Raw genomic sequence first — 57,585 nt, 5'->3', positions numbered from 1 at the left:
GCGGGGAAGACCAGCGTCGCCAAGTTCTGGGCCGACCACCGCCGGGTGCCCACCGCCCACATCAGCCTCGACGACGTCCGTGAATGGGTGCGCTCCGGCTTCGCCGACCCCCAGTCCGGCTGGAACGACCACTCCGAGGCGCAGTACCGCCTGGCCCGCCGCACCTGCGGCTTCGCCGCACGCAACTTCCTGGCCAACGGCATCTCGTGCATCCTCGACGACGCGATCTTCCCCGACCGCCCGGCCGTCGGACTCGGTGGCTGGAAACGGCACGTGGGGCCCGGCCTGCTCCCGGTCGTCCTGCTCCCCGGCCTGGAGGTCGTCCTGGAGCGCAACGCGGAACGCTCGGGCAATCGCCGCCTCGCCGACGAGGAGGTCGCCCGCATCCACGGCCGCATGGCCGGCTGGTACGGCTCCGGCCTGCCGATCATCGACAACTCCCAGCTCGACGTGCCGACCACGGCACGCATCCTGGACGACGTGCTGGCGAGGGCGATAGCGAGCCCACCGAGCTGGTGATCAGGGAGCGCGGTCGGCGGGCGGGGAGGCCCGTCCCGCCCGTGCCACCCCGCTCGGCGCAGCCCAACCAGCACAAACCGGTCATTCCTCCTAGGCTCGACTCATGTCAGAGGTGTACGCGGTTCGCCGCAGACGGCTGAGGGAACGGTGCAGCGCCGGCGGCAGCGCGAGCGCGCTGATCTCCCGTCCCGCCAATGTGAGATACCTCGCGGGTGCGGCGCCCCAAGGCGCCGTCCTGCTGCTGGGCGCGGACGAGGACCTCCTCGTCTGCACAGGCCCGCCCGACGACCGGCCCCACGAGGGCAGGCCCGACGAGGCCCTGAAGGTCCAGGTCCTGTCCCGCTCCGGAGGCGACCCCGCCGTGGCCGCCGCAGGCCTCCTCACGGACCGCGGCGGCGACTCCCTCGCGGTCGAGGAGCACCACCTCACGGTGGCCCGTCATCGCGCCCTGCGGTCGGTCGCGCCCCGGCTGCGCCTGGCCGACCTGGGCGGAGCCGTCGAGCAGCTGAGGGTCGTCAAGGACGAGGAGGAGATCTCCTGCCTGCGCATCGGCGCCGAGATCGCCGACCAGGCCCTGGGGGAGCTGCTGGAGTCCATCCTGGTCGGCCGCACCGAACGCCACCTCGCCCTGGAACTGGAGCGCCGCCTCGTCGACCACGGTGCCGACGGCCCCGCCTTCGTCACCTCCGTCGGCACGGGCCCGAACTCGGGCCGGCGTGGGCACCGGCCCACCGACCGACGGGTGGAGGAGGGCGATTTCCTGTCCGTCTGTCTCGGTGCGACATACCGCGGCTACCGCTGCGAGATCGGCCGTACGTTCGTCATCGGGACCTCTCCCGCGGACTGGCAGATCGAGCTGTACGACCTCGTCTTCGCCGCTCAGCGGGCCGGACGCGAGAGTCTGGTGCCCGGTGCCGCGTACCGGGACGTGGACCGTGCGGCACGCCAGGCACTGGACTGCGCGGGGTACGCCGAGGGCCTTCCGGTACTGACCGGGCACGGTGTGGGACTCGAAATCGAGGAGGACCCGCAGCTGGGTCCCGCGGCCATGGGTAAACTGGACGCTTGCGTGCCGGTCACCGTCGAACCGGGGGTTCACCTCCCGGGCCGGGGCGGTGTCCGGATCGATGACACGCTCGTCGTACGCCCCGAGGCGGACGGCGGACCCGAGCTACTCACCATCACGACCAAGGAGCTGCTCGCACTATAGCTACAGGCAGGTGCGTGCCCCCGTGGTCGTCCACGTCAGTCCAGGAGATTCCGCAACCGTGGCTTCCACGAACGACCTCAAGAACGGCCTGGTGCTCAAGCTCGAAGGCGGCCAGCTCTGGTCCGTCGTCGAGTTCCAGCACGTCAAGCCCGGCAAGGGCCCGGCCTTCGTGCGCACCAAGCTCAAGAACGTGCTGTCCGGCAAGGTGGTCGACAAGACCTTCAACGCCGGCGTCAAGGTCGAGACGGCCACTGTCGACAAGCGCGACATGCAGTTCTCCTACATGGACGGCGAGTACTTCGTCTTCATGGACATGGAGACCTACGACCAGCTGATGGTCGACCGCAAGGCCGTCGGCGACGCCGCCAACTTCCTGATCGAGGGCTTCACGGCCACCGTCGCGCAGCACGAGGGCGAAGTGCTCTTCGTCGATCTGCCGGCCGCCGTCGAACTCGTCGTCCAGGAGACCGAGCCCGGCCTCCAGGGCGACCGCTCCACCGGTGGCACCAAGCCCGCGACCCTGGAGACCGGTCACCAGATCCAGGTCCCGCTCTTCATCACCACCGGTGAGAAGATCAAGGTCGACACCCGTACGAGCGACTACCTCGGCCGGGTGAACAGCTAACCGTGGCTGCCCGCAACACGGCCCGTAAGCGCGCCTTCCAGATCCTCTTCGAGGGCGACCAGCGCGGCGCCGATGTCCTGACGGTCCTCGCGGACTGGATCCGGCTCTCCCGGGCCGACACCCGGCAGCCTCCGGTGAGCGAGTACACGATGCAGCTGGTCGAGGGATACGCCGAGCACCAGCGGCGCATCGACGAGCTGATCTCTCAGTACTCGGTCGGCTGGACGCTCGACCGGATGCCGGTGGTCGACCGCAACATCCTGCGGCTCGGCGCGTACGAGCTGATCTGGGTCGACGAGACCCCGGACGCCGTCGTCCTCGACGAGATGGTGCAGCTGGCGAAGGAGTTCTCCACGGACGAGTCGCCCTCGTTCGTGAACGGCCTGCTCGGCCGGTTCAAGGAGCTGAAGCCCTCGCTGCGCCGGGAGGCGTGAGAGGCACCACCGATGCCTCAGGGCCCGTGGACGTGCTGTCCACGGGCCCTGAGGCATTTTCCCGGCCCTCCGCGCCTCTGGGGCGCCCACGGCCCCGAGAGGCCCGCAGAAAGCCGCCGGGGCGGCCGGGACCTCTCGGTCCGGCCGCCCCGGCGGTACGTTTCTGCTGAGGCGCCGCCAGGCGCTCAGCCCTCCTCGTGGGAGACCGCGCGACGCGCGTCCGCGTCCAGCACGCCCCAGCTGATCAGCTGCTCGGTCAGGACCGAGGGCGACTGGTCGTAGATGACGGCGAGGGTGCGCAGGTCGTCCTGGCGGATCGAGAGCACCTTGCCGTTGTAGTCGCCGCGCTGCGACTGGATCGTGGCCGCGTACCGCTGGAGGGGACCGGCCTTCTCGACCGGCACGTGGGCCAGCCGCTCCAGGTCCAGGACCAGCTTCGGCGGCGGCTCGGCGGCCCCGCCCGGAGTGGTGCCCGGGAGCAGCTCCTGCACGGGAACCCCGTAGAAATCAGCCAGCTCCGCAAGGCGCTGGACGGTCACGGCGCGGTCGCCGCGCTCGTACGAACCGACCACGACCGCCTTCCAGCGTCCCTGGGACTTCTCCTCGACACCGTGGAGGGAAAGGCCCTGCTGGGTGCGGATCGCCCGGAGCTTGGCCCCGAGCTGTTTGGCGTATTCGCTGGACATATAGCTCCCCGGCACTGGGTCGACGCGACTGGGTTGGGTTTCCATGCCGCGCGGCTGGTAACTCACTGTGAGGTTACGCAGCGTGATTCTTCTGCGTCAAGCCGAATGGTCCACACCGACTCTTCCGTGGTATCCGTGGCCGATTGAGCCAATAGGGTGAACGGGGGCGTCCTCCCGGCCTGCTACCGTGGATGGCGCAAATCCGACGTCCTTTAACGTCCGTCCCGTGAGGCGGAGAAGGAGGTCCGTTTCATATGGACATGCACGACATGCAGGACCCGCAGGACAGCCAGGACCCACAGGGCTCGCACGGCACGCAGGACGCGCGGCCCGTACTCGAAGGCCCCGACATCGCGCGGGTGCTGACCCGCATCGCCCACGAGATCGTCGAACGCGCCAAGGGCGCCGACGACGTGGTGCTCCTCGGCATCCCGACCCGGGGCGTCTTCCTCGGCCGCCGGCTCGCCGCCAAGCTCGAGCAGATCACCGACCGCAAGATCCCGGTCGGCTCCCTCGACATCACCATGTACCGCGACGACCTGCGCATGCATCCGCCGCGCGCGCTGGCCCGCACGGAGATCCCCGGTGACGGGATCGACGGCAAGCTGGTCGTCCTCGTCGACGACGTGCTCTTCTCCGGCCGCACCATCCGCGCCGCCCTCGACGCCCTGAACGACATCGGGCGCCCCCGCGCGGTGCAGCTCGCGGTCCTCGTCGACCGCGGTCACCGCGAACTGCCCATCCGCGCCGACTACGTCGGCAAGAACCTCCCCACGTCGCTGCGGGAGACGGTCAAGGTCCAGCTGGCCGAGGAGGACGGTCGCGACACCGTGCTGCTCGGTGTCCGGCAGACCGCGCCGGGCGCGCAGCACTAGCACTCCGCCGTACGTCCCCGAGTGCGTGCCCCCACGCGCCCGCATGCCCGAAAACTCCCTCCTGTCCTACGGAGCCTGACAGATGCAGCGTCATCTCATCTCGGCCGCCGACCTCACCCGCGACGACGCCGTCCATGTTCTCGACACCGCCGAGGAGATGGCCCGGGTGGCGGACCGGCCCATCAAGAAGCTGCCGACCCTGCGCGGCCGCACGATCGTCAACCTGTTCTTCGAGGACTCCACCCGGACCCGGATCTCCTTCGAGGCGGCCGAGAAGCGTCTGTCCGCGGACGTCATCAACTTCACCGCCAAAGGCTCCAGCGTGTCCAAGGGCGAGTCCCTGAAGGACACCGCCCAGACCCTGGAGGCCATGGGCGTCGACGCGGTCGTCATCCGGCACGGCGCCTCCGGAGCGCCGTACCGCCTCGCCACCTCCGGCTGGATCGACGCCGCCGTCATCAACGCCGGTGACGGCACCCACCAGCACCCCACCCAGGCCCTGCTGGACGCCTTCACCATGCGCCGCCGGCTCGTCGGCCGGGACGCGGGGCTCGGCCAGGACCTGTCGGGCAAGCGCATCACCCTGGTCGGCGACGTCCTGCACAGCCGGGTCGCCCGTTCCAACGTCGACCTGCTGCACACGCTCGGTGCCCAGGTCACCCTCGTCGCCCCGCCCACCCTGGTGCCGGTCGGCGTCGAGACCTGGCCCTGCGAGGTGTCCTACGACCTCGACAGCACGCTGCCCAAGTCCGACGCCGTGATGATGCTGCGCGTCCAGCGCGAGCGGATGAACGCCGCGTTCTTCCCCACCGAGCGTGAGTACTCCCGGCGCTACGGCCTCGACGGGGAGCGGATGGCGCGGATGCCCGAACACGCCATCGTGATGCACCCCGGCCCGATGGTCCGCGGCATGGAGATCACCGCCGAGGTCGCCGACTCGGACCGCTGCACCGTCGTCGAACAGGTCGCCAACGGAGTGTCGATCCGGATGGCCGTCCTCTACCTGCTCCTGGGCGGGAACGAACCCGCCGTCGCCCACGCCCGTACCACCGAGGAGAAGTAACGACCATGAGCAAGATCCTGATCCGTGGTGCGCGGGTGCTCGGCGGCGAGCCCCAGGACGTCCTGATCGACGGCGAGGTCGTCGAGGCCGTCGGCAGCGGGCTGTCCGCCGAGGGCGCCGAGGTCGTCGAGGCCGACGGCAAGGTGCTGCTGCCGGGCCTGGTGGACCTGCACACCCATCTGCGCGAGCCGGGCCGCGAGGACTCCGAGACCGTCCTGACCGGCACCCGGGCGGCCGCGAGCGGCGGCTTCACGGCCGTCTTCGCCATGGCCAACACCTTTCCCGTCGCGGACACCGCCGGCGTCGTCGAGCAGGTCTGGCGGCTGGGCCGGGAGCACGGCTACTGCGATGTGCAGCCCATCGGCGCCGTCACCGTCGGCCTGGAGGGCAGGAAGCTCGCCGAGCTGGGCGCCATGCACGAGTCGGCCGCCGGGGTCACCGTCTTCTCCGACGACGGCAAGTGCGTCGACGACGCCGTGATGATGCGCCGGGCCCTGGAGTACGTGAAGGCCTTCGGCGGGGTCGTCGCCCAGCACGCGCAGGAGCCGCGGCTGACGGAGGGCGCCCAGATGAACGAGGGGATCGTCTCCGCCGAGCTGGGTCTCGGGGGCTGGCCGGCCGTCGCCGAGGAGTCGATCATCGCGCGGGACGTGCTGCTCGCCGAGCACGTCGGCTCCCGCGTCCACATCTGCCACCTGTCGACCGCGGGGTCCGTCGAGATCGTCCGCTGGGCCAAGTCCCGCGGCATCGACGTCACCGCCGAGGTCACCCCGCACCACCTCCTCCTCACCGACGAGCTGGTGCGTTCCTACGACCCGGTCTACAAGGTGAACCCGCCGCTGCGCACCGAGCGTGACGTGCACGCCCTGCGCGAGGCGCTCGCCGACGGCACGATCGACATCGTCGCCACCGACCACGCCCCGCACCCGCACGAGGACAAGGACTGCGAGTGGGCCGCCGCGGCCATGGGCATGGTCGGCCTGGAGACCGCCCTGTCGGTGGTCCAGGAGACGATGGTGGAGACGGGCCTGCTGGACTGGGCCGGGATCGCCGACCGCATGTCGCACGCGCCCGCCCGCATCGGCCGGGCCGAGGGCCACGGACGCCCCGTCTCGGCTGGTGAGCCCGCCAACCTCACGCTGGTCGACACGGCATACCGTGGGTCGGTGGACCCCGCGGGCTTCGCCTCGCGCAGCCGGAACACCCCGTACGCGGGGCGCGAGCTGCCGGGCCGTGTGACGCACACCTGGCTCCGGGGCAAGGCCACGCTCGTCGACGGGAAGCTCACGTGACACCTGTAATCCTGCTCGCGGCCCAGAAGGAATCGGCCGAAGTGACCGACTGGGCCGCCCGCATCGGCTGGGTCGTCGGCCTCGGCCTCTTCGTCGCGCTCGTCTACTGGCTGATGCGCGAGGGCTGGAAGTGGCGCGGCACGCTCCAGAGCGACCTGCCGGAGCTGCCCACCGCGCCGGACGACCTCGGCCCGGCGAGACTGAGTATGAGCGGCCGCTACCACGGCTCCACCACCGCCGGGCAGTGGCTCGACCGCATCGTCGCGCACGGCCTGGGCACCCGCAGCCGGGTCCAGCTCACCCTGACGGACGCGGGCCTGGACGTCGTACGCCCCGGCGCGAGCGACTTCTTCGTCCCGGCCGGGGCGCTGCGCGAGGCGGTCCTCGGCAAGGGCATCGCGGGCAAGGTCCTCACCGAGGGCGGACTGCTCCTGGTGACCTGGGAACACGGCGGCACGCTGATCGACTCCGGGTTCCGTTCGGACCACGCGGCCGAGCACACCGAGTGGGTCGACACCATCAACTCCATGATCAACAAGAGGGAAACGGAAGGCGCACGATGACGACCTCCATCCAGGGGATCGCCTCGCAGAGGCACAAGGCGGCTCCCGCCGTACTCGTCCTGGAGGACGGCCGGATCTTCCGCGGCCGTGCCTACGGGGCCGTGGGGGAGACCTTCGGCGAAGCGGTGTTCTCCACCGGCATGACCGGCTACCAGGAGACCCTGACCGACCCCTCCTACGCCCACCAGATCGTCGTGGCGACCGCCCCGCAGATCGGCAACACCGGCTGGAACGACGAGGACGACGAGTCGGGCCGCATCTGGGTCTCCGGCTACGTCGTGCGCGACCCCGCGCGCGTGCCGTCCAACTGGCGTTCCCAGCGCTCCTTGGACGACGAACTGGTCCGCCAGAACGTGGTCGGCATCTCCGGCATCGACACCCGCGCCCTCACCCGCCATCTGCGCGAGCGCGGCTCCATGCGCGCCGGCGTCTTCTCCGGCGAGGCGATCGCGGCCGATCCCGAGCTGCTCGCCCGCGTGCAGGCCCAGCCGCACATGAAGGGCGCGAGCCTCTACGAGGAGGTCGCCACCCGGGAGGCGTACGTCGTCCCGGCCGTCGGCGAGAAGCGGTTCACCGTCGCCGCGATCGACCTCGGCATCAAGGGCATGACCCCGCACCGCATGGCCGAGCGCGGCATCGAGGTCCACGTACTGCCCGCGACGGCCACCGCCGAAGAGGTCTACGCCGTCAGCCCCGACGGCGTGTTCTTCTCCAACGGCCCCGGCGACCCGGCCGCCGCCGACGGACCCGTGGCCCTGATGACCGAGGTGCTGGAGCGCCGGACACCACTGTTCGGCATCTGCTTCGGCAACCAGATCCTCGGCCGCGCCCTCGGCTTCGGCACCTACAAGCTGAAGTACGGCCACCGCGGCATCAACCAGCCCGTCCAGGACCGTACGACCGGCAAGGTCGAGGTCACCGCGCACAACCACGGATTCGCCGTGGACGCGCCGCTCGACAAGGTCAGCGAGACCAGGTTCGGCCGCGTCGAGGTCTCGCACGTCTGCCTCAACGACAACGTCGTCGAGGGGCTCCAGCTGCTCGACCAGCCGGCCTTCTCCGTCCAGTACCACCCCGAAGCGGCAGCGGGCCCGCACGACGCCGCCTACCTGTTCGACCGCTTCACCTCTTTGATGAACACAGTCCTGATGGAGGGCCAGCGTGCCTAAGCGCACCGATATCCAGTCCGTCCTGGTCATCGGCTCCGGCCCGATCGTCATCGGACAGGCCGCCGAGTTCGACTACTCCGGCACCCAGGCGTGCCGCGTCCTGCGGGCCGAGGGCCTGCGCGTGATCCTCGTCAACTCCAACCCGGCGACGATCATGACCGACCCGGAGATCGCCGACGCCACCTACGTCGAGCCGATCACCCCCGAGTTCGTCGAGAAGATCATCGCCAAGGAGCGGCCCGACGTCCTGCTGCCGACGCTCGGCGGCCAGACGGCCCTCAACACCGCGATCTCCATGCACGAGCAGGGGGTGCTGGAGAAGTACGGCGTCGAGCTGATCGGCGCCAACGTCGAGGCGATCAACAAGGGCGAGGACCGCGACCTGTTCAAGGGCGTCGTCGAGGCCGTCCGCGAGAAGATCGGGCACGGCGAGTCCGCCCGGTCCGTGATCTGCCACTCCATGGACGACGTGATCGCGGGCGTCGGGACGCTCGGCGGATACCCCGTCGTCGTCCGCCCCTCCTTCACCATGGGCGGCGCCGGCTCCGGTTTCGCCCACGACGAGGAGGAGCTGCGGCGCATCGCCGGTCAGGGGCTCACGCTCTCCCCGACCACCGAGGTGCTCCTGGAGGAGTCCATCCTCGGCTGGAAGGAGTACGAGCTGGAGCTGATGCGCGACAAGAACGACAACGTCGTGGTCGTCTGTTCCATCGAGAACTTCGACCCCATGGGCGTCCACACCGGTGACTCCATCACCGTAGCGCCGGCGATGACGCTGACCGACCGCGAGTACCAGCGGCTGCGCGACATCGGCATCGCGATCATCCGCGAGGTCGGCGTCGACACCGGCGGCTGCAACATCCAGTTCGCGGTGAACCCCGAGGACGGCCGGATCATCGTCATCGAGATGAACCCGCGCGTGTCGCGGTCGTCGGCGCTGGCCTCCAAGGCGACCGGCTTCCCGATCGCCAAGATCGCGGCCAAGCTCGCCGTCGGCTACACCCTCGACGAGATCCCCAACGACATCACCAGGGAGACCCCGGCCTCCTTCGAGCCCACGCTCGACTACGTGGTCGTCAAGGCCCCGCGCTTCGCCTTCGAGAAGTTCCCGAGCGCGGACTCCACGCTGACGACCACCATGAAGTCCGTCGGCGAGGCCATGGCCATCGGCCGCAACTTCACCGAGGCCTTCCAGAAGGCGCTGCGCTCGCTGGAGAAGAAGGGCAGCCAGTTCACCTTCGTCGGCGAGCCCGGCGACAAGCAGCAGCTGCTGACGGAGGCCGTCCGCCCCACCGACGGCCGCATCAACACCGTCATGCAGGCCATCCGCGCCGGCGCCACCCCCGAGGAGATCTTCGAGTACACGAAGATCGACCCCTGGTTCGTCGACCAGCTGTTCCTGATCAAGGAGGTCGCGGACGGCCTGGCCGCCGCCGACCGCCTCGACGTCGACCTGCTCGCCGAGGCCAAGCGGCACGGCTTCTCCGACCAGCAGATCGCCGAGATCCGCGGCCTGCGCGAGGACGTCGTCCGCGAGGTCCGGCACGCGCTGGGCATCCGCCCGGTCTACAAGACGGTCGACACCTGCGCCGCCGAGTTCGCCGCGCGGACGCCGTACTTCTACTCCTCCTACGACGAGGAGAGCGAGGTCGCGCCGCGCGAGAAGCCGGCCGTCATCATCCTGGGCTCCGGCCCGAACCGCATCGGCCAGGGCATCGAGTTCGACTACTCCTGCGTCCACGCCTCCTTCGCGCTGTCCGACGCCGGGTACGAGACGGTGATGGTCAACTGCAACCCGGAGACCGTCTCCACCGACTACGACACCTCCGACCGCCTGTACTTCGAGCCGCTGACGCTCGAGGACGTGCTGGAGATCGTCCACGCGGAGGCGCAGGCCGGCCCGATCGCCGGTGTGATCGTCCAGCTCGGCGGCCAGACCCCGCTGGGCCTGGCACAGGCCCTCAAGGACAACGGCGTACCGATCGTCGGCACGCCCCCCGAGGCCATCCACGCGGCCGAGGACCGGGGCGCCTTCGGACGCGTCCTCGCCGAGGCCGGTTTGCCGGCCCCGAAGCACGGCACCGCCACCACCTTCGCCGGGGCCAAGGCCATCGCCGACGAGATCGGCTACCCGGTCCTGGTCCGGCCGTCGTACGTCCTCGGCGGGCGAGGCATGGAGATCGTCTACGACGAGACCCGGCTGTCCTCCTACATCGCCGAGTCGACCGAGATCAGCCCCACCCGGCCGGTCCTCGTCGACCGCTTCCTCGACGACGCCATCGAGATCGACGTCGACGCGCTCTACGACGGCGAGGAGCTGTACCTCGGCGGCGTCATGGAGCACATCGAGGAGGCCGGCATCCACTCCGGCGACTCGGCGTGCGCCCTGCCCCCGATCACCCTCGGCGGCTTCGACATCAAGCGCCTGCGGGCCTCCACGGAGGCCATCGCGCGCGGGGTGGGCGTCCGCGGACTGATCAACATCCAGTTCGCGATGGCCGGCGACATCCTCTACGTCCTGGAGGCCAACCCGCGCGCGTCGCGCACCGTCCCCTTCACCTCGAAGGCGACCGCGGTGCCGCTCGCGAAGGCCGCCGCCCGGATCTCCCTGGGCGCGACCATCGCAGAGCTGCGCACGGAGGGGCTGCTCCCGGCGACCGGTGACGGCGGTGAACTGCCGCTGGACGCGCCGATCTCCGTCAAGGAGGCCGTGATGCCGTGGAGCCGCTTCCGTGACACCTCGGGCCGCGGCGTCGACACCATCCTGGGCCCGGAGATGCGCTCCACCGGCGAGGTCATGGGCATCGACTCGGTCTTCGGCACGGCCTACGCCAAGTCGCAGGCGGCCGCCTACGGCCCGCTGCCCACCAAGGGCCGCGCGTTCATCTCGGTCGCCAACCGCGACAAGCGCTCGATGATCTTCCCGGCGCGCGAGCTGGTCGCCCACGGCTTCGAGCTGCTCGCCACCTCCGGCACCGCCGAGGTCCTCAGGCGCAACGGCCTCACCGCCACCGTCGTGCGCAAGCAGTCCGAGGGCGTGGGCCCGAACGGCGAGAAGACCATCGTCCAGCTGATCCACGACGGTCAGGTCGACCTCATCGTCAACACTCCGTACGGCACCGGCGGCCGTCTCGACGGCTACGACATCCGTACGGCGGCGGTGGCACGCTCGGTGCCCTGTCTGACGACGGTCCAGGCGCTCGCCGCCGCCGTCCAGGGCATCGACGCCCTCAACCACGGGGATGTGGGGGTGCGTTCCCTCCAGGAACACGCCGAGCATCTGACCGCGGCCCGCGACTAGCAGCCAGAGGGGGACACCGGAAACGGTGTCCCCCTCTGTATGAGGACTCTGCTTTATGAGGACACAGTGATGTACAAGCTCTTCTTCCGCCTGGTCTTCTCCCGGATGGATCCGGAGAAGGCCCACCACCTGGCCTTCCGCTGGATCCGGCTCGCCGCCCGCATCCCGGGCCTGCGCACCTTCCTCGCGGCTGCCCTCGCCCCCCGCCACAAGGAACTGCGCACCGAGGCCTTCGGGCTGCGCATGCACGGCCCCTTCGGGCTCGCCGCCGGCTTCGACAAGAACGCGGTCGCCGTGGACGGCATGGCGATGGTGGGCTTCGACCACGTCGAGATCGGCACGGTCACCGGGGAGGCACAGCCCGGCAACCCCAGGAAGCGGCTGTTCCGCCTGGTCGCCGACCGGGCGCTGATCAACCGCATGGGCTTCAACAACGAGGGCTCGCTGACCGTCGCCGCGCGGCTCGCCTCCCGCGAGCCCGTCTTCCGGACCGTCGTGGGCGTCAACATCGGCAAGACCAAGGCCGTACCGGAGGCCGAGGCGGTCGCCGACTACGTGAAGTCGGCCGAGCGGCTCGCGCCCTACGCCGACTACCTGGTCGTCAACGTCTCCTCGCCGAACACCCCCGGCCTGCGCAACCTCCAGGCCACGGAGGCGCTGCGGCCGCTGCTGAGCGCCGTGCGCGAGGCCGCCGACCGTACGGTCGCCCACCGGCGTGTGCCGCTGCTGGTGAAGATCGCCCCCGACCTCGCCGACGAGGACGTGGACGCCGTCGCCGACCTCGCCGTGGAACTCGGCCTGGACGGGATCATCGCCACGAACACCACCATCGCGCGCGAGGGCCTCGGGCTGACGTCCGACCCCGCTGTGGTGAAGGAGACCGGCGGCCTGTCGGGGGCGCCGCTCAAGGCGCGCTCCCTGGAGGTGCTGAGGCGCCTCTACGCGCGCGTGGGCGACCGCATCACCCTGGTGGGCGTAGGCGGCGTCCAGAGCGCCGAGGACGCCTGGGAACGCATCCTGGCGGGCGCCACCCTGGTCCAGGGCTACAGCGCCTTCGTCTACGAGGGTCCCTTCTGGGCCCGCGCGGTCCACAAGGGGCTCGCCGCCCGCCTGCGCACCAGCCCGTACGCCACCCTCGCCGACGCGGTCGGCGCCGACGTGAGGAAGACGGTATGACCCTGGAACCCTTCGGCGCCCGCCTGCGCCGTGCCATGGACGAGCGCGGCCCGCTGTGCGTCGGCATCGACCCGCACGCCTCGCTGCTCTCAGAGTGGGGCCTGGACGACACCGTCGCCGGTCTGGAGCGGTTCAGCCGCACGGTCGTCGAGGCCATGGCCGACCGCGTCGCCGTCCTGAAGCCGCAGAGCGCCTTCTTCGAGCGGTTCGGCTCGCGGGGGGTCGCCGTCCTGGAGAAGTCCGTCGAGGAGGCGCGGGCGGCCGGCGCCCTGGTCGTGATGGACGCCAAGCGCGGCGACATCGGCTCGACCATGGCGGCGTACGCCGAGACCTTCCTGCGCAAGGACTCCCCGCTCTTCTCGGACGCGCTGACCGTCTCGCCGTACCTCGGCTACGGCTCGCTCTCGCCCGCCGTGGCACTCGCGCGCGAGAGCGGCGCAGGACTGTTCGTGCTGGCGCTGACCTCCAACCCGGAGGGCGGTGAGGTCCAGCACGCGGTCCGCGCGGACGGACGTACCGTCGGCGCGACCATGCTGGCGCACCTGGCCGCCGAGAACACCGGGGAGGAGCCGCTGGGCTCCTTCGGCGCGGTCGTCGGCGCCACGCTCGGTGACCTGTCGACGTACGACCTCGACATCAACGGGCCGATCCTCGCCCCCGGCATCGGGGCACAGGGCGCCACCCCGGCGGACCTGCCGCGGGTCTTCGGGGCCGCGGTGCGCAACGTCGTGCCGAACGTCAGCCGCGGAGTGCTGCGGCACGGACCCGACATCGTCGCGCTGCGTGACCAGGCGGACCGATTCGCGCAACAGGTGCGGGCCGCGGTCGAAGCCGCCTGAACGCCGTAGGCCGTCCGACCGGGACCTCTGTCGGACGGCCGCGGACGGACTTGAGCCTGAATACATCCTCAAATCCGGGGCAATTTGTCTTAAATATCCGTCCTGGCTGAGGCTGACCAGGACTTTTCCGCTGTTCTCGCTGACTCTGGCGGTGTTGCCCGCTAGTCTCCGAGCGGAGGGTGAACGGGCAAGCGTGTCGCCCGTAGCTCCCCAGGTGAGGGGCGACCAGGTTCCTCACCGGTCCGTATCCGACAGTTCGACATCCGAGGTGACGTAGGCGTGGCTCTTCCGCCCCTTACCCCCGAACAGCGCGCAGCCGCGCTCGAAAAGGCCGCCGCGGCTCGCCGGGAGCGGGCCGAGGTCAAGAATCGACTCAAGCACTCCGGCGCCTCCCTTCACGAGGTGATCAAGCAGGGCCAGGAGAACGACGTCGTCGGCAAGATGAAGGTCTCCGCCCTCCTGGAGTCCCTGCCGGGCGTGGGCAAAGTCCGCGCCAAGCAGATCATGGAGCGGCTCGGCATCTCCGAGAGTCGCCGAGTGCGAGGTCTCGGCTCCAACCAGATCGCGTCCCTGGAGCGTGAGTTCGGCGACACGGCCAAGTGAGTCCGAAGTGCTCGGGGCGGAGCGTCCCGGGCACGGCGAGACAACTGGAATAATCGCTGCATGGCTGTAACACCCCGGGGGACGACCCCCGAACCCCCGGACGCACGTCCGCGGCTGACCGTGCTCTCCGGCCCCTCAGGGGTCGGCAAGAGCACGGTCGTCGCTCATATGCGCAAAGAACATCCCGAGGTCTGGCTCTCGGTGTCGGCGACGACCCGCAGGCCCCGCCCCGGCGAGCAGCACGGCGTCCACTATTTCTTCGTCACCGACGACGAGATGGACAAGCTGATCGCCAACGGCGAGCTGCTGGAGTGGGCCGAGTTCGCCGGCAATCGCTACGGCACCCCGCGTGCCGCCGTACTGGATCGTCTGGAGGCGGGCGAGCCCGTCCTCCTGGAGATCGATCTCCAGGGCGCCCGGCAGGTCCGCGGCTCCATGCCGGAGGCCCGGCTGGTGTTCCTCGCCCCGCCCTCCTGGGAGGAGCTGGTGCGCAGACTCACCGGCCGCGGTACCGAGCCGCCCGAGGTGATCGCACGCCGCCTGGACGCGGCCAAGATCGAACTCGCGGCCGAGCCGGAGTTCGACGAGACCCTGGTCAACACCTCCGTCGAGGACGTGGCGCGCGAGCTGCTAGCCTTGATGGATGTCGTGTGATCAGGACCATGTGATCACCGCCCGTCTTTTCCCACCTATCGGAAGGTAGAGCGTGTCCTCTTCCATCTCCGCTCCCGAGGGCATCATCAACCCGCCGATCGACGAGCTCCTCGAGGCCACCGACTCGAAGTACAGCCTCGTGATCTACGCGGCCAAGCGGGCCCGCCAGATCAACGCGTACTACTCGCAGCTCGGCGAGGGCCTCCTCGAGTACGTCGGTCCGCTCGTCGACACCCACGTCCACGAGAAGCCGCTCTCGATCGCGCTCCGCGAGATCAACGCGGGTCTGCTGACGTCCGAGGCCATCGAGGGCCCGGCTCAGTAGTATTTTCAGCTTGCGGTGAGTTTTTCCACAGGCCCGGCAGCGCGACTGCCGGGCCTGTGGTCTGCTCGGGGGTGCGGGGGGCAGGCTCCCGCGATGATGCAGCATGGACGCGTACGCCGGGAGCCACGGCGTACGTTTTCCGAGGTCGGGGAGAGACGGTGGACAAACCCAAGGTCGTGCTGGGGGTCAGTGGCGGCATCGCCGCCTACAAGGCCTGCGAGCTGCTGCGCAGACTGACCGAGTCGGGCCACGACGTACGCGTCGTCCCCACCGCCTCCGCCCTGCACTTCGTCGGCGCGGCCACCTGGTCCGCCCTCTCCGGCCACCCGGTCTCCACCGAGGTCTGGGACGACGTCCACGAGGTCCCGCACGTCCGCATCGGCCAGCACGCCGACCTGGTCGTCGTCGCCCCCGCCACGGCCGACATGCTCGCCAAGGCCGCCCACGGCCTGGCCGACGACCTGCTGACGAACACCCTGCTCACCGCCCGCTGTCCGGTCGTCTTCGCCCCGGCGATGCACACCGAGATGTGGGAGCACCCGGCCACCCAGGAGAACGTGGCGACGCTGCGCCGGCGTGGCGCCGTCGTCGTCGAACCCGCCGTCGGCCGGCTCACCGGCGTCGACACCGGCAAGGGCCGGCTGCCGGACCCCGCCGAGATCTTCGAGATCTGCCGACGCGTGCTGGCCCGCGGCGTACGGGAACCGGATCTGACCGGACGCCATGTCGTCGTCAGTGCCGGCGGCACCCGTGAGCCTCTCGACCCCGTCCGCTTCCTCGGCAACCGCTCCTCCGGCAAGCAGGGTTACGCCCTCGCCCGTACCGCCGCCGCCCGCGGCGCCCGCGTCACGCTCGTCGCGGCCAACGCCGCGCTGCCCGACCCCGCGGGCGTCGACGTCGTCCCGGTCGGCACCGCCGTACAGCTTCGGGAAGCGGTGCTGAAGGCGGCGGCCGACGCCGACGCGGTGGTCATGGCCGCCGCGGTCGCCGACTTCCGGCCCGCGAACTACGCCACGGGCAAGATCAAGAAGAAGGACGGGCAGGATCCGGACCCCGTCGTTCTCCTGCGAAATCCGGACATCCTCGCGGAGATCTCCGCCGAGCGCGCCCGCCCCGGCCAGGTCGTCGTCGGCTTCGCCGCCGAGACCGACGACGTGCTGGCCAACGGCCGGGCCAAGCTCCGTCGCAAGGGCTGTGACCTGCTGGTGGTCAACGAGGTGGGGGAGCGCAAGACCTTCGGCTCGGAGGAGAACGAGGCGGTCGTCCTGGGCGCCGACGGAAGCGAGACCCCGGTCCCGTACGGCCCCAAGGAAGCCCTGGCCGAAATCGTGTGGGACCTGGTGACGCGGCACCTGCGGTGATTGTTTGATGCGCGTCACGGTTCCCCGAGCTTGCCCGTTCGGGTGTGCGCCCCTGGCCAACAGAGGCTCGCATTCGGCAGAATGCCTGTGCCGCAGGTCACAAGGCTCCCGAGAGGCGAGACAGGTGGGCCGATGGTGAAGCGTGACCGATAAACTGTTGTCGGACGACGCCGGGCGCAGCTCCCGGCGCGCCCGCCCATGATGAGCCAGCAGCCGCTGCAACCCCAGGGAGCGTTGTGTCCCGTCGCCTGTTCACCTCGGAGTCCGTCACCGAGGGTCACCCCGACAAGATCGCTGACCAGATCAGCGACACCATCCTCGACGCGCTCCTGCGCGAGGACCCGGCGTCCCGGGTCGCCGTGGAAACCCTGATCACGACCGGTCTGGTGCACGTCGCCGGCGAGGTCACCACCAAGGCGTACGCGCCGATCCCGCAGCTCGTCCGGGACAAGATCCTGGAGATCGGCTACGACTCCTCGAAGAAGGGCTTCGACGGCGCCTCCTGCGGCGTCTCGGTGTCCATCGGCGCGCAGTCCCCGGACATCGCCCAGGGCGTCGACACGGCCTACGAGACCCGGGTCGAGGGCGACGAGGACGAGCTGGACCGTCAGGGCGCCGGCGACCAGGGCCTGATGTTCGGCTACGCGTCCGACGAGACGCCGACGCTGATGCCGCTCCCGATCTTCCTGGCCCACCGCCTGGCGAAGCGCCTCTCGGACGTCCGCAAGAACGGGACCATCCCCTACCTGCGCCCCGACGGCAAGACGCAGGTCACCATCGAGTACGACGGCGACAAGGCGGTCCGGCTGGACACGGTTGTCGTCTCCTCGCAGCACGCGTCCGACATCGACCTGGAGTCGCTGCTGGCGCCCGACATCCGCGAGTTCGTCGTGGAGCCGGAGCTGAAGGCGCTGCTCGGCGAGGGCATCAAGCTCGACACCGAGAACTACCGCCTGCTGGTCAACCCCACCGGCCGCTTCGAGATCGGCGGCCCGATGGGCGACGCCGGCCTCACCGGCCGCAAGATCATCATCGACACGTACGGCGGCTTCGCCCGCCACGGCGGCGGCGCCTTCTCCGGCAAGGACCCGTCCAAGGTCGACCGCTCCGCCGCCTACGCGATGCGCTGGGTCGCGAAGAACGTCGTCGCCGCCGGCCTGGCCGCGCGGTGCGAGGTCCAGGTCGCCTACGCGATCGGCAAGGCCGAGCCGGTCGGCCTGTTCGTCGAGACGTTCGGCACGCACAAGATCGACCCCGAGAAGATCGAGAAGGCCATCGACGAGGTCTTCGACCTCCGTCCGGCCGCGATCATCCGCGACCTCGACCTGCTGCGCCCGATCTACGCCCAGACCGCCGCGTACGGCCACTTCGGCCGCGAGCTTCCCGACTTCACGTGGGAGCGCACGGACCGCGTGGACGCGCTCAAGGAGGCGGCGGGAATCTGAGCTCCCGACCGCGACGCACGCTCCGGGCCCGGCCTCCTCAGGGAGGCCGGGCCTCGGCGTTGTACGGCCCCGCCCACCGGGCCGGGGCTGACCGGCCGGCGGCCCGGCCCCGCGGGCGGGGGCTGAGAGGTGGGGCGTTCGGCGCGGGCCGTTGTCAGTGGCGTTTGGTATGAATGCAGGCGTGAGCAGCGAGAACGGGCGGCAGGGCGGCGGTGGCGGCGGAGACGGCGCGCCGCCGGAGCAGCTCGCGCTTCTGCGGGAGACGGTCCGGCAGGCCAAGGCGCCGCGGGCGAAGCCCCGGACCTGGCGGGGTGCCGCGCTGGCCGAGCGGCTGCCGGTCGCGCGGGTGCTCGTCGACAAGGGAGTCCTGCACCTCGACCGGTACTTCGACTACGCGGTCCCGGCCGAGCTGGACGCGGACGCCCAGCCGGGCGTGCGGGTGCGGGTGCGCTTCGGGGCAGGGCGCGGACGGGTGCGCGAGGGGCGTCGCGAGGGCGGGGGCCTGATCGACGGGTTCCTCGTCGAGCGGCTCGCCGAGTCGGACTACGCGGGACCGCTGGCCGCCCTCGCCCAGGTCGTCTCGCCCGAGCCCGTCCTGGGCCCGGAGCTGCTGGGGCTGGCGCGGTCCGTCGCCGACCGTTACGCGGGGAGCCTGGCGGACGTCCTCCAGCTGGCCGTGCCGCCGCGCAGCGCCCGTGCCGAGCAGCGGCCCTCGCCCGAGCCGCTTCCGCCGCCCCAGGCGCCACAGCCGGGGTCCTGGGGGCGTTATGAGCACGGGGGCGCGTACCTCGACGCGCTGGCCTCGGGAGGGGCCCCACGGGCCGTGTGGAACGCCCTGCCCGGTTCCGGATGGAGCGAGGAACTGGCCCGCGCCGTCGCCGCCACGCTGGCCTCGGGGCGCGGCGCCCTCGTCGTCGTACCGGACGGACGGGCCGCCGCGCGGGTGGACGGTGCTCTGACGGCTCTGCTGGGGGAGGGGCGGCATGCGCTGCTCACCGCCGACGCCGGGCCACAGAAGCGGTACCGGGAGTGGCTCGCCGTGCGGCGCGGCAGTGTGCGGGCGGTCGTCGGGACGCGGGCCGCCATGTTCGCCCCGGTACGTGACCTCGGGCTGGTGGCCGTGTGGGACGACGGGGACGACAGCCACAGCGAGCTGCACGCCCCCCAGCCGCACGCGCGTGACGTGCTGCTGCTGCGGGCGGCACAGGACGGGTGTGCCTTCCTGATGGGGGGCTGGAGCTGCACCGTCGAGGGCGCGCAGCTGGTCGAGAGCGGATGGGCGCGGCCCCTGGTCGCCGGGCGCGAGCAGGTGCGCCGGGCCGTGCCGCTGGTGCGGACCGTGGGGGACCAGGATCTCGCCCGGGACGAGGCGGCGCGGGCCGCCCGGCTGCCCAGCCTCGCCTGGCAGGCCGTCCGTGAGGGACTGCGGCACGGTCCCGTGCTCGTGCAGGTCCCCCGGCGCGGCTACGTGCCGCGCATGGCGTGCGCCACGTGCCGCGCGCCCGCCCGGTGCCGGCACTGCTCTGGGCCCCTGGAGGCGCGGGACAGCGGGTCGCTGTCGTGCGGCTGGTGCGGGCGGGAGGAGAACGCCTGGCACTGCCCGGAGTGCGGGGGCTTCCGGCTGCGCGCGCAGGTGGTCGGCGCGCGGCGGACCGCCGAGGAACTGGGCCGGGCCTTCCCGGCCGTTCCGGTGCGTACCTCCGGGCGGGAGCAGGTGCTGGACACCGTGCCGGGTACGCCCGCGCTCGTCGTGAGTACACCGGGGGCCGAGCCCGTCGCCGAGGGCGGGTACGCGGCAGCCCTGCTGCTGGACGGCTGGGCCATGGTCGGACGCCCCGACCTGCGGGCCGGGGAGGACGCGCTGCGGCGCTGGATCGCCGCCGCCTCGCTGGTACGGCCGCAGGGCGACGGCGGCACCGTGGTCGTCGTCGCCGAACCGACCCTGCGGCCGGTGCAGGCGCTGGTGCGGTGGGACCCGGTCGGACATGCCGTGCGGGAGCTGGCCGAGCGGGCCGAGCTGGGCTTTCCGCCGGTGTCGCGGATGGCGGCCGTCGCCGCGGCGCCGGACGCGCTGGCTGCCTTCCTGCATTCCGTCGAGCTGCCCCCGGAGGCCGAGGTGCTCGGGCCCGTCCCGCTGCCGGTCACCCCCGAGGGGCGGACCCGTCGGCCGGGGGCGCCGCCGCCCGGCGAGCAGTGGGAGCGTGCGCTGATCCGGGTGCCGCCCGGGAAGGGCGCCGCTCTGGCCGCGGCGCTGAAGACGGCCCAGGCCGCACGGATGGCGGCGCGGGGCGGCGCCGCGGGCTCGCGGGGCGAGGGCTCGGGGGCCGTGTGGGTGCGGGTCGATCCGCAGGACATCGGGTGAGGGTCGCAGGAGGCGCGGGGCGGGCAGCGGCGCCGGCCTCGGCGGTGGGCCGCCACGCGGCGAGGGCGTCGGCGCCGCGGACATGCGTCTGCCCTCTCGGGCGGGTGCCGAGAGGGCAGTGGGGGCGGAGCGCCGTCAGCCGTTGCGCGGGCCGGGGAAGGCCGTCGGTCTCGCCTCCTCGCGCAGGGACGAGCTGCCTCCCGTGGGCTGGGTCGGCATCGAGCGGGCCGCGGGGACCGTGGGCACCACGGAGACGCCGGCGCCCACATTGACCGTGCGGGGGGCCGGAGCCTCCGCCACCGTGCGCTCGACGTCCGTGGCGGTGGCGCCGGCCGTCCGAGCGGCGGTCCGGCGGGCGCCGTAGCGGCGGTGGACCGCCTGCTTGGTGACGCCGAGCGCGGAGCCCACCGCGTCCCACGAGAAGCCGAGCGAGCGGTCGAAGTCCACCGCCGCGGTGACCAGGGTCTCGACACTGTCCCGCAGTTCCTGGGCGAGGCGCACCGTCGGGGCGGGGGCGCGTCCGTAGACGACGAAGCCCGTGGACGGGCCGGAGCGGCGGGGGCGGTAGACGTTGCCCAGCTGGGCGGTGAGGGTGCGCAGCGCGTCCACCTGCCGGCGGACCCGCTCGATGTCCCGCACCAGCAATTGCAGGCTGGCCCGGGCCTGGGCGTCGTGGGTTGCGTGGTCGGCCATGAACAAGCCTCTCGAACCGGCGTTGAAGAGATATGGGCCGGGCCGCGGTCGGCGCGGTCCGGTGTGGTCAACTCTGTCTTGACCAACGCGGGTGCGCTCCGCTGGTCACGGTGTGGGGGCGTATGGGCATATGCGTACGCCCCCGGCGTGGTCTCGGCTCGGCCTTCGGCCTTCGCCGTTTCCGTCTTCCACCCGCGCACCGCCCGATCGGCCGGACAGGGAAGTGAAGTGAACCCCTCCCGTGGGGGCTCGGCGCCGTCGGCGGCTCTTCCTTCTCGCGCAATAAACTTGTGCGTCGCCCGTCGTCCGTTTCCTTCGAGAGGCCCGTGCCCACTCATGAAGCTCGTCTTCGCCGGTACCCCCGAGGTCGCCGTTCCCGCTCTGGACGCCCTGCTCGCCTCCGGGCGGCACGAGGTGGCCGCCGTCGTCACGCGACCCGACGCGCAGGCGGGCCGGGGGCGCAGGCTGGTCGCCTCTCCCGTGGCCCAGCGGGCCGAGGAGGCCGGGATCGAGGTGCTCAAGCCCGTCCGGCCGCGGGAGCCGGAGTTCCTGGCGCGGCTCAAGGAGATCGCACCGGACTGCTGTCCCGTCGTCGCCTACGGCGCCCTGCTTCCGAAGGCGGCCCTCGACATCCCGGCCCGCGGCTGGGTCAATCTGCACTTCTCGCTGCTGCCCGCCTGGCGGGGTGCCGCGCCGGTGCAGCACGCAGTGATGGCGGGTGACGAGATCACGGGCGCCTCCACGTTCCTCATCGAGGAGGGGCTCGACTCAGGACCCGTCTACGGCACGGTGACGGAGGAGGTCCGGCCCACCGACACCAGTGGTGACCTGCTGACCCGGCTGGCCTTCGCGGGAGCCGGTCTGCTCGCGGCCACCATGGACGGCATCGAGGACGGCACGCTGAAGGCCGTACCGCAGCCTCAGGACGGCATCACCCTCGCCCCGAAGATCACTGTCGAGTACGCCCAGGTCGACTGGTCCGCTCCCGCCCTGCGCGTCGACCGTGTGGTGCGCGGGTGCACGCCGGCGCCCGGTGCCTGGACGACGTTCCGCGGGGAGCGGCTCAAGCTGATCCAGGTGCGGACGGCGCCCGGGCGCGATGATCTCGCGGCGGGCGAGCTGGCCGTCGGCAAGAACAGCGTGCACGTGGGCACCGGTTCGCACGCCGTCGAGCTGCTGTGGGTGCAGGCGCAGGGCAAGAAGCCGATGCGGGCGGCGGACTGGGCCCGTGGGGTGCGCATCGCGGACGGCGAGCGGGTCGGGGAGCCTGCCGGGGAGTAGGCGGGGAGTAGGCGGGGAGTAGCCGGCGAGTGCCGCCTGGGGTGACGCCCCGCGCCGGGGTCCCGTCTGCCCGTCGTAGGCTGGGCGTACCGTCATCCTGCAATCCGGAGCACCTTTTTCGTGAGCGAGCAGCCCAGCCGTCCCCGCACCACCGGCAAGCCCCACCGTCGGCCCAAGAAGGACCCCGTCCGCTTCCTCGCCTTCGAGGTGCTGCGGGCCGTGGACGAGCGGGACGCCTACGCCAACCTCGTGCTGCCGCCGCTGCTGCGCAAGGCACGGGCGAGCGGGGACTTCGACGGGCGGGACGCCGCCCTCGCCACCGAGCTGGTGTACGGGACGCTGCGGCGGCAGGGGACGTACGACGCGATCGTCGCCGCGTGCGTCGACCGGCCGCTGCGGGAGGTGGACCCGCCGGTGCTCGACGTGCTCAGCCTGGGGGCGCACCAGCTGCTCGGGACGCGCATCCCGACGCACGCCGCCGTGTCCGCCTCGGTCGAGCTGGCGCGGGTGGTGCTGGGCGACGGGCGGGCCAAGTTCGTCAACGCCGTCCTGCGCAAGGTCGCTCAGCACGACTTCAACGCCTGGACCGAGAAGATCGCGCCGCCCTACGAGGACGACCCCGAGGACCATCTCGCCCTCGTCCACTCGCACCCGCGCTGGATCGTCTCCGCGCTGTGGGACTCCCTCGGCGGCGGCCGGGCCGGCATCGAGGAACTGCTCAAGGCCGACAACGAGCGGCCCGAGGTCACCCTGGTCGCCCGGCCCGGACGGTCCACGACGGACGAGCTGATGGACGAGGAGGCCGCCGTCGCCGGACGCTGGTCGCCGTACGCCGTGCGGCTCACCGAAGGCGGCGAGCCCGGCGCGATCGACGCCGTGCGGTCCGGGCGCGCGGGCGTACAGGACGAGGGCAGCCAGCTCGTGGCGCTCGCGCTCGCCAACGCGCCCCTGGACGGGAGTGACGCGCACTGGCTCGACGGGTGCGCCGGGCCCGGCGGCAAGGCCGCCCTGCTGGCGGCGCTCGCCGCCGAACGCGGTGCCGTGCTGCTGGCCTCGGAGAAGCAGCCGCACCGGGCACGGCTCGTGGCCAAGGCGCTCGACGGGAACCCCGGCCCGTACCAGGTCGTGACCGCCGACGGGACGCGGCCGCCGTGGCGGCCCGGCTCCTTCGACCGGGTGCTGATGGACGTGCCCTGCACCGGGCTCGGCGCCCTGCGCCGCCGGCCCGAGGCGCGCTGGCGGCGCAAGACGGAGGACCTGGACGGCTTCGCGCCCCTGCAGCGCGGGCTGCTGCGGACCGCCCTGGAGTCCGTGCGGGTCGGGGGCGTCGTCGGGTACGCCACCTGCTCGCCGCATCTCGCCGAGACCCGGGCGGTCGTCGCCGACCTGCTCAAGCAGTTCCCGCAGACCGAACTCGTCGACGCCCGGCCCCTGCTCCCGGGCGTGCCCTCGCTCGGTGACGGCCCCGACATCCAGCTCTGGCCGCATGTGCACGGGACCGACGCGATGTACCTGGCGATCATCCGGCGCACCGGCTGACCGCGGGCCAGCGGTGCGAGGGCGACGGCCGTGCGACAGCGCGCCGACGGCCCGCACTGTACAGAGCCGGATATCCGTTCGGGACCGATGCCGCTAACCCCCGTGGGGCATGGCAGGCTTGGGGCATGGCCGCGCAGATCAACCCCAGCATCCTGTCCGCCGACTTCGCCCGCCTCGCGGACGAGGCCGAGGCGGTCGCCGGAGCCGACTGGCTCCATGTCGACGTCATGGACAACCACTTCGTCCCGAACCTCACGCTCGGCGTGCCGATCGTGGAGTCGCTGGCCCGCGCGACGGACACCCCGCTGGACTGCCATCTGATGATCGAGGACCCCGATCGCTGGGCCCCCCAGTACGTCGAGGCGGGTGCCTCGTCCGTCACCTTCCACGTCGAGGCGGCCGCCGCGCCGGTGCGGCTGGCCCGCGAGATCCGCGCCAAGGGTGCCCGCGCCTCCATGGCGCTGAAGCCGGCGACGCCGATCGAGCCGTACGAGGACCTGCTGCCCGAGCTGGACATGCTGCTGATCATGACCGTCGAGCCGGGCTTCGGCGGCCAGGCCTTTCTCGACATCATGCTGCCGAAGATCCGCCGCACCCGGGAGCTGATCGGCAAGCACGGACTTCAGCTGTGGCTCCAGGTCGACGGAGGTGTCTCGGCGTCGACGATCGAGCGCTGCGCGGAGGCGGGCGCGGACGTCTTCGTGGCCGGTTCGGCGGTGTACGGCGCCGAGGACCCGGCCGAGGCGGTCCGTGCGCTGCGCGCGCAGGCGGACGCGGCGACCGCCAAGGCGTCCTGGGCGTGCGACCACTGAACCACGGCTACGTGAACGGCTTTTCATCGGGACCGATCAAGTGCGCCGCATCTGCAAGGATGAACGGCGTATCCAGAGTGTGAACAGCAGTGAGGAGATCGCCGTGTCGGGTATGTCGGCGGGCCGGTCAGCCATGCGGATGGGACCCGCTGAGCTGGTGCAGGCGGCGGCCATGGCCCGCCGCTTCTACCTCGAGGGCAAATCCAAGATCCAGATCGCCGAGGAGTTCGGCGTCAGCCGCTTCAAGGTGGCCAGGGTCCTGGAAACCGCTCTCGAACGGGATCTCGTACGGATCGAGATCCGTGTGCCGGCCGAACTGGACGCCGAGCGCTCCGACGCGCTCCGCGCCAGGTACGGCCTCAGGCACGCAGTGGTGGTCGAGTCCCCGGCCGACGCCGAGGAGTCGCCCGACCCCGAGAACCTGGGGGAGGTGGCCGCCGACCTGCTCGGCGAGCTGCTCAACGAGGGGGACGTCCTGGGCCTGGCCTGGGGCCGGTCCACCATCCACATGGCGGCGGCGCTGGACCGGCTGCCGCCCTGCACGGTGGTGCAGCTGACGGGCGTGTACGACGCCGGGACCGCCGAGCGCGGCTCGGTCGAGGCCGTCCGCCGTGCCGCCCAGGTGTCCGGCGGTGACGCGCACCCCATCTACGCGCCGATGCTGCTGCCGGACGCGGCCACCGCGATCGCGCTGCGCCACCAGACCGGGATCGCCCGCGCCTTCGAGTACTTCGACAAGGTCACGGTCGCCTGTGTCTCCATCGGCTCCTGGGAGCCGGGCATCTCGACGGTGCACGACATGCTCAGCGACGAGGAGCGGGCGCACTACGCCTCGCTCGGTGTCGCCGCCGAGATGTCCGCGCACCTCTTCGACTCCGAGGGGCGCCGGGTCGGCCGGGACCTCGGCGAGCGGTGCATCACCGTCAAGGCGGACCAGCTCCGCCGTATCCCGGAGGTCGTCGCGATCGCGGGCGGTCAGCGCAAGGCGGGCGCGATCGACGCGGTGCTGCGCTCGGGGCTCGTCACCAGCCTGGTGACGGACACCTCGGCCGCGGACTACCTGATGACGGCGGGCCCGCCGCCCAGGCCCGCCCTGAACCGGGCGGACCCCGACGGGGTCTGACCGGCCACGACAGCAGGTCATGAGGGGACGGCCGTGACAGCATCGACGCATGCTGCTGCGGTGCGTCCCCCGTGTGCTTCCCGGCCTGCTGATCCTGCTCACGGCCTGCCTGCTCGTGCTGCTGCCGGGCTGTACGACGACGGAGCCCTCCACCGGACCGTCCCGGTCGGACGGTCCGGCCACCGTCACGATCTCCGAGCTGCCGGCCGAGGCCCGGCGGACCCTGGACCTCATCGACGCGGGCGGGCCCTTCCCGTACGCCAGGGACGGCGCCGTCTTCGGCAACTTCGAGGGGCTGCTGCCCCGGCGCGAGCGGGGCTACTACCGCGAGTACACCGTGCCCACGCCGGGCTCGCGCGACCGCGGGGCCCGGCGCATCGTCACCGGGCAGGGCGGCGAGATCTACTACACCGACGATCACTACGACTCGTTCAGGGCGGTACGCGGATGACGCAGCACGTGGTCACACTGGACCTCGACGGGGTCACGGACAAGGCCGGCCTGATGGACCGCGCCGCCCGTGCTCTGGGCCTGCCCGAGTGGTTCGGGCGCAACTGGGACGCGCTCGTCGACTGCCTGTCCGACCCCGGCGTCTGGCCCGCGGAGGGCACGGACGGGGGGCTGCTGGTCGTCGTACGGGGCTGGCGGCCGTTCGCGCGGGAGAACGCGCAGGAGTGGGCGGTCGCCGAGGACGTGTTCGCGCAGGCCGTGGACCGGACGCCGGAGCTGTCGGTGGCGCTCGCCCTCGGGGGCGGCTCGGGCGTTTGAGCGGCGGGCTCGGCGTGGGCTCGGCGGGCGGCATCGGGCGCGTTCCGACCGGTGAGCGTCGTGGTGTGCCCGATGGGTGGGGCGTCGTGTGCGTTCGGACGGCGGGCGTCGGGCGCGGCGCCCCACTGGTGGGCACCGAGTGTGCCCCGACCGGTGGCACCGAGTGTGTCCGACCGGTGGGCCTCGTGTGCGCCCGACAGGCCGGCTCTGCGGGGCGCTCGGGGAGTCGGCTCGGCGGGAGCGCTAGCCGGTGGGCGCTCTGCGGGCGCTTCGGTGTCCGGCCTCGTGGGCATCTCTCGGACGTTCCTCCGAACGCCCTCCTGACCAGCCTGGACGATCGTCCCGGATCGGGCATGACGGCTCTCATGGGACAATGAAGTACGTGCTCTGCCCCCTGGCCGGCCGGTCCGGGGGTCACCTCTGATCGACTGGGATGTGCAGCACGTGCGTTTCCTCAACGACATCCAGCCCGCCTACGACCTCACCTACGACGACGTCTTCATGGTGCCGAGCCGCAGTGCGGTCGGGTCGCGTCTGGGCGTGGACCTCAACTCCCCGGACGGCACCGGCACCACGGTCCCGCTGGTCGTCGCCAACATGACCGCCGTCGCCGGGCGACGGATGGCCGAGACCGTGGCGCGGCGCGGCGGGCTCGTGGTGATCCCCCAGGACATCCCGATCGACGTCGTCACCGACGTCATCTCCTGGGTCAAGAGCCGCCACCTCGTGCTGGACACCCCGATCGTGCTCGCCCCGCACCAGACCGTCGCCGACGCGCTGGCCCTGCTGCCCAAGCGCGCGCACAACGCCGGCGTCGTCGTGGACGGCGACGGCCGCCCCGTCGGTGTCGTCACCGACGCGGACCTCAGCGGCGTCGACCGCTTCACGCAGCTCACCGAGGTCATGTCGAAGGACCTGCTGCTGCTCGACGCGGACATCGACCCCCGTGAGGCCTTCAACACCCTCGACGCGGCCAACCGGCGCTACGCCCCCGCCGTCGACGCGGACGGCCGGCTCGCCGGCATCCTCACCCGCAAGGGCGCCCTGCGCGCCACGCTCTACACGCCCGCCACCGACGCGCGGGGCAGGCTGCGGATCGCCGCCGCCGTCGGCATCAACGGTGACTTCGCCGAGAAGGCCAAGCTGCTGCTGGACGCCGGCGTCGACACCCTCGTCATCGACACGGCCCACGGCCACCAGGAGTCGATGCTCAACGCGATCAGGCTGGTGCGCGACCTCGACCCGCAGGTCCCGATCGTCGCAGGGAACATCGTGTCCGCCGAGGGCGTCAAGGACCTGATCGACGCGGGCGCCGACATCATCAAGGTAGGCGTCGGCCCCGGCGCCATGTGCACCACCCGCATGATGACCGGCGTGGGCCGGCCGCAGTTCTCCGCGGTCCTGGAGTGCGCGGCCGAGGCCAGGAAGTACGGCAAGCACGTGTGGGCCGACGGCGGTGTCCGCCACCCGCGCGACGTGGCGATGGCCCTCGCGGCCGGCGCGTCCAACGTGATGATCGGCTCCTGGTTCTCCGGCACCTACGAGTCCCCGGGCGACCTCCAGCAGGACGCGAGCGGACGGCTCTACAAGGAGTCGTTCGGCATGGCGTCCGCGCGCGCCGTACGCAACCGCACCTCCGAGGAGTCGGCGTACGACCGCGCCCGCAAGGCGCTGTTCGAGGAGGGCATCTCCACCTCCCGCATGTTCCTCGACCCGGCCCGTCCGGGCGTCGAGGACCTGATCGACGCGATCATCGCGGGCGTCCGCTCCTCCTGCACCTACGCCGGTGCCGCCTCCCTGGAGGAGTTCGCCGAGAAGGCCATCGTCGGCATCCAGAGCGCTGCCGGTTACGCGGAGGGCCAGCCCCTGCACGCCAGCTGGAGCTGACCGCCGCGAAGACGAGTTCCCGCGGGTCCGGCTCCGGCCGGGCCCGCGGCTTCTTCTTTCGTGCCGCCTCCCCGTCAGGGGCCCCTGACGTGCACAGCCGTCGCCGCGCAACGAATAGGCACCCCGCCGGGATAGACGCAACGATCTTGCGGATACGCGCAAGGTTGCTGCATTACACCGGCAACGCTCCGCCTCGTAGGGTCGTGCGCTGTACAAGGTGTGGCGGGGACCCCGCTCGGTGGGTTCCTGTTCACGCAGGGGTGCCGCCGGTCCCCGTCGCTCCACCTCGCAGCGACAAAGGAGTCAGCGCGTGCTCGACCAAGGCGCACCCCCGCAGCAGCGCGACCGCACCGTCCCCGCATCCCCCGGGCTCGGCGTGCGCCTCATGCGGCGCAAGCCCGTGGAACACCTGGTCGCCGAGGGTGGCCAGGGCGAGGGAGGGTCACTGCGGCGCTCCCTCGGGCTGTGGCAGCTCACCATGATCAGTATCGGCGCGACGCTCGGTACGGGCATCTTCGTCGTCCTCGGCGAGGCGGTCCCCAAAGCCGGCCCCGCCGTCACGCTGTCCTTCGTGATCGCCGGACTCACGGCACTCTTCTCGGCCCTGTCCTACGCCGAACTGGCGGGCACCATCCCGGTCGCCGGCTCCTCCTACTCGTATGCGTACGCAACGATGGGTGAGCTGATCGCCTGGATCTGCGGCTGGTGCCTGGTCCTGGAGTACGGCGTGTCGGTCGCCGCCGTCGCCGTCGGCTGGGGCGAGTACCTCAACGAACTGCTCGACGGCACCATCGGCGTGACCATCCCGGCCGCCCTGTCCGCCCCGCCCGGTGACGGCGGTGTCTTCAACCTGCCCGCCCTGATCGTCGTCCTGCTGGCGATGACGTTCCTGCTCGGCGGCGCCCGCGAGTCCGCCCGCGCCAACACCGTCATGGTCGTCGTGAAGATCGCAGCGCTGGTGATGTTCTGCGCGATCGGCGTCCAGGGCTTCCGCTCGGGCAACTACGAGGACTTCATGCCGCTCGGCATGGCCGGCGTCAGCGCCGCCGGGGCCACGCTCTTCTTCTCGTACATCGGCTTCGACGCCGCCTCCACCGCCGGCGAGGAGGCGACGAACGCCCAGCGCGACCTGCCCCGCGCGATCATGCTGTCCCTGGTCATCGTGACCACGCTGTACGTCCTCGTCGCCGCCGTCGCCGTGGGCGCCAGGCCCTGGCAGGGCTTCACCGACTCCGAGGCCGCGCTCGCCCAGATCATGCGCGACGTCACCGGCCAGGCGTTCTGGGGCACCCTGCTGGCGTTCTGCGCCGTCATCGCCATCGCGAGCGTCGTCCTGACCGTCCTGTACGGCCAGACCCGCATCCTCTTCGCGATGTCCCGGGACGGGCTCGTGCCCAAGGTGTTCTCCCGCGTCCACCCCAAGACCGGCGCACCCCGCGCCAACACGCTGATCGTCTCCCTCTTCTGCGGCGTCCTGGCCGCGGCCGTACCGCTGGGCCAGCTGGCCGACGCCACCAGCATCGGCACCCTCTTCGCCTTCGCACTGGTCAACGTGGCCGTCGTGATCCTGCGCCGGACCCGCCCGGAGATGCCCCGCACCTTCCGTGTCCCGCTGTCGCCCCTGCTGCCCGCGCTGGGCTTCGCCTTCTGCGTCTGGATGATGGGCAGCCTGTCCGCCGTCACCTGGGTGGTCTTCGGTGTCTGGATGGCGGTCGGCCTCGTGTTCTACTTCCTTTACGGCCATCGCCGCTCCCGCCTCGCGTCATCCGAAGTGAAGTGAACGACCCGCAGTGCTGAACGATCTCGACGAACGCATCGTGCACGCCCTCGCCGAGGACGCCCGTCGCTCCTACGCGGACATCGGGCAACTCGTCGGCCTCTCCGCGCCCGCCGTGAAGCGGCGCGTGGACCGGCTGCGCGCCACCGGGGCCATCACCGGCTTCACGGTCCGCGTCGACCCGGCGGCCCTGGGCTGGGAGACCGAGGGGTACGTCGAGATCTACTGCCGGCGCAACACCTCGCCGGAGACCATCCAGCGGGGCCTGGAGCGCTACCAGGAAGTCGTGGCCGCCTCCACCGTCACCGGGGAGGCGGACGCGATCGCCCAGGTCTTCGCCGCCGACATGCGTCACTTCGAGCGCGTCCTGGAGCGGATCGCGGGGGAGCCGTTCGTCGAGCGCACCAAGTCCGTACTGGTGCTCTCCCCGCTGCTGCGCCGCTTCTCGTCCGGCTCACCGACCTGAGCGCCGCCCGCCCCGCAAAGGGCTGGTGAGCGAGCCGGGCCCGGGTCTACCCTCGATGCCATGACCTGGCGACATTGATCCCGTAGCCGTGCCTCCCGAGGGCCGCCTCGGACGCCGTACCCCCGGTGTCCGATACGTCCCTTCGGGAAGGCCTCATGACTCTCTCACCTGCGCGTGTGCCCGTCGCCGTGCCCGGCGTACGGCGGCTCACGGCCACGCTGTACGGCTATGCGTTCCTGGACGAGTTCGTCCTGCTCTACCCGGTGTACGCGCTGCTCTTCGCCGACACAGGGCTGTCCGTCGGACAGATCTCCTCGCTGTTCGTCCTCTGGTCGGCGACCGGCGTCCTGCTGGAGGTCCCCTCCGGTGCCTGGGCGGACGCCGTCTCGCGCCGCCTGCTGCTGTGGCTCGGCCCGCTGCTGGGCGCGGCCGGCTTCGCCCTGTGGGTGTTCGTCCCGTCCTACTGGGCCTTCGCCGCGGGCTTCGTGCTGTGGGGCGCGCGCGGGGCGCTGGGGTCCGGTGCGCTGGAGGCCCTGGTCTACGAGGAGCTGGAGCGCCTCGGCGCGGCGGACCGCTACGCCCGGATCATGGGCCGGGCCCAGGCGGCCGGCCAGGTCGCGGTGATGACGGCGATGGCCCTGGCCGGTCCGGTGTTCGCGGCGTACGGCTATCCGGCGGTCGGTGCGGCCAGTGTGCTGGCCTGTCTGCTCTGCGCGGCGACGGCGACCCGCTTCCCGGAGCACCGCGGCCCCGCGACGGCCGTACCGGACGGTGAGGGCTGGGCGGCCACCCTGCGGGCCGGTCTCGGCGAGGCCCGCCGCGACCGCTCCGTGCGCGGCGCCCTGCTGCTCGTCCCGGCCGTCGCCGCCGTCTGGGGCGCCCTCGACGAGTACACCCCGCTGCTGGCACGCGACACCGGCGCCGCCGACGCGACCATCCCCTACCTGCTGGTGATGATCTGGGCCGGTGTCACCGCCGGAAGCCTGCTCGCCGGCCCGGCCGAACGCCTGGGCCGCCGCGGGTTCGGCGCGCTGCTCACGGCCTCCGCGCTCGCCCTCGCCGCGGGCGCGGGGTCGGGCTTCCGTGGCGGGTGCCGGGTCGGGCTCGCGTGGTGGTGGTGGCGGGTGCCGGGTCGGGCTCGCGTGGCGGTGGGGACGGGCGCGTGGCCGGCCTCGCGCGCCGATGGCCGCGGGGGCCGGGCCGCGCAACGAATCGCCGCCACACCCCCCGCGCACGCAACGAACCGCTCACCAGCGCGCAACGGCTTCCGCTTGTCCGCGCTGGTCAGCGGACCGTACCGTCTAGGTGTCCCCCACACCCTTCCGCTTCCGGTGAGGAACACGCATGCGCATCGCCCTGCTCCAGAGCTCCGGCCGGCCCGGCTCGGTCGTGGAGAACCTCAAGGTTCTCGACGAGGCCGCCGGCCGTGCCGCCGCCGCGGGCGCCGGGCTGCTCGTGGCGCCGGAGATGTTCCTCACCGGCTACGCGATCGGCGACGACATCGCCCGCCTCGCCGAGCCCGCCGACGGCGACTCCGCTGACGCGGTCGCCGACCTCGCCGGGCGGCACGGCCTCGCGGTCGCCTACGGCTACCCGGAGCGCGACGGCGAGACGGTGTACAACTCCGCCCAGCTGATCTCCGCCGACGGCGTCCGCCTCGCGAACTACCGCAAGACCCATCTCTTCGGCTGCTTCGAACGCGACCACTTCACGCCCGGTGACCAGCCGGTCGTCCAGGCCGAACTGGGTGGCCTGACCGTCGGCCTCATGATCTGCTACGACGTCGAGTTCCCGGAGAACGTCCGCGCCCACGCCCTGGCCGGCACCGGCCTCCTGGTGGTGCCGACGGCGCAGATGCACCCCTTCCAGTTCGTCGCCGAGTCGATGATCCCGGTGCGCGCCTTCGAGAACCAGATGTACGTCGCCTACGTCAACCGGGTGGGCCGGGAAGGGGAGTTCGAGTTCGTCGGTCTCTCGACACTGGCCGGCCCCGACGGCGTCGCCCGTGCCCGCGCCGGACGCGAGGAGGAACTCGTGTTCGCCGACGCGGACCCCGCCTTCGTGGCCGCGTCCCGCGAGGCGAACCCGTACCTGAAGGACCGCCGCCCCGGCCTCTACGGGTCCCTGGTCTGACCCCCTCTCCTCTCCTCTCCTCTCCTCTCCTCTCCTCTCCTCCCCTGTCTCTTCGTTGTCGCAAGGAGTCCGCACCCCATGACGTCCACCGTGCCCAACGCCGTCGAGCACGCAGACGAGCAGCAGCTGCCGATCACCATGTTCGGCCCGGACTTCCCGTACGCGTACGACGACTTCCTCGCCCACCCGGCGGGCCTCGGCCAGCTCCCGGCGACCGAGCACGGCACGGAGGTCGCCGTGATCGGCGGCGGACTGTCCGGCATCGTCGCCGCGTACGAGCTGATGAAGATGGGCCTCAAGCCGGTCGTGTACGAGGCCGATCAGATCGGCGGGCGGCTGCGCACCGTGGGCTTCGACGGCTGCGACCCCTCGCTGACCGCCGAGATGGGCGCGATGCGCTTCCCGCCGTCCTCCACGGCCCTCCAGCACTACATCGACCTGGTGGGCCTGGAGACCCGGCCGTTCCCCAACCCCCTCGCCGAGGTCACGCCCTCGACGGTCGTCGACCTCAAGGGTGAGTCGCACTACGCCGAGACGGTCGACGACCTGCCGCAGGTCTACCGGGACGTCGCCGCAGCCTGGAACAAGTGCCTCGAGGAGGGCGCCGACTTCTCCGACATGAACCAGGCCATGCGCGAGCGCGATGTGCCGCGCATCCGCGAGATCTGGGCGAAGCTCGTCGAGAAGCTCGACAACCAGACCTTCTACGGCTTCCTCTGCGACTCCGAGGCCTTCCGGTCCTTCCGCCACCGCGAGATCTTCGGCCAGGTCGGCTTCGGCACCGGCGGCTGGGACACCGACTTCCCCAACTCCATCCTGGAGATCCTCCGCGTCGTCTACACCGAGGCCGACGATCACCACCGCGGCATCGTCGGCGGCTCCCAGCAGCTGCCGCTGCGACTGTGGGAGCGCGAGCCGGAGAAGATCGTCCACTGGTCCTACGGCACCTCGCTCGCCGGTCTGCACGAGGGCGGCGAGCCCCGTCCCGCCGTGACCCGCCTCAACCGGACCGCGGGCAACCGGATCACCGTCACCGACGCGAACGGTGACATCCGCACGTACCGGGCCGCGATCTTCACCGCGCAGTCCTGGATGCTGCTGTCGAAGATCGCCTGCGACGACTCGTTGTTCCCGATCGACCACTGGACGGCGATCGAGCGCACCCACTACATGGAGTCGAGCAAGCTGTTCGTGCCGGTCGACCGCCCGTTCTGGCTGGACAAGGACGAGGAGAGCGGGCGCGACGTCATGTCGATGACGCTCACCGACCGCATGACGCGGGGGACCTACCTCCTGGACGACGGCCCGGACAGGCCCGCCGTCATCTGCCTGTCGTACACCTGGTGCGACGACAGCCTGAAGTGGCTGCCGCTGTCCGCGAACGAGCGGATGGAGGTCATGCTGAAGTCGCTCGGCGAGATCTATCCGAAGGTCGACATCAGGAAGCACGTCATCGGCAACCCGGTGACCGTGTCCTGGGAGAACGAGCCCTGCTTCATGGGAGCGTTCAAGGCCAACCTGCCCGGCCACTACCGCTACCAGCGGCGCCTGTTCACCCACTTCATGCAGGACCGGCTGCCCGAGGACAAGCGGGGCATCTTCCTGGCCGGCGACGACATCTCCTGGACCGCCGGCTGGGCCGAGGGCGCCGTGCAGACGGCCCTCAACGCGGTCTGGGGCGTGATGCACCACCTCGGCGGCACCACGGACGGGACCAACCCGGGTCCCGGTGACGTGTACGACGAGATCGCCCCGGTCGAGCTGCCGGAGGACTGAGAGGCGGCCCGTCCTCGGTCCTGTCCCGTCCCTCGACCTCAGAGCCGGGGTACGGCCGCGCCGCCCGGCCAGTCCGCCATCGGGGTCAGGAGCATGCGGCCCGCGAAGCCGACCGCCGCGTCGAGGCGGTCGGTGAACTCCCCGGCCACGTCGGGGAGACGGCGCAGCGCCCACAGGGCACGGGCCGCGGACCAGGTGGCCTCGCGGGCCCGCTCCAGGCTCCAGGAGCCGAGCAGGTGGGTCAGTGGATCGGCGATCTGGAGCAGGTCGGGTCCCGGCATCAGTTCCTCGCGGATGCGTTCCTCCAACGCCACCAGCACCTCGCCCACCCGGTCGAACTCATCCTCCAGGTCGGCCGGTTCACAGCCAAGGCTCTGACAGGCGTCCACGACGGCGAGCACCAGGTCGTGCCCGATATGGGCGTTGATGCCCGCCAGCGCGAACTGCAGTGGCCGTACGCCCGGATGGCGGCGGAGCTGGAACAGCGGGCGCCAGCAGGCCGGCGGGCGGAGGTCGGCCGTGGCCGCTTCGACGGCGGCGAGGTACCGCTCCGCGAACCGCACGTCGAGCGTGACCGCGGCCCGGGCGTCGGGGAACCGGCCGGTGTCGATGTGCCGGTCCACCTCCCGCGTCACGGCGAGATAGACGCGGTTGAAGACGGCGATCCCGTCCCGTGGCGGGAGGGTCGCGTCGAGGGCGCGCATGCGGGAGAGCACCCCCTCGACGGACGTGTCGGGAGGGGGGACGAAGTGTTCCAAGTACGGCATGCTGGAAGAGTCGCAGCCCTGGGCGGGCCCGCGGGCCGGCGGGACCGGTGCTTCCCCGGAACGGGGGAACGGTTCCCTCACGGGGGAGGGGGAACGACGACCGCCGGCCGGTGTCTTCGGCCCCGTCGTACGTCGTACTCCTACGAGCCGGCCTCGTAGTGGGAGCCGGTGCCCTCGTCGAGGAGGGGTCGCCGCGCCCTGAGGCGGACCGGGTGCGTGGCCGGTGCTGCCGACCGGCGTGCCCGTCCGCTCCCGCCGGGCACGCACGGACCGGGCCGTGGCAGAAACGCGGCGTGCGCCGCGAGGGGGACTGGGTCCGCACCGGCGACGCCGTGAGGGAACCGCACGTCAGCGACGAGACCCCGGTCGCCGGGCCCCGGCACCCGTGCCGCTACCCCCGATGCGGCGAGCATGCCCCTCCCACGTCGGGGGAGCGAGACGCTCAGGAGCGTGGGCCGGGCATCGCCGCGTCCGGTGTACCGGTCTTCAGCGGCGTACGCTCGCCGGCGCGCAGGACGCCCGCGAACAGGACGAGTCCGAAGGCCAGCACCGTCACCACGGCGAACGACACCATCAGGCTGGTCGCCTGCGCCACCCCGCCGATCAGGCTCGGCGCGATCAGCCCGGAGGTGTAGGTGATCGTCGCGACACCGGCGATGGCCTGGCTGGGATTGGGGCCGCTGTGTCCGGCCGCGGCGAAGCACAGCGGGACCACGACGGCGATGCCCAGACCCATCATCGCGAACCCGCCCATCGCCGCCGCCGGGTGGTCCGCCACCACGATCAGCAGCCCGCCCGCGGCGGCCAGCACGCCGCCCGTACGCACCGTGCGGACCGCGCCGAACCGGTTCACGACCGCGTCCCCCACGAGCCGGGCCACCGCCATCGTGAGCATGAAGCCGGTCGTGCAGGCCGCCGCGAGACCGGCGGAGGTACCGAGGTGGTCCTCCAGGTAGACCGCCGACCAGTCCAGGCTCGCGCCCTCCGCGAACACCGCGCAGAACCCGACCGCGCCGATCAGCAGCGCCGAGCGGGGCGGCAGCGTGAAGCGCGGCGGGGCCTCCTGGTCCTCGGCGGGCCGCAGATCGAGCACCCAACGGCAGGCCAGCAGGCCGAGCAGGGTGAGGGCGGCGGCCGCCAGCACATGGTGCAGGCGCGCGTCCGTGCCCAGGTGCGCGGCGAGGGTGCCGCCCGCCGAACCGATCAGCGCGCCCGCGCTCCACATGCCGTGCAGGCCCGACATGATCGACTTGCCGAGCCGCTGCTCGACCTCGACGCCGAGGGCGTTCATCGCCACGTCGGCCATGCCCGCGGTCGCGCCGTAGACGAACATCGCCAGGCACAGGGTGAGCATGGTCGGTGCGAGCGAGGGCAGGACCAGTGCCAGCGTCCACAGCACGAGCAGCCCGCGCAGGGCCGCACGGCTGCCGAAGCGGTGGGTGATCCGGCTCGCCAGCGGCATCGCGCAGGCGGCGCCGAACGCCGTGAAGGCCAGGGCGAAGCCGAGCTGGCCGGCACCTACGGAGGCGTGGTCCTGGATCCACGGCACCCGGGTGGCGAAGGAACCGGTGACGGCGCCGTGCACGGCGAACACGGCGGCCACGGCGTACCGGGCCCGCCGTAGTTCCGACGGTGCGTAGGTCGCTTCGCTCATGCCCTGGGACCCTCCTCGCCAGTGTGCCGCCCGGCGTGGTGCCGTGCGTGGGCCGCGTCGTCGCGGCGCCTGCGTAAACTATCAGGGACCCTGCCTGATAAATAGAGGCCGGTCTCGCGTGACGCTCCGGCGCCCATGGGAGGATTCCGCGCATGCCCGCATCTCCGAGCACCGCCCGGGCCATCAACGACCGGCTCGCCCTGCGACTCATGCAGGACGAAGGACCGTTGACGGCGGGGCAGTTGAAGCAGCTGACCGGCCTGTCCCGGCCCACCGTCGCCGACCTCGTCGAACGCCTCGCCGCCGCCGGCCTGATCGAGGTCGTCGGCGAGGCGGGGGAGCAGCGGCGCGGCCCGAACGCCCGGCTGTACGGCCTCGTCGCCGGCCGCGCCCATCTCGCTGCGCTGGACGTGCGCACCGAGGGCGTCGCCGTGCTGGTCTCCGACCTGGTGGGGCGGGTGCTCGCCGAGGCGTCCGTGCCGATCGGCGGCGACATCGGCACCGGGCCGGCCGTGGAGCAGGCGGTGACCCTCGTCGAGCGGGCGCTGAAGGAGTCCGGCGCCGACCGGCTGCACACCGTCGGCATCGGCGCCCCCGGCCTGATCGATCCCGCCAGCGGCGAACTGCGTGACTCCTCCGGCCTGCCGGCCTGGCACCGCCGTCTGGTGGCCGCCCTCCAGGAACGGCTCCCCGAGGCCCGCGTGACGGTCGAGAACGAGACCAACCTCGCCGCCCTGGCCGAACAGCGTGAGGGCGCCGCCAGCGACCGGGACACCTTCGTGCTGCTGTGGCTCGGCCACGGCACGGGGGCGGCCGTCGTCCTGGACGGGGCCCTGCGCCGGGGAGCCTCCGGCGGTACCGGCGAGATCGGGTTCCTGCCGGTCCCCGGCACCACCGGCCTGCCGTCGGCCACGGACTGCGAGGGCGGCTTCCACTCCCTGGCGGGCTCGGCGGCGGTCGTGGCGCTGGCACGGGAGCACGGAATCGGGCCGGCCCTGGAACCGGTTCCCGGCGAACCGGAGGCGGCGGCCCTGGTACGGGCGGCGGTGGCACAGACGCCGGACGCCTCCGGCGGGAACCCCGACAGCACCCCGGGCAGCGGGCTCGGCGACAACCCCTCCGGCCGCTTCCTCGACGCCCTCGCCGACCGGCTCGCCATCGGCGCCGCCTCCGTCGTCGCCGTCCTCGACCCCGGGTGCGTGGTCCTCGGCGGGGAGGTCGGCCAGGCCGGCGGCGAGGCGCTCGCGACACGGGTGGCGGACCGGCTCCGGCGGATGGCACCGCTTCCCACCCAGGTACGCCCGAGCCTCCTGGGCGGTGCCGCCGTACTGCGGGGGGCGCTGCTCACGGCACGGGAGTCCGCACAGGAGGAACTGTTCGGGGGCCATTGAGTCTCTCCGCGAGCGGGTCACGCTCATGGAGAGGCCCGGCGGCGGGCAAGGGCCGTCGTCACCGCCGCCGGGCCGGTCTTACGGGAGGGGTCAGCAGGCGCCGAGGTCCTGCCACACCCCCCATTCACCGGTGGTGCCGGGCTCCTCGCCCTTCGTCCACCACTTGGCGCGCCAGCCGTGCCCCCGGTGGGACACCTTGCTCTCGCCGACGTACTCCGTCGTCGCCGTCCAGGCCGGGGCGGTGCACTGCCCGGACCCGCCGGAGCCGGAGGGCGACGGGGAGACACTCGCCGTCGGGCTCGGGCTCGGGCTGGCGCTGGTGCTCGGGCTGGGGCTCGCTCCCGGCTCCACCACCGTCGTGCCCCGCGTCAGATCCCCGGCCAGCGCGTACGTCCGCCCGCCGAAGGTCACCGTCCAGTTCGAGGGTGTCGACACCGGCAGGTAGTACACGAGGTCCAGCTCCGCCGAGGCCCCCGGCGCCAGCGTCTGCCAGGCAGGCAGCCTCAGCGAGACCCGGTGGTAGTTGCCCTTGAGGCCGCCGATGTTGCTCCCCGTGTGATCACTGCTGAGCACCGAAGTCCCCCAGCCCGACTGGTCCTTGGCGTTGCCGGGCGCCGATGTGCCGTAGTCGAAGCGGAACTCCGTGCCGCCGGGCAGGGTCGTGGACGTGTTGTTGGTGATCTTCAGCTTGGGGCTGATCGGGTAGTTGGAGTCGCCGAGCGGGAACTGCCCGAACTCCACGTCGATCTTCAACGCCTGGGCAGGCAGTTCCACCGTCGAGCGCTTCGCGCCGTACGGCGAGGCCGACCTGAACTTCTCGTACATGGCGGAGGTCAGCGTCGACCCCGGCTCGTACTGCCCCTTGGCCGCGTTCCAGCCGTAGTCGCCGGCCAGCTCCCAGACCATCGTGCCGCCGATGCCCTGGTCGACCACGTAGTCGGCCTTGGCGGCGACGGACTGCTCGTCCTCGGTGGAGAGGAACACCTTCTTCTCGGCGTTCCACAGCCAGGGCGCGACCAGTGTGGCGTCGTACCTGCGGGCGTACGTGCCGGTCAGCCGGGTGTCGGCCGGGAAGCCGTACCGGGTGACGTAGTCGCCGACGACACCCTTCTCCAGGTTCTTGGCGTGCCACATCGGGTTGGAGCCCGCGGGCGCCTCCCGGCCGGCGGTGTCGAGGTCGTGCCAGAGGTTGTCGATGCCGACGGCACCGTCCCCGCACCTGGTGAGCCCCGAACCGGCCGGACACGTGGTCGTGGCCGCCCTGCCCCACAGCCCGTCGGTCCCGCCGGTCACGTTCTTGAACCCCCGTGTGTAGTAGGGGAGTCCGATGTTGATCCGGCCGGCCGGCATCGACCCGCGGAAGTAGTGGTAGGCCCAGTCGGTGTTGAGATAGCCGATCCCTCCGTACTGGGACGTCGAATACACGCCCGCCGCGGCGAGTTCGGCGTCCTTGCCGTCGTCGAAGAGGGAGGCGTTGGGACCGACGTACTCGTTCCAGGCGCCGTGCAGGTCGTACGACATGATGTTGACGTAGTCCAGGTATTTCTGGACCTGGAAGGTCTCCATGCCGCGCAGCAGATATCCCGACGAGGGAGCGGCCACCGACAGCAGATAGTGCCTGCCGTCCGCCGACCCCGCCCGGTCGAGCTTCTCGCGCAGGCTCTTCATCAGGGCCGCGTAGCCCTTGACCAGGCCGGAGCGGCGGGCGTTGGAGAGGGACCAGTCGAGCGGGTTGCCCGCGTCCTTCATGGTCGTCGGGTATTCGTAGTCGATGTCGACGCCGTTGAAGCCGTACTTCCTGATGAAGTCGACGGCGGAATGCGCGAAGGTGTCGATGCCGGCCTGGTTGACGGAGCCGTCCGCGTTCGTGGCCATCGAGTAGAAGCCGCCGGAGTTCACCCGGGTGCCGTCGGCGGCGAAATAGCCACCGGTCTCCGCCCAGCCGCCCACGGAGATCAGGGTCTTGACGTCCGGGTGCTGCTTCTTGAATTTGTTGAGGAGGTTGAAATGGCCCTGGTAGGGGAGTGCCGGATCCATTTCGGCGCCGGCCACTCCCGGCCAGGTCATCCCGGTCGCCGCGTTGGCCGCCCCGTCCGCGCCGACGGAGAGCTTGTTGGCGCCGTCGACGTGCGCGAAGGCGTAGTTGAGGTGGGTGACCTTGTCCCAGGGGATGTCCGGGGCCAGGTAGGCGGGGGTGCCGTCCTTCCCTGTGCGCCAGCCGGTGAAGTAGCCGATCACCCGGCGCTGGTGGTCGGCGCCCATCTTCTCCCGGCCGGCCGGGTCGTAGACCGAGCAGTAGGGGACGTCCACGCCCGGTGTCGCGTAGAGGCCGTCGGGGCGGCAGGAGCCCTGGTCGGCCGCGTTCGAGACGGTGGCCGGGAGTCCGGCGAGCAGCAGGCCCGCGACGGCTGCCGCGGCGGCGAGCAGCGCGGGTCTCGCCCGGTGTCGTGAGGGGGACAGCACAGTCGGTTCCTCTCCACGGAAGTTGCGCAGACCCTAGAGAGGACTAGACCAGTGAGTCAATAGGTATGGACCAATTTGAAGAGGGGTGCGGCGACGGCGAGTTGGGGCCCTTGCGGTCCGCCCGAGATGTCCATGCGCACCCCCTGTGAGCCACCCCACAGACTTCACCCGCATGGACCACTACCGGGCGTGGCACACTGGCCCTGTACCTACAGCAGCGCACTCCGGGGTCGGTGAAAGTCCGAACCGGCGGTTACAGTCCGCGACCCGGTCGCTTCCAGCGACCGGTTGACCAGGTGAAATTCCTGGACCGACGGTTAAAGTCCGGATGGGAGGCAGTGCGCGGCGGGCAGGCATTCGTGCGTGCCGCCGAACATGTACTCGTCCGCGGACGAGTGTGTCCGGCGTCGCCCCCGGTGTCGTCGCCCGTTTCATTCTGTCGTCTTCGACAGGCCCCGGAGTCCGTGCCCGAATGAGGCAGGAGGACCCGGGAAGTGTTCACCGGAATCGTCGAAGAACTGGGTGAGGTCACCGCCGTCGAGAATCTCGGCGACGCCTCCCGTTTCCGGCTGCGCGGCCCCGTCGTCACCGACGGCGCCAAGCACGGCGACTCCATCGCCGTGAACGGGGTCTGTCTCACCGTCGTCGAGCACGAGGGTGACGAGTTCACCGCCGACGTCATGGCGGAGACCCTGAAGCGTTCCAGCCTCGGTGCCCTCACCGTCGGCTCCCGTGTCAACCTCGAACGGCCCACGGCCGTCGGCGCGCGCCTCGGCGGCCACATCGTGCAGGGCCACGTCGACGGCACCGGACAGGTGCTGGAGCGCACGCCCTCCGCACACTGGGAGATCGTCAAGGTCGCGCTCCCCGCCGACCTCGCCCGGTACGTCGTCGAGAAGGGCTCCATCACCGTCGACGGCATCAGCCTCACCGTCGTCGAAGCCGGCCAGGACCACTTCACCGTCAGCCTCATCCCCACCACCCTCGACCTGACCACCCTCGGCCTGAAGCAGCCCGGCGATCCGGTCAACCTCGAAGTCGACATCGTCGCCAAGTACGTGGAGCGGCTGATGGCCGCCACCCCGGGAGCGGCGAAGTGAACTCGCTGAACTCCGAGGCCTTCGTCCTCTTCGACCAGCACATCCTCTGGTCGGACATGGTCGGCAACATCCTCGGCCTGGCCGGCCTCGCGCTCGGCTGGCGCCGGTCCATCTGGAGCTGGCCCGTCCAGTGCCTCTCCGGCCTCATCCTCTTCGGCGCCTTCTTCGGCCACCTGACCGGCAGCGCCGGCAAGCAGGCCGTCGTCATGACCGTCGCCCTCTACGGCTGGTGGCAGTGGAACCGCGACCGCAGCGGATCCGCCGACGGCCACATCACCCCGCGCTTCGCCACCTGGCGCGAGCGCGCCGCCATGGCCGGCGCCGCCGCCGCGGGCACCGTCGCCGTGGCCCTCCTCTTCAAGGCCTACCCGACCCTGTCCTGGGACCCCTGGCCCGACGCCTACATCTTCGTCGGCACCATCGTCGCCATGTACGCCCAGGCCAGGGGCATGGTCGAGTTCTGGTTCGCCTGGCTCCTCGTCGACCTCGTCGGCGTCCCCCTGAACTTCGCCAACGGCTACGCCTTCTCCGGCTTCGTCTACGTCATCTACGGCGCGCTCGTCCTGTGGGGCATGCGCGACTGGTGGCTGCGCTCCCGCAGGGGTTCGCGGCCCGCTCTGGAAGGAGCGCCCGCATGAGCACGGCACCCATCCTCTACACCACCGACGGCGTCGAGGACTTCGCGCTCGACCCGATCGAGCAGGCCATCGCCGACATCGCCGCCGGCCGCCCCGTCGTGGTCGTCGACGACGAGGACCGCGAGAACGAGGGCGACCTCGTCATCGCCGCCGAGAAGGCCACCCCCGAGATCGTCGCCTTCATGATGAGCGAGTGCCGCGGCCTGATCTGCGCCCCCATGGAGGGCGACGAACTCGACCGGCTCGAACTCCCGCAGATGGTCGCGGACAACACCGAGTCGATGAAGACCGCGTTCACCGTCTCCGTCGACGCCGGCCCCGCGCACGGCGTGACCACCGGCATCTCCGCCGCCGACCGGGCCACCACCCTGCGGCTCCTGGCCGACGGCACCGCCGAGCCCACCGACCTCGTCCGCCCCGGCCATGTCTTCCCGCTGCGCGCCAGGCCCGGCGGCGTCCTCGTCCGCAACGGCCACACCGAGGCCGCCGTCGACCTCGCCCGGCTCGCGGGCCTGCGCCCGGCCGGCGCGATCGTCGAGATCGCCGGCGAGGACGGCCGCATGCTGCGCCTGCCCGAGCTGATCCCGTTCGCCCGCAAGCACGGCCTGACGATCATCTCCATCGAGGACCTGATCGCCTACCGCCGCACCGCCGAGCCGACCGTCCGCCGCGAGGCCGAGACCGTCCTGCCCACCGTCCACGGCACCTTCACCGCGTACGGCTACCGCTCCACCGTCGACGGCGTCGAGCATGTCGCCCTCGTGCACGGCGAGATCGGCGACGGCAAGGACGTCCTGGTCCGCGTCCACTCCGAGTGCCTCACCGGGGACGTCTTCGGCTCCGCGCGCTGCGACTGCGGCCCCCAGCTCGACACCGCCCTGCAGCGCATCCAGACCGAGGGCCGGGGCGTCGTCGTCTACCTGCGCGGACACGAGGGCCGCGGCATCGGCCTGCTGTCCAAGCTGAGGGCGTACGAACTCCAGGAGCGCGGCCGGGACACCCTCGACGCCAACCTGGAACTCGGCCTGCCCGCCGACGCCCGGGACTACGCGGCCGGCGCCCAGATCCTCGACGACCTGGGCGTGCGCAGCGTACGGCTGCTGACGAACAACCCGGAGAAGACCGACGCGCTCACCCGGCACGGCATCGAGGTCGCCGCCCGCGAACCGATGCCCGTCCAGGCGGGCGAGCACAACATCCGCTACCTGCGCACCAAGCGGGACCGGATGGGACACGACCTGCCCTGGCTGGACACGGCCCCCGTGTCCCCCTGCGGCAACCAGTAAGCACAGCACGAAGGAGAGACGTGAGCGGCAAGGGTGCACCGGAACTGTCCGTACGCAATGTGGGTGACCTCAGGGTCGCCGTCATCGCGGCACAGTGGCACGAGAAGGTGATGGACGGACTGGTCGACGGCGCCCTGCGCGCCCTGCACGACCTGGGCATCGACGAGCCGACCCTGCTCCGGGTCCCCGGCAGCTGGGAACTGCCGGTCGTCGCGAAGGTCCTGGCGGGCCGCGGCTACGACGCGATCGTCGCCCTCGGCGTCGTCATCCGCGGCGGCACCCCGCACTTCGAGTACGTGTGCCAGGGCGTCACCCAGGGCCTGACCCAGGTCTCCGTCGACACCGGCGTCCCCATCGGCATGGGCGTCCTCACCTGCGACACCGAGGAGCAGGCCCTGGACCGGGCCGGCATCGAGGGCTCCAACGAGGACAAGGGACACGAGGCGGTGACCGCCGCGGTCGCGACCGCGGCCACCCTCCGCTCAGTATCTGAACCCTGGCGATAGGCAGGCGGGCACAACGGCTAGGGTGGGTCCACCATGTCCAAGAAGACGTTCGAGGAGCTGTTCACCGAGCTCCAGCAGAAGGCCGCCACCGGCGACCCCACCACTTCCCGCACCGCAGAACTGGTCGGGAAGGGGGTCCATGCCATCGGCAAGAAGGTCGTCGAAGAGGCCGCCGAGGTCTGGATGGCCGCCGAGTACGAGGGCAAGGACGCCGCAGCCGAGGAGATCTCGCAGCTGCTGTACCACGTCCAGGTGATGATGGTCGCCCGCGGCATCTCGCTGGACGACGTCTACGCCCACCTCTGAGCCCAGCCCGCCCCCGAACACCACCACGCGAAGGAAGCCGACCTCATGCTGCGCATCGCCCTCCCCAACAAGGGTTCCCTGTCCGGACCTGCGGGGGAGATGCTGCATGAGGCCGGCTACCAGCAGCGCCGCGAATCCAAGGAGCTGCGGATCGTCGACCCGGAGAACGAGGTCGAGTTCTTCTACCTCCGCCCCCGCGACATCGCGATCTACGTCTCCTCCGGCCGCCTCGACATCGGCATCACCGGCCGCGACCTGCTCATCGACTCCGGAGCCGACGCCGAGGAGATCCTCCCGCTCGGCTTCGCCCGCTCCACCTTCCGCTTCGCCACCAAGCCGGGCACGGCCTCCGGCGTCGAGGACCTCAAGGGCATGACGGTCGCCACCTCCTACGAGGGCATCGTCGCGGGTCACCTCGCCGAGCACGGCATCGACGCCTCCGTCGTCCACCTGGACGGCGCCGTCGAGACGGCCATCGAGCTGGGCGTCGCCGAGGTCATCGCCGACGTCGTCGAGACCGGCACCTCCCTGCGCAACGCGGGCCTCGAGGTGATCGGCGAGCCGATCATGAAGTCCGAGGCCGTCGTCATCCGCCGGACCGGCGCCGACGGCGAGGACCCCAAGGTGCGGCAGTTCCTGCGCCGCCTCCAGGGCGTCCTGGTCGCCCGGACCTACGTGATGATGGACTACGACTGCCGCGTCGAGCAGCTCGAGAAGGCCGTCGCGCTGACCCCCGGCCTGGAGTCGCCGACCGTCTCCCCGCTGCACAACGAGGGCTGGGTCGCCGTCCGTGCCATGGTCCCCTCCAAGGAAGCCCAGCGGATCATGGACGACCTGTACGACATCGGCGCCCGCGCCATCCTCACCACGGCCATCCACGCCTGCCGACTCTGAGAATCCCGGGAAGATGTCCGACCAGCCCACGCTCCCCGTCACCTTCCGGCCGAGCCGCACCCGCGCGGTGCTGCTCTCGGCCGGAGTGGCGCTCTTCGCCGTCATCTCCACCGTCGCCCTGCTGCTGGAGCAGCTCGGCCCGGGGGAGCGGCTCAGCTTCGTCTTCACCGGCGCCCTCTGTTTCTGGGTGCCGGCCCAGCTGGCCCGGGTCAAGGTCGTCGCCGACGACTCGGGCGTCACCGTGGTGAACATCGCGAGCAGGCGGCGCCTGGAATGGGCCGAGATCCTCAGGGTGAACCTCCGGTCGGGCGACCCCTGGGTCTTCCTCGACCTCAGCGACGGCACCAGCCTGCCCGCGCTCGGCATCCAGCCCGGCATCGACAAACAGCAGGCCATCGCCCATGCGCGCGCCCTGCGGAGCCTCGTGGAGGCCAGGTCCGTGCACCGCGCTGAGCAGGATCAGGGCTGACCCGGAGCGTCAGCCCAGCACTATCAGGGCTGACTCGGGGGCGTCCACCCTGCCACCGGACCCTGTGTCTTGATTAATCTGGTCACGGAGACGTTCCCTTTCGCGCCTCCACCCCCGTCGTGCCCTGCCGGGCGCACGGGGGCTCCTGCTACCCGAGGAGTGACCCTCTCCGGCGATGGACGGTTCGTCCTGTAGTACCTGCGCCGCCCCCTCCCCTGCGGAGGCGGCGGCACCATGACCATCCCCCTGCTGCTCCTGGCAGCCGCGTTCCTGCTCATCCTCGCCAACGGCTTCTTCGTGGCCGCCGAGTTCGGCCTCGTCACCGTCGAGCGACAGGAAGCCGAGAAGGCCGCCGCCGACGGCGACCGACGAGCCCGTACGGTCGTCGAGTCGCTGAAGGAACTGTCCTTCCAGCTCTCCGGCACCCAGCTCGGCATCACCATCACCTCCCTCGTCGTCGGCATGCTCGCCCAGCCGGCGCTCGCCGAGCTGCTCGGCGGTCCCCTCACCGTCGTCCGCGTCCCCGAGGGCGCCGTCTCCGGTGTGGCCGTCGTCATCGGCATGCTGCTGGCCTCCGCCGTGCAGATGGTGGTCGGTGAACTCGTACCGAAGAACTGGGCGGTCTCCAAGCCCCTCCAGGTCGCGCGGTTCGTCGCCGGCCCGCAGCACGCGTTCGCCCGCCTGTTCCGGCCGGTCATCGCCGGTCTCAACGCCGTCGCCAACCGGCTCGTGCGCGCGCTGGGCGTCGAGCCCACCGAGGAGCTGGCCTCCGCCCGCACCCCTGGTGAACTCGTCTCCCTGGCCCGCCACTCCGCGCGGGCCGGCACGCTCGAACAGGACACGGCCGACCTGTTCGTGCGGACCCTGTCACTGGCCGAGCTGACCGCGCAGCACGTGATGACGCCGCGCGTGAAGGTCAGCGCCCTCCAGGCGTCGGCCACCGCCGAGGACGTGGTCAACCTGACCCGCGCCACCGGCCTGTCCCGTTTCCCCGTCTACCGCGAGAAGATCGACGAGATCGTCGGCATGGTCCACCTCAAGGACGCCCTCGCCGTCCCCGTCCGTGACCGGCTGCGCACCCCGCTCGGCCGCATTGCCCGCCCGGCACTGCTGGTCCCCGAGACCCTGCCCGTGCGGCCCCTGCTGGCCCGGCTGCGCAGCGAGCAGCCCATCGCCGTCGTCGTCGACGAGTACGGCGGCACCGCCGGTGTGGTGACGCTGGAGGACATCGTCGAGGAGATCGTCGGCGAGGTCCGCGACGAGCACGACGGCCTGGACATCCCCGAACTTGCCGCCGTCCCGCCCGAGGACGGCAGGCCCGCCTGGGACGTCGACGGCAGCTGCCGGGTCGACACGTTGCGGCGCATAGGCCTCGACGCGCCCGAGGGACCGTACGAGACGGTCGCCGGGCTCGTCGCCGATCGGCTCGGCCGGATCCCGGCCGTCGGTGACCGGGCCGAACTCCCCGGTTGGCGGCTTTCGGTCCGCCGGGTGGGCCACTACCGGGCCGAGCGGGTCCGGATCGTCCGCACCGGAGTGGTCGTGGAGGTCACCCGATGAGCGTGCTCCAACTCGTCTTCGCCGGCCTGCTCGTGCTGGCGAACGGCTTCTTCGTCGGCGCCGAGTTCGCCCTCGTGTCCGTCCGCCGCAGCCAGATCGAACCGCTCGGCACCACGCGCTCCCGTCAGGTCCTGCACGGTCTGGAACACCTGCCCCAGATGATGGCCGCCGCCCAGTTCGGCATCACCATGTGCTCCCTGACCCTGGGCGCGGTCGCCGAACCGACGGTGGCGCACCTGCTGGAGCCCGTCTTCGAGTGGATCCACCTGCCGCACGGCATGATCCACCCGCTGGGCTACGTCATCGCCCTGGCGGCCGTCGTCTTCTTCCACCTCGTCATCGGCGAGATGGTCCCGAAGAACCTGGCCATGGCGGCACCGGAGAAGGCCGCGCTGTGGCTCAGCCCAGGCCTGGTCGCCTTCGCCCGCCTCTGCCGGCCGATCACCGTCGCCCTTGGCGCCTGCGCCCAGGGCATCCTGCGGCTCTTCGGTGTCGAGCCCAGGGACGAGGTCGAGGCCGTCTTCACCAGCGAGCAGCTCAACCGGCTGGTGGAGGACTCCGGTCAGGCCGGCCTCCTCGACCCCGACGAGCAGGAGCGGCTGGAGGACGCGCTGGAGCTGGGCTCCCGCCCGGTCACGGACGTCCTGCTCAGGCGTGAGTCACTGGTGACGGTCCTGCCGTCGGTCACTCCGGGGCAGATCGTCGCCCTCACCGCCCGCACGGGCTACTCCCGCTTCCCCGTCGCCGCGGAGAACGGCGCTTTCATGGGCTACCTCCATGTGAAGGACGTCCTCGACCTGGAGGAGTCCGAGCGGGCGGTACCGCAGCAGGTGTGGCGTCCGATGACGACACTCCGCTCCGAACTGCCGCTGGACGACGCGCTGACGGTGATGCGGCGGGCGGCGACCCACCTGGCGCAGGTCGCCGACGCCTCGGGCAGGGTGCTCGGCCTGGTCGCGCTGGAGGACGTCCTGGAGCTGCTGGTCGGCGAGGTGACGGACCCCGCGCACCGGGACTATCCGGAGGTGGTGATGGCGACCTAGACCGTCCGGTCGCCGGGGCGGGCGGGCCGGAGGGTCCGCCCGCTCCCGTCCCTCGGATCAGGCCGGGTCCTGCGGGCCCCGTCCCGACAGCACCTCGCCGTACGCCTGCATCAGATCCGGCAGCCGCAGTGTCGACAGGTCGTCCCGGGTCAGCGCCCCCGGGTACGTCGACAGCCGCAGGTCCCGGTAGGCGCAGCTCTTCTCGTACAGCGTGCGCAGGAAACGCCCGTTGCCCAGCTCGTCGATCCAGCCCTGGTCCACGACATGCCCGGCGATCGAGCGCAGTTCGTCCAGCGCCTCCTCGTCCCAGGCGTCCCCGTTGTCCGCCGCGAGCACCTCACCGATCGACGTGAGTTCGAGCGGACGGTACGACGGGAAGTCGACGCGGGTCGTGAAGCGGGAGGAGAGCCCGGGGTTCGCCGCGAGAAGGCGGTCCATGCCCTCGGGATAGCCGGCCAGGATCACCACCAGGTGGTCCCGGTTGTCCTCGGCCCGCTTCAGCAGCACCTGAAGGGCCTCGTCGCCGTACGCGTCGCCCTTTCCGTAGCCGGAGTTGGACAGGGAGTAGGCCTCGTCGACGAACAGGACGCCGCCCAGCGCGGAGTCGATCAGTTCGTTGGCCTTCACGGCCGTCTGGCCCAGGTACTCGCCGACGAGGTCCGCCCGCTGGGCCTCCACGAGGTGGTCGCCGCCGAGCAGACCGAGGGCGTAGAAGACGCGGCCGAGGATGCGGGCCACCGTGGTCTTGCCGGTGCCGGACGGGCCGGAGAACACGAAGTGCCGTTTCGGCGGCTGGACCGGGAGGCCCTGCCCGGTCCGCAACCGAGCCATGTTGAGCTGCGCCGACAGAGCCTTGACCTGCCGTTTCACCGGCTCCAGGCCCACCATGCGCTCCAGCTCGGAGAGCGCCTCCTCCAGTAACACCGGGTCGGTGGGCCCGGCCGGCAGGACGGAGGGCACGACGGTCTTCTCGCGGACGGCCGGGTCGGGCACGGTCGGGACGGGACCGACGGGCGGCAGGTCGGACGGCTCGGTGAGTCTGAGATCCCGGCCCTCGGTGCCGAACAGTGGGTCCAGGAGGTCCGGCCCGTCCCCGGCGTCCTGCCCGATGCCGCTCAGCGTGATGGCCGCGAGGTCGGCCGTGTCGTCGTAGCCGTCGCCCTCGGCGATCGCGGCGAGCCGGGCCGAGGTGTCCATGAACGCGGGATCGACGCGGTGCACGGCCCGGTACAGGGGGAGCGCGGCGGCGGAACGGCCGGTGCCCTCGTGCGCGCGGGCCAGCCAGTACCGCAGCTCCTTGCGCTGCGGCTGTTCGCTGCGACAGCGCATCAACGCCGTCGAGAGGAGCGGCTCGGCCTGCCCGTACATCTCCAGCCGGACGCGGGCCATACCGCCGAACAGACCGGCCTCGATGCCGAGGAGGGGGTCGTCGAGCAGCGGGTCGGTGTGCCGGACGAGCTGTTCCCAGTCCTTGACCAGATAGGCGCGGCAGGCGTGCAGGAAGCGGACCTGGTGATCGGTGTCGACGGGCGGGAGACCGGCGAGTGCCCGGTCCAGCTCGGGCACGTGCCGGCCGTCCAGCCAGTGCGAGGCGTGCGCGAGCAGCAGATCGCGGGGGCTCTCCAGCACGGGCTGCACCCACCAGCCCAGCCAGTACCAGGAGTTGAGCGTGCGGCGGTGCCGGGTGCGCTGGTCGCCGAAGCGGTCACGGTGCCGGAACATCCTGAGCAGCGCCGTCGTCGTGTCGACGCGCAGCGCGTGCAGCCCGAGCCAGCCGTCGGCCATGCCGGGATCGATCCGCACCGCGGTGCGGAACTCCTCCTCCGCCTGCGGATACGCGCCCATGGTGTAGGCGTCCACGCCTCGTAGCCAGGCGAGGTCGGCCGGGGCCTCGGGGCCTTGCGTGCCGAAGTCCATCACGTCCCCCACAAACCGTGCCCCCGTCGGTATGCCGCCGGGCCGGAGCCCCTCGGCTGCCATGGTCGAACCGCTGTGCTGCGGACCGGAGTTGCCAGGTGCGCGCAGCAGTCGTCCGTAGGTCGCACCGAGGGCATCGTACCTGCGGGGGAGCACCCGCCGAAGGGTGCGGCACAGCTCGTTCGGTGAGGTGGGAGCAGAGGGGGCGCACCGCCGAGTGGTGACCCTGGGTGAACTGATGGCGCCACGACGCGTCCGCAAACCGGAGCGAAAGGGGGTGCGCGGGCAGAACGAAGCCCCCGATCACGGGGGAACAACCGGGGGCTTCGCGACTGCGGGGCGGCTTCTGATGCCGCACATTGAGAACGTAAGACCTGTACGGGCCCTCGGTCAAGCCGAGTTGAAGCACTTGGCCAAGTTCAAACGCAAGGCCCTTCACAGTTTCACCACATGAGGGTGATCGCTCACGCTCCGTGACGCTGCGGCGCGCTCACCGCGTTCCCTCAGGCCCCGGCAGCACCTCGTACCCCTCAGGCAACTGCCGCACCACACCGTGCGCGTAGGGCCGCGACGGGTCTTCGGCGAAATGTCGTTCCTCCGCCTCGACCCACCCGTCCCAGAACTCCCTCTGCTCCTCCCCGTCCCGGAACCGGCCGCGCGCCCAGGCCTCCTCGCGGGGCAACTCCATCCACAGCAGCCGCGCCAGATACGGCCGCAGGGCACGGCGGCCGGCGCCGACGCCCTCGATCACCATCACGGGGGCCGGGGGGAGCGGGCGGGGCGGGCCGAAGCGACGGGTGCGCCAGTCGTAGGGGGAGTACTGGGCCGGCCGGCTCTGGCTGAGCGGTTCGATCACCTGGGTCAGCAGCCGCCCGGTCCAGGCGAACAGCTCGTCGTGGGTCGCGAGGTCGTCCAGGTGCAGCACCGGCGCCCCGCCCAGGGCTTCGGCCAGCCGCTCCGCGAACGTGGACTTGCCCGACCCGGCGTGTCCGTCGACGCCGGTCAGGCGGACGGGGCCGCAGGACGGCGGCAGACGGCGGAGCCGGGAGGCGAGCTGGCGGATGGCGGTTCCTGGCGGTGGTCGCGGTGGTGGGGGTGTGGCGGTGATGTCGGTCGTGGCGGAGGCGGCGTGGGTCGGCAAGTCTAGCGGCGCGGGTCCGCCCTCCCGCAGGTCACGCCAGTGGAACAGACCAATATTGCCGGGCGTGGCACGGGCGGAAGTGCTGGCAGGTCCGCCCACCGCCCGCCATAGTTGGCCCACACCGCACACCGCACCGAACTGCACACCGCACCGCACACCGGACCCGCTCCGACTCGGACACCTTGGGGGTCTTCCGCTCATGAGCAGAGCCGAACAGCCGTCGTCCAGCAGAGCCGACCAGCTCTGCGACCGAACCGATCAGCCGTCCCGCAGGACACTCCTGGCTGCCGCGGTCGTCGCCGCCGTCGCGGGTGGCGCGGCCCCCGCGGTGGCCGAGGCCGCCGGTCCGGCCGAGTCCGCGGGCCCGGAGGGGGTGCCCGGCGCGGCCCCGGCCCGCCCCGTGGACCACCACGCCTGGACCACGTACACCGACTGGCGCTCCGGCACCGCCGCGGGTACCGGGGCCGTCGCCGGCGTCCGGCCCGCTCTGGTCCTGGCGTCCCCGGCCGGGACCACCGACTACACCGACCCGCACACCGGCACCACCGCCGCGTGGGAGTACGCGACCTGGACGTCCCCCATCCACCGCCTCGCGGTCCCCGCCACCGAGGCGATCGCCTCCTGGAACGCGAGCACCCCGGCCGGCACCTGGCTCCAGATCGAACTGAAGGCCGCCTACTCCGACGGCACGAGCACCCCCTGGTACGTGATGGGCCGGTGGGCGGCCGGAGACCAGGACATCAAGCGGACCTCCGTCGACGACCAGACCGACGGCAGAAGCACCGTGTGGACGGACACCCTCGCGGTCGACGACGCCGCGACCGGCCTGCGCCTCACGTCGTACCGGCTGCGCCTGACCCTGTACCGCAGGCCCGGCACGAAGCGCACTCCCACCGTCTGGCGGGTGGCGGCGATGGGCTCGGACGTGCCGGACCGTTTCACCGTGCCGGCCTCGGTGCCCGGCCTGGCGCAGGAGCTGGTCGTCCCGCGCTACTCGCAGGAGATCCACGCCGGCCAGTACCCCGAGTACGACAACGGCGGCGAGGCCTGGTGCAGCCCCACCTCCTCGCAGATGATCATCGAGTACTGGGGTGGCCGCCTCACGCCCGCCCAACTGTCCTGGGTCGACCTCGCGTACGCCGACCCGCAGGTGTGCCACGCCGCCCGGTACACGTTCGACCACCAGTACAAGGGCTGCGGCAACTGGCCGTTCAACGCCGCGTACGCCGCCACCTTCAAGGACCTCCAGGGCGTGGTGACCCGGCTCACCTCGCTGACCGACCTGGAGACGCTCATCGCGGCCGGCATCCCGGTCATCACCTCCCAGTCCTTCCTCAGGGAGGAGCTGACGGGCGCGGGATACGGCACCTCCGGGCACCTGATGACCGTGATCGGCTTCACCGCGGACGGCGACGTGATCGCCAACGACCCGGCCTCGCCGAGCGATCAGGCGGTGCGGCGCGTCTACCGGCGGCGGGAGTTCGAGAACATCTGGCTGCGGACCAAGCGCTACAACGCGAGCGGCAAGGTCGCGTCCGGCACCGGGGGCGTCTGCTACCTCTACTTCCCGGCCCGTCCGGGTCCGCTCCAGCGCAGGGCGCTCGAGGCGGTCGGCGTGCGCTGACCTGCTTTTTTCGGTGAACGGCCCCCGGTGAGACCGAGGGCCGTCGGCGTGTGAGGAAGCTCTCGGCCGCACATGCCCCGCACGGTGGCAAGGTGGACGGATCGGCGGAAGTTCGCCGTCCACCGCGCCCCCGACCGTCAGCGAGACACCATGACCGCCCACGCCGCCGCAGTCACCGCCGCCCGTACTCGTACCGGCGGGCCCAAGGACGACGGTCCGAAGATCCTCGAGCACCTCATGGGATGGACGCTGGTCGTCGTCGTGGCGATGCTCGTGACCCAGCTCGGCCTGGTCTGACACCGGGGCCGGAGCGCCGTCGGCGGCCGTGACCCGCTGTGACCTCACCCACGTTCGACCTGACATACTGACGTCGTCCCGCCGACCGTTGGAGACCAGGGTCGACATTGAATATCAGCCAGCAGCGTGACGCGTCCCGTCCCCGGGCGCGCGGCACCGAGCGGTCCCTGGCGCGTCGCGCCGAACTCATCGCCATCGGGCGCCGGTTGTTCGCCAACACATCCTACGACGCGCTCTCCATGGACGACATCGCCCGGCAGGCGCACGTCGCCAAGGGACTGATCTACTACTACTTCCAGTCCAAGCGTGGCTATTACCTGGCGATCATCCAGGACTCCGTCGCCGACCTGGTCTCCTTCGCGGCCAGCGGAATCGAACTGCCCCAGGTGGACCGGGTGTACCGCACGATCGACGGCTATCTGCGCTTCGCCGAGCACCACCAGTCCGCCTACCGCACCATCGTCAGCGGCGGAGTCGGCTTCGACATCGAGGTGCACGCCATCCGTGACGGGGTCCGCGAGGCGATCGTGGCCACCATCGCCGAGGGGGCGTACGGCCGCAGCGACATCCCGGCGCTGCCCCGGATGAGCCTGCTGTCCTGGGTGTGCAGCGTGGAGGGCGCCACCCTCGACTGGATCGACCGCCCCGACCTCTCCCGCGAGACCATGCGCGACCTCCTGGTGAGGACCCTGGGCGGTGCCCTGCGCGCGGTTGAGGAACTCGACCCCGCCTTCCCGGCCCCGAAGCCGGCCCGGCGTGAGGCCTGAACCGCCCTCGGGGCGAAGGCTCGTGGTCCTCCGCCCCAAGTGCCCTCGCGGGACCGGCTAGTTGATGGCCCTGATCAGCTCACCGGCGGCCGTGTCCCCGCTCAGCTCCCAGAAGAAGGTCCCGCCGAGACCCTGCTGGTTCTTGTAGTTCATCTTCGTCGCGACGGTCGCCGGGGTGTCGTAACTCCACCAGTTGTTCCCGCACTTGGCGTAGGCCGTCCCGCCCACCGTGCCCGTCGCCGGGCACTTGGTCTTCAGTACCTTGTAGTCCTCGATGCCCTGCTCGTACGTCCCCGCGGCCGGGCCGGTCGCGGTGCCGCCGGGTGCCGACCGGGTGACCCCGGTCCAGCCGCGCCCGTAGAAGCCGAGGCCCAGCAGCAGCTTCGAGGCGGGGATGCCGAGACCCCTGAGCTTGGCGATGGTCGCCGAGGTGTAGGTGTTCGCCTTCGGGATGCCGGAGTAGGAGGTCAGCGGCGAGTGCGGGGCCGTCGGCCCTGTGGCGTCCCAGGCGCCGAAGTAGTCGTACGTCATCGGGTTGTACCAGTCGACGTACTGCGCCGCGCCCGCGTAGTCCGCCGCGTCGATCTTGCCGCCCGCGGTCGCGTCGGCGGTGATGGCCGCGGTGACGAGGTTCCCGGTGCCGAACCTCGCGCGCAGCGCCTGCATGAGGTTCTTGAAGGCCGCCCGGCCGCTGGTGTCACAGGTGGCGCCGCAGGTGTTCGGGTACTCCCAGTCGATGTCGATGCCGTCGAAGACGTCGGCCCACCGGGAGTTCTCGACCAGGTCGTAGCACGAGCGGGCGAACGCGGCCGGGTTCCTGGCGGCCTCGCCGAAGCCGCCCGACCAGGTCCAACCGCCGAACGACCACAGGACCTTGAGGCCCGGGTGCCTCTTCTTCAGCTCGCGCAGCTGGTGGAAGTTGCCGCGCAGCGGCTGGTCCCAGGTGTCGGCGACCCCGTCCACGGACTCGGCGGCGGTGTGGGTGCGGTCGGTGGCGGCGTAGGCGTCGCCCATCACGCACTTGCCGCCGGTGACGTTGCCGAAGGCGTAGTTGATGTGGGTGAGCTTCGCCGCCGAGCCGGACGTCTCGATGTTCTTGACGAGGTACTTGCGGTCGTAGGTCCCCCACTCGGTGAAGTAGCCGAGGACCTTGGAGCCGGCGGCCACCCGCGCGGACGCGGTGGCGGTCCCGGTCGCGGAGACGTCGGTCGCCGTCGCGGTGCCCGCGCCGGCGAGCAGGCCGGCGCCGAGCACGGCCGTGCAGGCGACGGCGACGAGTGCCCGGAAGCGGGAGCGGCGGTGGGCGGAGTGCTGCATCGGGTGTCACCTCGTGGGGGAGAGGGGAACGCGTGCCGATTGGCATGAACGCGGTAACGCGGTGTCGAGAGGGTAGGAGGACTAGACCAGTTGGGTCAATGGTGCGGACCAATTCCGTCCGCTCGCGCCGTGCGGCCCGCTTCCCCCGCGGGCATACTCACAGCGCCGAGACGTCGACCGGCAGGCGAAGGAGAGGGGTGCCATGACCGATCGTGTCCCGCCCGCCGTGGACCGCCTCCTGCCCACCGACGAGGCCCGCGACCTGCTGGCCCTCGTCCAGGACATCGCCCGCCGTGAGATCGCCCCGGAAGCCGCCGAGGAGGAGGACACCGGACGCTTCCCCCGCGCACTGTTCACCCTCCTGTCGGAATCGGGCCTCCTCGGCCTTCCGTACCCTGCCGCGTACGGCGGCGGCGACCAGCCCTACGAGGTCTACCTCCAGGTACTGGAGGAACTCGCCGCCGCCCGCCTCACCGTCGGACTCGGCGTCAGCGTGCACACCCTGGCCACCTACGCCCTCGCCACCCACGGCACCGAGGAACAGCGGTCCGCCCGCCTGCCCGCCATGCTCGGCGGCGGGCTGCTCGGCGCGTACTGCCTGTCCGAGCCCACCTCCGGCTCGGACGCGGCCGCGCTGCGCACCCGGGCCGTCCGGGACGGCGACGGCTGGATCATCGACGGGACCAAGGCCTGGACCACCCACGGCGGCATCGCCGACTTCTACACCGTCATGGCCCGCACCGGCGGCGAGGGGGCCCGCGGGATCACCGCGTTCCTGGTCCCCGGCGACACCGAGGGGCTGAGCGCTGCGCCGCCGGAGAAGAAGATGGGCCTCAAGGGCTCGCCGACCGCGCAGGTCCACTTCGACGGTGTGCGGATCCCCGACGCGCTGCGCATCGGCGGCGAGGGCCAGGGCTTCGCCATCGCCCTCGCCGCACTGGACTCCGGACGGCTAGGCATCGCCGCCTGCGCGGTCGGTCTCGCGCGGGCCGCCCTGGACGAGGCGGTCGCCTACGCCACCATGCGGCGGCAGTTCGGGCGGCCGATCGCCGACTTCCAGGGGCTGCGTTTCCTGCTCGCAGACATGGCGACCCGGGTCGAGTCGGGCCGGGCCCTGTATCTCGCGGCGGCACGGCTGCGGGACGCGGGCCGGCCGTTCGTCCGGCAGGCCGCCATGGCCAAACTGCACTGCACCGACGCGGCGATGCAGGTCACCACGGACGCCGTCCAGGTGCTCGGTGGCTACGGCTACACCGCCGACTTCCCCGTCGAGCGCTATCTGCGCGAGGCCAAGGTCCTGCAGATCGTCGAGGGCACCAACCAGATCCAGCGGATGGTCATCGCCCGTCATCTGCTGGGTCCGGAGACCCGCTGAACTGGCCGCGCCGCACCAGCGGGGCCACCAGCCGCAGCCACTCCGGGTCCCGCCGACCCGGCAGGGTACGGCCCCCGTCGGCCCAGACGCGCATCATGTCGCGGTAGATCGGCGGGTCCGGCGGGGGCGGCGGCGGAGCCAGCGGAACCGATTCTGCGGAGACGGGGACGAACAGTTGGCGGTGACGCCCGGATGCTTGATGGGTGGGGGTCATACCAGGGCAACGCGTGCACGCGACCCCGGGTCACGGCCCACACCCTCGGGCGTGAGTTCGGGATGTGCCCCCGTGCCCGACCCGCCCCCGTGCCCGACC

Annotated in this window: 51 protein-coding genes, 1 pseudogene and 1 riboswitch; of the genes and pseudogenes, 44 read left to right on the top strand and 8 right to left on the bottom strand. The window is 71.6% G+C overall.

All coding sequences use genetic code 11. From position 1 onward, the window contains the following. The 4 genes from P1P75_RS07505 to nusB form a co-directional block, all read left to right on the top strand. Positions 1–519: hypothetical protein (locus P1P75_RS07505; protein WP_319252761.1), on the top strand; the 519-nt coding region annotated here is incomplete at its 5' end. Positions 520–622: 103 nt separating this feature from the next. Then, positions 623–1,729 (top strand): aminopeptidase P family protein, encoded by a 1,107-nt coding sequence (locus tag P1P75_RS07500; protein WP_319252758.1) that lies wholly within the window; start codon positions 623–625, stop codon positions 1,727–1,729. Between the two features lie 58 nt (positions 1,730–1,787). Beyond that, complete coding sequence (gene efp, locus P1P75_RS07495; protein WP_073493489.1) at positions 1,788–2,354, top strand: elongation factor P; 567 nt, start codon at positions 1,788–1,790, stop codon at positions 2,352–2,354. Positions 2,355–2,356: 2 nt separating this feature from the next. After that, positions 2,357–2,788, top strand: a complete 432-nt coding sequence (gene nusB, locus P1P75_RS07490; protein ID WP_266454102.1) for a transcription antitermination factor NusB — start codon at positions 2,357–2,359, stop codon at positions 2,786–2,788. Positions 2,789–2,973: 185 nt separating this feature from the next. On the opposite strand, the gene bldD is transcribed toward nusB, so the two are convergent. Next, positions 2,974–3,474 (bottom strand): transcriptional regulator BldD, encoded by a 501-nt coding sequence (gene bldD / locus P1P75_RS07485; protein ID WP_020128858.1) that lies wholly within the window; start codon positions 3,472–3,474, stop codon positions 2,974–2,976. A 269-nt stretch (positions 3,475–3,743) separates the two neighbouring features. Between bldD and pyrR the strand changes: the two genes are divergently transcribed. From pyrR to P1P75_RS07415, 14 genes are all read left to right on the top strand, one after another. Further along, entirely contained in the window at positions 3,744–4,349 is a 606-nt protein-coding gene (gene pyrR, locus P1P75_RS07480) for a bifunctional pyr operon transcriptional regulator/uracil phosphoribosyltransferase PyrR (protein ID WP_319252770.1), read from the top strand. 82 nt (positions 4,350–4,431) lie between these two features. Continuing rightward, a complete protein-coding gene (locus tag P1P75_RS07475) occupies positions 4,432–5,412 on the top strand; it encodes an aspartate carbamoyltransferase catalytic subunit (RefSeq protein ID WP_319252756.1) in 981 nt (326 codons plus the stop codon). 5 nt (positions 5,413–5,417) lie between these two features. Beyond that, positions 5,418–6,704 carry a dihydroorotase gene (locus P1P75_RS07470; RefSeq protein ID WP_319252754.1) on the top strand — a complete coding sequence of 429 codons (1,287 nt, stop codon included), beginning with the start codon at positions 5,418–5,420 and terminating at the stop codon, positions 6,702–6,704. Continuing rightward, the gene (locus P1P75_RS07465) at positions 6,701–7,267 is read left to right on the top strand and encodes a hypothetical protein (protein WP_319252752.1); all 567 of its coding nucleotides are present in this window, start codon (positions 6,701–6,703) and stop codon (positions 7,265–7,267) included. Before P1P75_RS07470 ends, P1P75_RS07465 begins: the two co-directional genes overlap by 4 nt. Beyond that, positions 7,264–8,436: a glutamine-hydrolyzing carbamoyl-phosphate synthase small subunit gene (gene carA, locus P1P75_RS07460; RefSeq protein WP_319252750.1), complete on the top strand. Its 1,173-nt coding sequence runs from the start codon at positions 7,264–7,266 to the stop codon at positions 8,434–8,436. Before P1P75_RS07465 ends, carA begins: the two co-directional genes overlap by 4 nt. After that, complete coding sequence (gene carB, locus P1P75_RS07455) at positions 8,429–11,737, top strand: carbamoyl-phosphate synthase large subunit (RefSeq protein WP_319252748.1); 3,309 nt, start codon at positions 8,429–8,431, stop codon at positions 11,735–11,737. The genes carA and carB overlap by 8 nt, the downstream gene beginning before the upstream one ends. 69 nt (positions 11,738–11,806) lie before the next feature. Next, complete coding sequence (locus P1P75_RS07450) at positions 11,807–12,913, top strand: quinone-dependent dihydroorotate dehydrogenase (RefSeq protein WP_319252746.1); 1,107 nt, start codon at positions 11,807–11,809, stop codon at positions 12,911–12,913. Then, a complete protein-coding gene (gene pyrF, locus P1P75_RS07445) occupies positions 12,910–13,752 on the top strand; it encodes an orotidine-5'-phosphate decarboxylase (protein WP_319252744.1) in 843 nt (280 codons plus the stop codon). Before P1P75_RS07450 ends, pyrF begins: the two co-directional genes overlap by 4 nt. A 279-nt stretch (positions 13,753–14,031) precedes the next feature. After that, positions 14,032–14,355, top strand: a complete 324-nt coding sequence (locus tag P1P75_RS07440) for an integration host factor (RefSeq protein WP_073493500.1) — start codon at positions 14,032–14,034, stop codon at positions 14,353–14,355. Between the two features lie 60 nt (positions 14,356–14,415). After that, a complete protein-coding gene (gene gmk, locus P1P75_RS07435; protein ID WP_319252742.1) occupies positions 14,416–15,009 on the top strand; it encodes a guanylate kinase in 594 nt (197 codons plus the stop codon). A 52-nt stretch (positions 15,010–15,061) separates the two neighbouring features. Then, positions 15,062–15,334, top strand: a complete 273-nt coding sequence (rpoZ, locus tag P1P75_RS07430; protein WP_003977348.1) for a DNA-directed RNA polymerase subunit omega — start codon at positions 15,062–15,064, stop codon at positions 15,332–15,334. 158 nt (positions 15,335–15,492) lie between these two features. After that, complete coding sequence (gene coaBC, locus P1P75_RS07425; RefSeq protein WP_319252740.1) at positions 15,493–16,695, top strand: bifunctional phosphopantothenoylcysteine decarboxylase/phosphopantothenate--cysteine ligase CoaBC; 1,203 nt, start codon at positions 15,493–15,495, stop codon at positions 16,693–16,695. 236 nt (positions 16,696–16,931) lie between these two features. Next, positions 16,932–18,140 (top strand): methionine adenosyltransferase, encoded by a 1,209-nt coding sequence (metK, locus tag P1P75_RS07420; RefSeq protein WP_319252738.1) that lies wholly within the window; start codon positions 16,932–16,934, stop codon positions 18,138–18,140. Between the two features lie 181 nt (positions 18,141–18,321). Beyond that, complete coding sequence (locus tag P1P75_RS07415; RefSeq protein WP_319252736.1) at positions 18,322–20,502, top strand: primosomal protein N'; 2,181 nt, start codon at positions 18,322–18,324, stop codon at positions 20,500–20,502. A gap of 135 nt (positions 20,503–20,637) precedes the next feature. Here the strand turns inward: P1P75_RS07415 and P1P75_RS07410 are convergent, their stop codons facing one another. Beyond that, a complete protein-coding gene (locus P1P75_RS07410) occupies positions 20,638–21,195 on the bottom strand; it encodes a hypothetical protein (protein WP_319252734.1) in 558 nt (185 codons plus the stop codon). A gap of 336 nt (positions 21,196–21,531) precedes the next feature. Between P1P75_RS07410 and fmt the strand changes: the two genes are divergently transcribed. From fmt to P1P75_RS07350, 12 genes and pseudogenes are all read left to right on the top strand, one after another. Continuing rightward, entirely contained in the window at positions 21,532–22,476 is a 945-nt protein-coding gene (gene fmt / locus P1P75_RS07405; RefSeq protein ID WP_319252732.1) for a methionyl-tRNA formyltransferase, read from the top strand. A gap of 120 nt (positions 22,477–22,596) precedes the next feature. After that, a complete protein-coding gene (locus P1P75_RS07400) occupies positions 22,597–24,015 on the top strand; it encodes a transcription antitermination factor NusB (RefSeq protein WP_319252730.1) in 1,419 nt (472 codons plus the stop codon). Between the two features lie 125 nt (positions 24,016–24,140). Continuing rightward, a complete protein-coding gene (rpe, locus tag P1P75_RS07395; RefSeq protein WP_319252728.1) occupies positions 24,141–24,827 on the top strand; it encodes a ribulose-phosphate 3-epimerase in 687 nt (228 codons plus the stop codon). Between the two features lie 79 nt (positions 24,828–24,906). Further along, positions 24,907–25,950 carry a sugar-binding transcriptional regulator gene (locus tag P1P75_RS07390; protein WP_073493508.1) on the top strand — a complete coding sequence of 348 codons (1,044 nt, stop codon included), beginning with the start codon at positions 24,907–24,909 and terminating at the stop codon, positions 25,948–25,950. 49 nt (positions 25,951–25,999) lie between these two features. Continuing rightward, entirely contained in the window at positions 26,000–26,401 is a 402-nt protein-coding gene (locus tag P1P75_RS07385) for a ribonuclease domain-containing protein (RefSeq protein ID WP_319252725.1), read from the top strand. Continuing rightward, entirely contained in the window at positions 26,398–26,718 is a 321-nt protein-coding gene (locus tag P1P75_RS07380) for a barstar family protein (RefSeq protein ID WP_319252723.1), read from the top strand. The genes P1P75_RS07385 and P1P75_RS07380 overlap by 4 nt, the downstream gene beginning before the upstream one ends. Positions 26,719–27,162: 444 nt before the next feature. Further along, positions 27,163–28,605, top strand: a complete 1,443-nt coding sequence (locus P1P75_RS07375) for a GuaB1 family IMP dehydrogenase-related protein (protein WP_319252768.1) — start codon at positions 27,163–27,165, stop codon at positions 28,603–28,605. A gap of 310 nt (positions 28,606–28,915) precedes the next feature. Then, on the top strand, positions 28,916–30,385 hold the full coding sequence (locus P1P75_RS07370) for an amino acid permease (RefSeq protein WP_319252721.1): 1,470 nt from the start codon (positions 28,916–28,918) through the stop codon (positions 30,383–30,385). 10 nt (positions 30,386–30,395) lie between these two features. Next, positions 30,396–30,848: an Lrp/AsnC family transcriptional regulator gene (locus tag P1P75_RS07365; RefSeq protein ID WP_073493514.1), complete on the top strand. Its 453-nt coding sequence runs from the start codon at positions 30,396–30,398 to the stop codon at positions 30,846–30,848. A 155-nt stretch (positions 30,849–31,003) separates the two neighbouring features. Next, positions 31,004–31,927: pseudogene (locus tag P1P75_RS07360) on the top strand (MFS transporter); the annotation flags it as partial. Positions 31,928–32,192: 265 nt separating this feature from the next. Next, positions 32,193–32,981, top strand: coding sequence for a carbon-nitrogen hydrolase family protein (locus P1P75_RS07355; RefSeq protein ID WP_319252719.1), 789 nt, complete (start codon positions 32,193–32,195; stop codon positions 32,979–32,981). Between the two features lie 78 nt (positions 32,982–33,059). Next, the gene (locus P1P75_RS07350) at positions 33,060–34,757 is read left to right on the top strand and encodes an NAD(P)/FAD-dependent oxidoreductase (RefSeq protein ID WP_319252717.1); all 1,698 of its coding nucleotides are present in this window, start codon (positions 33,060–33,062) and stop codon (positions 34,755–34,757) included. A 38-nt stretch (positions 34,758–34,795) separates the two neighbouring features. On the opposite strand, the gene P1P75_RS07345 is transcribed toward P1P75_RS07350, so the two are convergent. Both P1P75_RS07345 and P1P75_RS07340 read right to left on the bottom strand, forming a co-directional pair. Next, complete coding sequence (locus P1P75_RS07345) at positions 34,796–35,524, bottom strand: DUF5995 family protein (RefSeq protein ID WP_319252715.1); 729 nt, start codon at positions 35,522–35,524, stop codon at positions 34,796–34,798. Between the two features lie 442 nt (positions 35,525–35,966). After that, positions 35,967–37,178: an MFS transporter gene (locus P1P75_RS07340; protein WP_319252713.1), complete on the bottom strand. Its 1,212-nt coding sequence runs from the start codon at positions 37,176–37,178 to the stop codon at positions 35,967–35,969. A gap of 152 nt (positions 37,179–37,330) precedes the next feature. Between P1P75_RS07340 and P1P75_RS07335 the strand changes: the two genes are divergently transcribed. Then, complete coding sequence (locus tag P1P75_RS07335) at positions 37,331–38,569, top strand: ROK family transcriptional regulator (protein WP_319252711.1); 1,239 nt, start codon at positions 37,331–37,333, stop codon at positions 38,567–38,569. Positions 38,570–38,659: 90 nt separating this feature from the next. Here the strand turns inward: P1P75_RS07335 and P1P75_RS07330 are convergent, their stop codons facing one another. Next, complete coding sequence (locus P1P75_RS07330; protein WP_319252709.1) at positions 38,660–41,032, bottom strand: chitinase C-terminal domain-containing protein; 2,373 nt, start codon at positions 41,030–41,032, stop codon at positions 38,660–38,662. Between the two features lie 215 nt (positions 41,033–41,247). Further along, positions 41,248–41,378: riboswitch (FMN riboswitch) on the top strand. 148 nt (positions 41,379–41,526) lie between these two features. Between P1P75_RS07330 and P1P75_RS07325 the strand changes: the two genes are divergently transcribed. From P1P75_RS07325 to P1P75_RS07285, 9 genes are all read left to right on the top strand, one after another. Beyond that, entirely contained in the window at positions 41,527–42,132 is a 606-nt protein-coding gene (locus P1P75_RS07325; RefSeq protein WP_319252708.1) for a riboflavin synthase, read from the top strand. Continuing rightward, on the top strand, positions 42,129–42,770 hold the full coding sequence (locus P1P75_RS07320) for a nicotinamide mononucleotide transporter family protein (protein WP_319252706.1): 642 nt from the start codon (positions 42,129–42,131) through the stop codon (positions 42,768–42,770). Before P1P75_RS07325 ends, P1P75_RS07320 begins: the two co-directional genes overlap by 4 nt. Continuing rightward, positions 42,767–44,056 carry a bifunctional 3,4-dihydroxy-2-butanone-4-phosphate synthase/GTP cyclohydrolase II gene (locus P1P75_RS07315; RefSeq protein ID WP_319252704.1) on the top strand — a complete coding sequence of 430 codons (1,290 nt, stop codon included), beginning with the start codon at positions 42,767–42,769 and terminating at the stop codon, positions 44,054–44,056. Before P1P75_RS07320 ends, P1P75_RS07315 begins: the two co-directional genes overlap by 4 nt. A gap of 20 nt (positions 44,057–44,076) precedes the next feature. Then, positions 44,077–44,562: a 6,7-dimethyl-8-ribityllumazine synthase gene (gene ribH / locus P1P75_RS07310; RefSeq protein WP_086764975.1), complete on the top strand. Its 486-nt coding sequence runs from the start codon at positions 44,077–44,079 to the stop codon at positions 44,560–44,562. A gap of 33 nt (positions 44,563–44,595) precedes the next feature. Then, positions 44,596–44,868, top strand: a complete 273-nt coding sequence (locus tag P1P75_RS07305) for a phosphoribosyl-ATP diphosphatase (protein WP_086764978.1) — start codon at positions 44,596–44,598, stop codon at positions 44,866–44,868. Between the two features lie 45 nt (positions 44,869–44,913). After that, positions 44,914–45,762 carry an ATP phosphoribosyltransferase gene (gene hisG / locus P1P75_RS07300; protein WP_319252702.1) on the top strand — a complete coding sequence of 283 codons (849 nt, stop codon included), beginning with the start codon at positions 44,914–44,916 and terminating at the stop codon, positions 45,760–45,762. A gap of 13 nt (positions 45,763–45,775) precedes the next feature. Continuing rightward, positions 45,776–46,231: a PH domain-containing protein gene (locus tag P1P75_RS07295; RefSeq protein WP_319252700.1), complete on the top strand. Its 456-nt coding sequence runs from the start codon at positions 45,776–45,778 to the stop codon at positions 46,229–46,231. A 234-nt stretch (positions 46,232–46,465) separates the two neighbouring features. After that, positions 46,466–47,791, top strand: a complete 1,326-nt coding sequence (locus P1P75_RS07290) for a hemolysin family protein (protein ID WP_319252698.1) — start codon at positions 46,466–46,468, stop codon at positions 47,789–47,791. Then, positions 47,788–48,834 (top strand): hemolysin family protein, encoded by a 1,047-nt coding sequence (locus P1P75_RS07285; RefSeq protein WP_319252696.1) that lies wholly within the window; start codon positions 47,788–47,790, stop codon positions 48,832–48,834. The genes P1P75_RS07290 and P1P75_RS07285 overlap by 4 nt, the downstream gene beginning before the upstream one ends. A gap of 57 nt (positions 48,835–48,891) precedes the next feature. Here P1P75_RS07285 and P1P75_RS07280 read toward each other — a convergent pair whose 3' ends face one another. Continuing rightward, positions 48,892–50,751, bottom strand: a complete 1,860-nt coding sequence (locus P1P75_RS07280; protein WP_319252765.1) for an AAA family ATPase — start codon at positions 50,749–50,751, stop codon at positions 48,892–48,894. 490 nt (positions 50,752–51,241) lie between these two features. Beyond that, positions 51,242–51,814, bottom strand: coding sequence for a hypothetical protein (locus P1P75_RS07275; RefSeq protein WP_319252763.1), 573 nt, complete (start codon positions 51,812–51,814; stop codon positions 51,242–51,244). A 277-nt stretch (positions 51,815–52,091) separates the two neighbouring features. Between P1P75_RS07275 and P1P75_RS07270 the strand changes: the two genes are divergently transcribed. The 3 genes from P1P75_RS07270 to P1P75_RS07260 all read left to right on the top strand — a co-directional run bounded on the left by P1P75_RS07270 (position 52,092) and on the right by P1P75_RS07260 (position 54,580). Continuing rightward, positions 52,092–53,516, top strand: coding sequence for a peptidase C39 family protein (locus tag P1P75_RS07270; protein ID WP_319252694.1), 1,425 nt, complete (start codon positions 52,092–52,094; stop codon positions 53,514–53,516). A gap of 150 nt (positions 53,517–53,666) precedes the next feature. Next, on the top strand, positions 53,667–53,813 hold the full coding sequence (locus P1P75_RS07265; protein ID WP_319252692.1) for an SCO1431 family membrane protein: 147 nt from the start codon (positions 53,667–53,669) through the stop codon (positions 53,811–53,813). Positions 53,814–53,920: 107 nt separating this feature from the next. Then, positions 53,921–54,580: a TetR/AcrR family transcriptional regulator gene (locus P1P75_RS07260; RefSeq protein WP_319252690.1), complete on the top strand. Its 660-nt coding sequence runs from the start codon at positions 53,921–53,923 to the stop codon at positions 54,578–54,580. A gap of 57 nt (positions 54,581–54,637) precedes the next feature. Here the strand turns inward: P1P75_RS07260 and P1P75_RS07255 are convergent, their stop codons facing one another. Continuing rightward, complete coding sequence (locus tag P1P75_RS07255; RefSeq protein WP_319252688.1) at positions 54,638–55,897, bottom strand: glycoside hydrolase family 18 protein; 1,260 nt, start codon at positions 55,895–55,897, stop codon at positions 54,638–54,640. A 202-nt stretch (positions 55,898–56,099) separates the two neighbouring features. Here P1P75_RS07255 and P1P75_RS07250 point away from each other — a divergent pair, with 202 nt between their 5' ends. Then, positions 56,100–57,272 carry an acyl-CoA dehydrogenase family protein gene (locus P1P75_RS07250; RefSeq protein WP_319252686.1) on the top strand — a complete coding sequence of 391 codons (1,173 nt, stop codon included), beginning with the start codon at positions 56,100–56,102 and terminating at the stop codon, positions 57,270–57,272. The last annotated feature ends 313 nt before the right edge of the window (positions 57,273–57,585 follow it).

Source organism: Streptomyces sp. ID05-39B (genome assembly GCF_033794725.1).
GTDB classification, from domain to species: Bacteria; Actinomycetota; Actinomycetes; order Streptomycetales; family Streptomycetaceae; genus Streptomyces; species Streptomyces bobili.
Note: the sequence above shows the minus strand (reverse complement) of the source record. Positions and strands in the feature narration are given on the sequence as shown.

Coding starts and splice junctions, on each gene's coding strand:
- P1P75_RS07315 (WP_319252704.1), top strand. CDS start 42,767: ATGAGCACGGCACCCATCCTCTACACCACCGACGGCGTCGAGGACTTC.
- P1P75_RS07250 (WP_319252686.1), top strand. CDS start 56,100: ATGACCGATCGTGTCCCGCCCGCCGTGGACCGCCTCCTGCCCACCGAC.
- rpe (WP_319252728.1), top strand. CDS start 24,141: ATGGCCGCGCAGATCAACCCCAGCATCCTGTCCGCCGACTTCGCCCGC.
- P1P75_RS07470 (WP_319252754.1), top strand. CDS start 5,418: ATGAGCAAGATCCTGATCCGTGGTGCGCGGGTGCTCGGCGGCGAGCCC.
- P1P75_RS07280 (WP_319252765.1), bottom strand. CDS start 50,751: ATGGACTTCGGCACGCAAGGCCCCGAGGCCCCGGCCGACCTCGCCTGG.
- P1P75_RS07335 (WP_319252711.1), top strand. CDS start 37,331: ATGCCCGCATCTCCGAGCACCGCCCGGGCCATCAACGACCGGCTCGCC.
- P1P75_RS07410 (WP_319252734.1), bottom strand. CDS start 21,195: ATGGCCGACCACGCAACCCACGACGCCCAGGCCCGGGCCAGCCTGCAA.
- fmt (WP_319252732.1), top strand. CDS start 21,532: ATGAAGCTCGTCTTCGCCGGTACCCCCGAGGTCGCCGTTCCCGCTCTG.
- P1P75_RS07355 (WP_319252719.1), top strand. CDS start 32,193: ATGCGCATCGCCCTGCTCCAGAGCTCCGGCCGGCCCGGCTCGGTCGTG.
- P1P75_RS07270 (WP_319252694.1), top strand. CDS start 52,092: ATGAGCAGAGCCGAACAGCCGTCGTCCAGCAGAGCCGACCAGCTCTGC.
- carA (WP_319252750.1), top strand. CDS start 7,264: ATGACGACCTCCATCCAGGGGATCGCCTCGCAGAGGCACAAGGCGGCT.
- P1P75_RS07500 (WP_319252758.1), top strand. CDS start 623: ATGTCAGAGGTGTACGCGGTTCGCCGCAGACGGCTGAGGGAACGGTGC.
- gmk (WP_319252742.1), top strand. CDS start 14,416: ATGGCTGTAACACCCCGGGGGACGACCCCCGAACCCCCGGACGCACGT.
- P1P75_RS07345 (WP_319252715.1), bottom strand. CDS start 35,524: ATGCCGTACTTGGAACACTTCGTCCCCCCTCCCGACACGTCCGTCGAG.
- P1P75_RS07475 (WP_319252756.1), top strand. CDS start 4,432: ATGCAGCGTCATCTCATCTCGGCCGCCGACCTCACCCGCGACGACGCC.
- bldD (WP_020128858.1), bottom strand. CDS start 3,474: ATGTCCAGCGAATACGCCAAACAGCTCGGGGCCAAGCTCCGGGCGATC.
- P1P75_RS07350 (WP_319252717.1), top strand. CDS start 33,060: ATGACGTCCACCGTGCCCAACGCCGTCGAGCACGCAGACGAGCAGCAG.
- P1P75_RS07305 (WP_086764978.1), top strand. CDS start 44,596: ATGTCCAAGAAGACGTTCGAGGAGCTGTTCACCGAGCTCCAGCAGAAG.
- P1P75_RS07290 (WP_319252698.1), top strand. CDS start 46,466: ATGACCATCCCCCTGCTGCTCCTGGCAGCCGCGTTCCTGCTCATCCTC.
- hisG (WP_319252702.1), top strand. CDS start 44,914: ATGCTGCGCATCGCCCTCCCCAACAAGGGTTCCCTGTCCGGACCTGCG.
- P1P75_RS07385 (WP_319252725.1), top strand. CDS start 26,000: ATGCTGCTGCGGTGCGTCCCCCGTGTGCTTCCCGGCCTGCTGATCCTG.
- pyrF (WP_319252744.1), top strand. CDS start 12,910: ATGACCCTGGAACCCTTCGGCGCCCGCCTGCGCCGTGCCATGGACGAG.
- P1P75_RS07450 (WP_319252746.1), top strand. CDS start 11,807: ATGTACAAGCTCTTCTTCCGCCTGGTCTTCTCCCGGATGGATCCGGAG.
- pyrR (WP_319252770.1), top strand. CDS start 3,744: ATGCAGGACCCGCAGGACAGCCAGGACCCACAGGGCTCGCACGGCACG.
- P1P75_RS07295 (WP_319252700.1), top strand. CDS start 45,776: ATGTCCGACCAGCCCACGCTCCCCGTCACCTTCCGGCCGAGCCGCACC.
- P1P75_RS07380 (WP_319252723.1), top strand. CDS start 26,398: ATGACGCAGCACGTGGTCACACTGGACCTCGACGGGGTCACGGACAAG.
- P1P75_RS07340 (WP_319252713.1), bottom strand. CDS start 37,178: ATGAGCGAAGCGACCTACGCACCGTCGGAACTACGGCGGGCCCGGTAC.
- P1P75_RS07265 (WP_319252692.1), top strand. CDS start 53,667: ATGACCGCCCACGCCGCCGCAGTCACCGCCGCCCGTACTCGTACCGGC.
- P1P75_RS07285 (WP_319252696.1), top strand. CDS start 47,788: ATGAGCGTGCTCCAACTCGTCTTCGCCGGCCTGCTCGTGCTGGCGAAC.
- P1P75_RS07255 (WP_319252688.1), bottom strand. CDS start 55,897: ATGCAGCACTCCGCCCACCGCCGCTCCCGCTTCCGGGCACTCGTCGCC.